The organism is Agrobacterium bohemicum (assembly GCF_002896715.1).
Classification (GTDB): Bacteria; Pseudomonadota; Alphaproteobacteria; order Rhizobiales; family Rhizobiaceae; genus Agrobacterium; species Agrobacterium bohemicum.
The window spans coordinates 57,672-115,342 of record NZ_PGEL01000026.1; the positions used below are offsets into that span (position 1 = coordinate 57,672).

The 57,671-nt window shown below is 56.2% G+C and carries 52 protein-coding genes (2 of these 52 cut by a window edge); 19 read left to right on the top strand and 33 right to left on the bottom strand.

Annotated features, from left to right (window positions below):
* The 9 genes from CUC55_RS13920 to CUC55_RS13960 form a co-directional block, all read right to left on the bottom strand.
* A protein-coding gene (locus CUC55_RS13920; protein ID WP_103088255.1) for an ABC transporter permease crosses the window boundary here: on the bottom strand, positions 1 to 307 show its 5' end (the start). Its footprint begins 671 nt before the window's first position; 307 of the gene's 978 nt are visible here — the first part of the coding sequence; it begins with the start codon at positions 305 to 307; its stop codon lies off the left edge, out of view.
* Between the two features lie 16 nt (positions 308 to 323).
* On the bottom strand, positions 324 to 1,850 hold the full coding sequence (locus tag CUC55_RS13925) for a sugar ABC transporter ATP-binding protein (protein WP_067646434.1): 1,527 nt from the start codon (positions 1,848 to 1,850) through the stop codon (positions 324 to 326).
* 58 nt (positions 1,851 to 1,908) lie between these two features.
* A complete protein-coding gene (locus tag CUC55_RS13930) occupies positions 1,909 to 2,973 on the bottom strand; it encodes a sugar ABC transporter substrate-binding protein (RefSeq protein WP_170063889.1) in 1,065 nt (354 codons plus the stop codon).
* A gap of 90 nt (positions 2,974 to 3,063) precedes the next feature.
* Entirely contained in the window at positions 3,064 to 4,035 is a 972-nt protein-coding gene (locus tag CUC55_RS13935) for a sugar phosphate isomerase/epimerase family protein (RefSeq protein ID WP_170063894.1), read from the bottom strand.
* A 231-nt stretch (positions 4,036 to 4,266) separates the two neighbouring features.
* A complete protein-coding gene (rbsK, locus tag CUC55_RS13940) occupies positions 4,267 to 5,187 on the bottom strand; it encodes a ribokinase (protein ID WP_103088257.1) in 921 nt (306 codons plus the stop codon).
* A gap of 79 nt (positions 5,188 to 5,266) precedes the next feature.
* Complete coding sequence (locus CUC55_RS13945; protein WP_067646447.1) at positions 5,267 to 6,190, bottom strand: carbohydrate ABC transporter permease; 924 nt, start codon at positions 6,188 to 6,190, stop codon at positions 5,267 to 5,269.
* 11 nt (positions 6,191 to 6,201) lie between these two features.
* Complete coding sequence (locus CUC55_RS13950) at positions 6,202 to 7,311, bottom strand: carbohydrate ABC transporter permease (RefSeq protein WP_103088258.1); 1,110 nt, start codon at positions 7,309 to 7,311, stop codon at positions 6,202 to 6,204.
* A gap of 88 nt (positions 7,312 to 7,399) precedes the next feature.
* Complete coding sequence (locus tag CUC55_RS13955; protein WP_067646453.1) at positions 7,400 to 9,061, bottom strand: type 2 periplasmic-binding domain-containing protein; 1,662 nt, start codon at positions 9,059 to 9,061, stop codon at positions 7,400 to 7,402.
* Between the two features lie 74 nt (positions 9,062 to 9,135).
* Positions 9,136 to 10,197: an ABC transporter ATP-binding protein gene (locus CUC55_RS13960; RefSeq protein WP_103088259.1), complete on the bottom strand. Its 1,062-nt coding sequence runs from the start codon at positions 10,195 to 10,197 to the stop codon at positions 9,136 to 9,138.
* 350 nt (positions 10,198 to 10,547) lie between these two features.
* On the opposite strand from CUC55_RS13960, the gene CUC55_RS13965 reads away from it, so the two are divergent.
* Positions 10,548 to 10,988, top strand: a complete 441-nt coding sequence (locus tag CUC55_RS13965) for an RbsD/FucU family protein (RefSeq protein ID WP_103088260.1) — start codon at positions 10,548 to 10,550, stop codon at positions 10,986 to 10,988.
* A 71-nt stretch (positions 10,989 to 11,059) separates the two neighbouring features.
* On the opposite strand, the gene CUC55_RS13970 is transcribed toward CUC55_RS13965, so the two are convergent.
* Both CUC55_RS13970 and CUC55_RS13975 read right to left on the bottom strand, forming a co-directional pair.
* Positions 11,060 to 11,569 carry an RNA polymerase sigma factor gene (locus CUC55_RS13970; protein ID WP_103088261.1) on the bottom strand — a complete coding sequence of 170 codons (510 nt, stop codon included), beginning with the start codon at positions 11,567 to 11,569 and terminating at the stop codon, positions 11,060 to 11,062.
* Between the two features lie 221 nt (positions 11,570 to 11,790).
* Positions 11,791 to 12,024 carry a DUF6894 family protein gene (locus tag CUC55_RS13975; RefSeq protein ID WP_103088262.1) on the bottom strand — a complete coding sequence of 78 codons (234 nt, stop codon included), beginning with the start codon at positions 12,022 to 12,024 and terminating at the stop codon, positions 11,791 to 11,793.
* Between the two features lie 142 nt (positions 12,025 to 12,166).
* On the opposite strand from CUC55_RS13975, the gene CUC55_RS13980 reads away from it, so the two are divergent.
* The gene (locus CUC55_RS13980) at positions 12,167 to 12,856 is read left to right on the top strand and encodes a Crp/Fnr family transcriptional regulator (protein ID WP_082760210.1); all 690 of its coding nucleotides are present in this window, start codon (positions 12,167 to 12,169) and stop codon (positions 12,854 to 12,856) included.
* Positions 12,857 to 12,904: 48 nt separating this feature from the next.
* Here the strand turns inward: CUC55_RS13980 and CUC55_RS13985 are convergent, their stop codons facing one another.
* The 10 genes from CUC55_RS13985 to CUC55_RS14030 all read right to left on the bottom strand — a co-directional run bounded on the left by CUC55_RS13985 (position 12,905) and on the right by CUC55_RS14030 (position 25,989).
* The gene (locus CUC55_RS13985; RefSeq protein ID WP_067646472.1) at positions 12,905 to 13,975 is read right to left on the bottom strand and encodes a lipocalin-like domain-containing protein; all 1,071 of its coding nucleotides are present in this window, start codon (positions 13,973 to 13,975) and stop codon (positions 12,905 to 12,907) included.
* Positions 13,965 to 16,370 (bottom strand): ABC transporter permease, encoded by a 2,406-nt coding sequence (locus tag CUC55_RS13990; protein WP_103088263.1) that lies wholly within the window; start codon positions 16,368 to 16,370, stop codon positions 13,965 to 13,967. Before CUC55_RS13990 ends, CUC55_RS13985 begins: the two co-directional genes overlap by 11 nt.
* Positions 16,367 to 17,026 carry an ABC transporter ATP-binding protein gene (locus tag CUC55_RS13995; protein ID WP_067646480.1) on the bottom strand — a complete coding sequence of 220 codons (660 nt, stop codon included), beginning with the start codon at positions 17,024 to 17,026 and terminating at the stop codon, positions 16,367 to 16,369. Before CUC55_RS13995 ends, CUC55_RS13990 begins: the two co-directional genes overlap by 4 nt.
* A gap of 111 nt (positions 17,027 to 17,137) precedes the next feature.
* Positions 17,138 to 17,395, bottom strand: a complete 258-nt coding sequence (locus tag CUC55_RS14000) for a hypothetical protein (RefSeq protein WP_103088417.1) — start codon at positions 17,393 to 17,395, stop codon at positions 17,138 to 17,140.
* Between the two features lie 346 nt (positions 17,396 to 17,741).
* Positions 17,742 to 19,472, bottom strand: coding sequence for a M14 family metallopeptidase (locus CUC55_RS14005; protein WP_103088264.1), 1,731 nt, complete (start codon positions 19,470 to 19,472; stop codon positions 17,742 to 17,744).
* Between the two features lie 6 nt (positions 19,473 to 19,478).
* The gene (locus tag CUC55_RS14010) at positions 19,479 to 20,327 is read right to left on the bottom strand and encodes an ABC transporter permease (RefSeq protein ID WP_067646487.1); all 849 of its coding nucleotides are present in this window, start codon (positions 20,325 to 20,327) and stop codon (positions 19,479 to 19,481) included.
* A 5-nt stretch (positions 20,328 to 20,332) separates the two neighbouring features.
* Positions 20,333 to 21,256, bottom strand: coding sequence for an ABC transporter permease (locus CUC55_RS14015; RefSeq protein ID WP_103088265.1), 924 nt, complete (start codon positions 21,254 to 21,256; stop codon positions 20,333 to 20,335).
* A 60-nt stretch (positions 21,257 to 21,316) separates the two neighbouring features.
* Positions 21,317 to 22,849, bottom strand: a complete 1,533-nt coding sequence (locus tag CUC55_RS14020; protein WP_103088266.1) for an ABC transporter substrate-binding protein — start codon at positions 22,847 to 22,849, stop codon at positions 21,317 to 21,319.
* Positions 22,850 to 22,891: 42 nt separating this feature from the next.
* Complete coding sequence (locus CUC55_RS14025) at positions 22,892 to 24,718, bottom strand: ABC transporter ATP-binding protein (RefSeq protein WP_103088267.1); 1,827 nt, start codon at positions 24,716 to 24,718, stop codon at positions 22,892 to 22,894.
* Positions 24,719 to 24,972: 254 nt separating this feature from the next.
* On the bottom strand, positions 24,973 to 25,989 hold the full coding sequence (locus CUC55_RS14030) for a LacI family DNA-binding transcriptional regulator (RefSeq protein WP_067646500.1): 1,017 nt from the start codon (positions 25,987 to 25,989) through the stop codon (positions 24,973 to 24,975).
* A gap of 132 nt (positions 25,990 to 26,121) precedes the next feature.
* On the opposite strand from CUC55_RS14030, the gene CUC55_RS14035 reads away from it, so the two are divergent.
* The 6 genes from CUC55_RS14035 (at position 26,122) to CUC55_RS14060 (ending at position 32,300) form a co-directional block, all read left to right on the top strand.
* Positions 26,122 to 27,156, top strand: a complete 1,035-nt coding sequence (locus CUC55_RS14035; protein WP_103088268.1) for a Gfo/Idh/MocA family protein — start codon at positions 26,122 to 26,124, stop codon at positions 27,154 to 27,156.
* A 50-nt stretch (positions 27,157 to 27,206) separates the two neighbouring features.
* Positions 27,207 to 28,073, top strand: a complete 867-nt coding sequence (locus CUC55_RS14040; RefSeq protein WP_425352193.1) for a sugar phosphate isomerase/epimerase family protein — start codon at positions 27,207 to 27,209, stop codon at positions 28,071 to 28,073.
* A 78-nt stretch (positions 28,074 to 28,151) separates the two neighbouring features.
* Positions 28,152 to 29,387, top strand: coding sequence for an ABC transporter substrate-binding protein (locus tag CUC55_RS14045; protein WP_103088269.1), 1,236 nt, complete (start codon positions 28,152 to 28,154; stop codon positions 29,385 to 29,387).
* A 119-nt stretch (positions 29,388 to 29,506) separates the two neighbouring features.
* Positions 29,507 to 30,409, top strand: coding sequence for a carbohydrate ABC transporter permease (locus CUC55_RS14050; protein ID WP_103088270.1), 903 nt, complete (start codon positions 29,507 to 29,509; stop codon positions 30,407 to 30,409).
* A complete protein-coding gene (locus CUC55_RS14055; RefSeq protein ID WP_067646518.1) occupies positions 30,406 to 31,233 on the top strand; it encodes a carbohydrate ABC transporter permease in 828 nt (275 codons plus the stop codon). The genes CUC55_RS14050 and CUC55_RS14055 overlap by 4 nt, the downstream gene beginning before the upstream one ends.
* Entirely contained in the window at positions 31,230 to 32,300 is a 1,071-nt protein-coding gene (locus CUC55_RS14060; protein WP_067646521.1) for an ABC transporter ATP-binding protein, read from the top strand. Before CUC55_RS14055 ends, CUC55_RS14060 begins: the two co-directional genes overlap by 4 nt.
* Positions 32,301 to 32,325: 25 nt before the next feature.
* Here the strand turns inward: CUC55_RS14060 and CUC55_RS14065 are convergent, their stop codons facing one another.
* Both CUC55_RS14065 and CUC55_RS14070 read right to left on the bottom strand, forming a co-directional pair.
* Positions 32,326 to 34,149, bottom strand: coding sequence for an ABC transporter ATP-binding protein (locus CUC55_RS14065; protein WP_425352849.1), 1,824 nt, complete (start codon positions 34,147 to 34,149; stop codon positions 32,326 to 32,328).
* 61 nt (positions 34,150 to 34,210) lie between these two features.
* Positions 34,211 to 35,407 (bottom strand): aminotransferase class V-fold PLP-dependent enzyme, encoded by a 1,197-nt coding sequence (locus tag CUC55_RS14070; protein WP_067646524.1) that lies wholly within the window; start codon positions 35,405 to 35,407, stop codon positions 34,211 to 34,213.
* A 103-nt stretch (positions 35,408 to 35,510) separates the two neighbouring features.
* On the opposite strand from CUC55_RS14070, the gene CUC55_RS14075 reads away from it, so the two are divergent.
* On the top strand, positions 35,511 to 36,338 hold the full coding sequence (locus CUC55_RS14075; RefSeq protein ID WP_103088271.1) for an IclR family transcriptional regulator: 828 nt from the start codon (positions 35,511 to 35,513) through the stop codon (positions 36,336 to 36,338).
* Between the two features lie 9 nt (positions 36,339 to 36,347).
* Here CUC55_RS14075 and CUC55_RS14080 read toward each other — a convergent pair whose 3' ends face one another.
* The 5 genes from CUC55_RS14080 to CUC55_RS14100 all read right to left on the bottom strand — a co-directional run bounded on the left by CUC55_RS14080 (position 36,348) and on the right by CUC55_RS14100 (position 41,545).
* Positions 36,348 to 36,845, bottom strand: a complete 498-nt coding sequence (locus tag CUC55_RS14080; protein WP_067646530.1) for a RidA family protein — start codon at positions 36,843 to 36,845, stop codon at positions 36,348 to 36,350.
* Between the two features lie 46 nt (positions 36,846 to 36,891).
* Positions 36,892 to 38,097 carry an amidohydrolase/deacetylase family metallohydrolase gene (locus CUC55_RS14085; protein ID WP_067646533.1) on the bottom strand — a complete coding sequence of 402 codons (1,206 nt, stop codon included), beginning with the start codon at positions 38,095 to 38,097 and terminating at the stop codon, positions 36,892 to 36,894.
* Position 38,098: 1 nt separating this feature from the next.
* A complete protein-coding gene (locus CUC55_RS14090) occupies positions 38,099 to 38,977 on the bottom strand; it encodes an ABC transporter permease (protein ID WP_067646536.1) in 879 nt (292 codons plus the stop codon).
* Between the two features lie 12 nt (positions 38,978 to 38,989).
* A complete protein-coding gene (locus CUC55_RS14095) occupies positions 38,990 to 39,931 on the bottom strand; it encodes an ABC transporter permease (protein ID WP_067646540.1) in 942 nt (313 codons plus the stop codon).
* 84 nt (positions 39,932 to 40,015) lie between these two features.
* A complete protein-coding gene (locus tag CUC55_RS14100; protein WP_103088272.1) occupies positions 40,016 to 41,545 on the bottom strand; it encodes an ABC transporter substrate-binding protein in 1,530 nt (509 codons plus the stop codon).
* A gap of 207 nt (positions 41,546 to 41,752) precedes the next feature.
* Between CUC55_RS14100 and CUC55_RS14105 the strand changes: the two genes are divergently transcribed.
* Positions 41,753 to 42,274: a 2'-5' RNA ligase family protein gene (locus tag CUC55_RS14105; protein WP_067646546.1), complete on the top strand. Its 522-nt coding sequence runs from the start codon at positions 41,753 to 41,755 to the stop codon at positions 42,272 to 42,274.
* Between the two features lie 28 nt (positions 42,275 to 42,302).
* Here the strand turns inward: CUC55_RS14105 and CUC55_RS14110 are convergent, their stop codons facing one another.
* Entirely contained in the window at positions 42,303 to 43,115 is an 813-nt protein-coding gene (locus CUC55_RS14110) for an ATP-binding cassette domain-containing protein (protein WP_103088273.1), read from the bottom strand.
* Positions 43,116 to 43,312: 197 nt separating this feature from the next.
* Between CUC55_RS14110 and CUC55_RS14115 the strand changes: the two genes are divergently transcribed.
* The 4 genes from CUC55_RS14115 to fhuB all read left to right on the top strand — a co-directional run bounded on the left by CUC55_RS14115 (position 43,313) and on the right by fhuB (position 49,473).
* Positions 43,313 to 44,197 (top strand): helix-turn-helix domain-containing protein, encoded by an 885-nt coding sequence (locus CUC55_RS14115; RefSeq protein WP_103088274.1) that lies wholly within the window; start codon positions 43,313 to 43,315, stop codon positions 44,195 to 44,197.
* A gap of 132 nt (positions 44,198 to 44,329) precedes the next feature.
* Positions 44,330 to 46,504, top strand: coding sequence for a TonB-dependent siderophore receptor (locus tag CUC55_RS14120; RefSeq protein WP_103088275.1), 2,175 nt, complete (start codon positions 44,330 to 44,332; stop codon positions 46,502 to 46,504).
* An 85-nt stretch (positions 46,505 to 46,589) separates the two neighbouring features.
* Complete coding sequence (locus tag CUC55_RS14125) at positions 46,590 to 47,489, top strand: ABC transporter substrate-binding protein (protein WP_103088276.1); 900 nt, start codon at positions 46,590 to 46,592, stop codon at positions 47,487 to 47,489.
* Positions 47,473 to 49,473, top strand: a complete 2,001-nt coding sequence (gene fhuB / locus CUC55_RS14130; RefSeq protein WP_103088277.1) for a Fe(3+)-hydroxamate ABC transporter permease FhuB — start codon at positions 47,473 to 47,475, stop codon at positions 49,471 to 49,473. Before CUC55_RS14125 ends, fhuB begins: the two co-directional genes overlap by 17 nt.
* 17 nt (positions 49,474 to 49,490) lie before the next feature.
* On the opposite strand, the gene CUC55_RS14135 is transcribed toward fhuB, so the two are convergent.
* Positions 49,491 to 50,186, bottom strand: coding sequence for a FadR/GntR family transcriptional regulator (locus CUC55_RS14135; protein ID WP_067646563.1), 696 nt, complete (start codon positions 50,184 to 50,186; stop codon positions 49,491 to 49,493).
* Positions 50,187 to 50,341: 155 nt separating this feature from the next.
* Between CUC55_RS14135 and CUC55_RS14140 the strand changes: the two genes are divergently transcribed.
* The 5 genes from CUC55_RS14140 (at position 50,342) to hydA (ending at position 55,359) form a co-directional block, all read left to right on the top strand.
* Positions 50,342 to 51,139 (top strand): ABC transporter substrate-binding protein, encoded by a 798-nt coding sequence (locus CUC55_RS14140; protein WP_067646566.1) that lies wholly within the window; start codon positions 50,342 to 50,344, stop codon positions 51,137 to 51,139.
* A 63-nt stretch (positions 51,140 to 51,202) separates the two neighbouring features.
* On the top strand, positions 51,203 to 51,874 hold the full coding sequence (locus CUC55_RS14145; RefSeq protein WP_067646569.1) for an amino acid ABC transporter permease: 672 nt from the start codon (positions 51,203 to 51,205) through the stop codon (positions 51,872 to 51,874).
* Positions 51,874 to 52,623, top strand: a complete 750-nt coding sequence (locus CUC55_RS14150; protein WP_103088278.1) for an amino acid ABC transporter ATP-binding protein — start codon at positions 51,874 to 51,876, stop codon at positions 52,621 to 52,623. Before CUC55_RS14145 ends, CUC55_RS14150 begins: the two co-directional genes overlap by 1 nt.
* Positions 52,624 to 52,651: 28 nt before the next feature.
* Entirely contained in the window at positions 52,652 to 53,917 is a 1,266-nt protein-coding gene (locus CUC55_RS14155) for a cysteine desulfurase-like protein (protein ID WP_067646577.1), read from the top strand.
* Positions 53,918 to 53,946: 29 nt separating this feature from the next.
* Entirely contained in the window at positions 53,947 to 55,359 is a 1,413-nt protein-coding gene (gene hydA / locus CUC55_RS14160) for a dihydropyrimidinase (RefSeq protein ID WP_103088420.1), read from the top strand.
* Positions 55,360 to 55,414: 55 nt separating this feature from the next.
* On the opposite strand, the gene CUC55_RS14165 is transcribed toward hydA, so the two are convergent.
* From CUC55_RS14165 to CUC55_RS14175, 3 genes are all read right to left on the bottom strand, one after another.
* Complete coding sequence (locus CUC55_RS14165; RefSeq protein WP_067647284.1) at positions 55,415 to 56,329, bottom strand: TIM barrel protein; 915 nt, start codon at positions 56,327 to 56,329, stop codon at positions 55,415 to 55,417.
* Positions 56,330 to 56,343: 14 nt separating this feature from the next.
* Positions 56,344 to 57,102 carry a glycerophosphodiester phosphodiesterase family protein gene (locus tag CUC55_RS14170; protein ID WP_103088279.1) on the bottom strand — a complete coding sequence of 253 codons (759 nt, stop codon included), beginning with the start codon at positions 57,100 to 57,102 and terminating at the stop codon, positions 56,344 to 56,346.
* Between the two features lie 15 nt (positions 57,103 to 57,117).
* Positions 57,118 to 57,671, bottom strand: partial view of an ABC transporter permease gene (locus CUC55_RS14175; protein WP_067647287.1) — the 3' portion only. The gene runs 268 nt beyond the window's last position; the window shows 554 of its 822 coding nt (coding positions 269–822); its start codon lies beyond the right edge, outside the window — the gene reads right to left on this strand; its stop codon occupies positions 57,118 to 57,120.

Here is a 57,671-nt window from a genome sequence, read left to right on the forward strand (position 1 = left end):
GGATCGGCGTGCCGGCCACGAGCAGGCTGGCGGTGACGACCGCAGAGATGGCAGCCGTTGGGCCAACCGACAAATCAATACCGCCGGNAATGATGACGAGCGTCATGCCAAGCGCCAGACACGCATTGATGCTGGACTGCTGCAGTATATTGACGAGGTTTCTCTCGGAAATGAAGCCCGGAACGAGTGCGGCAAACACCGCCATGATGACGATGAGACCGATCAACGTTCCCGCATCACGCAACGAAAACGAGAAACGGCGGAAGGCGGGGGCGGATTTGGCGGGTGCATGGGAAGTTGTGGTCATGAATTGTCCTGTCGGTTCACACGGGTCGCGCAATGCGCGCGTCGTCCGCGTCGGCATTCGCCCCTGGAATGGCATGCGCGACAATCGCGCTTTCGCTCAGTTGATCACGCGGAATGTCTGCCGCAATCCGCCCTTCCCGCATGACCAGCACGCGGTCGGAAAGGCGAATGACTTCCGGCAGCTCGGAGGATACGACGATAATGGAATGGCCCTCGCGGGCGAGGTCTTCGATCAGATGATAGATTTCCGACTTGGCACCGACATCGATGCCGCGTGTCGGCTCATCGAACAGCAGGATTTGCGACTTGGCCGCCAGCCAGCGCGCAATAATTGCCTTCTGCTGGTTGCCGCCGCTGAATAGCCGGATCGGACGATCCAGCTGGAAAGGCCGGAGATTGACGCGCTTCAACAAATCCTGCGCGGTGGCGCGTAGCTTGGAATTGTTGATCATACCGCCGGATGAGAAACTGCCGAGGGAGGCCAAAGCCATGTTGGTGGCGACAGGGCGCAGGGGGATGATGCCCTCGCGCTTTCGCTCTTCCGGCACCAGCCCGATCCCGGCGGCAATCGCATCACGCGGATTGGCGAAGCTTTGCTCCTTGCCGTCGATACTGATCGATCCTGCGCTCAAGCGATCGGCACCCGCCAGCAGGCGCAACAGTTCTGTGCGCCCGGAGCCCACCAGCCCGGCAATGCCGAGGACTTCGCCCTTGTGCAGGGTAAAGGACACATCGCGGATTCGCGTGGCCGACGACAGATTTCGGGCTTCGAGCTTGACGGTATCGGTGACGAAGGAATTATGCTCTTCCTGCATCAATTCGCGACCGACCATCTTGGCGATTACGTCTTTCTCCGAAACCTTGGCAAGGTCCACGATATCAACGAGCTTGCCATCGCGCATGATGCTGGAGCGTTGGCAAATACGGAATACCTCATCCATCTTGTGCGACACGTAGATGATCGAAACGCCGCTTGCCGACAGGCCGGCGATGACTTCGGCCAAACGGTCAAACTCGCTGGGCGTCAGGCTCGATGTCGGCTCGTCCATGGCGATGACCTTCGCCTTGTCGAGAAGTGCGCGACCGATCTCGACGATCTGGCGTTGCGCGACCTTGAGCGACGATATCGGCGCTGATGGATCGATGGTCTTGTCGATCATCGACAGCGCTTCGGCAGCGCGGGCTTCCTGCTCGCGGCGGGATACGAACATACCGCCCATATGCGTCAAGGAATGGCCAAGAAACATGTTCTGAGCAACACTGAGGTGTGGCACCTGCTGAAGTTCCTGATGGATCATCGCGATACCGGCAGCACGGGCATCCATCGGCTTCTTGAAGGCGACAGGCATGCCATCAACAAATACGGTGCCGGATGTCGGGCGAAACACGCCGGACAGGATGCGCAGAAGCGTGGACTTGCCAGCGCCGTTTTCGCCGAGGAGTCCGTGGATTTCACCGGGGGCCACGTCGAAGGAGACATCCGTCAGCGCGTTGACGCCGGGAAAGCTCTTGGAAATCGTTTCGAATCTCAGTCGTGGCGTCATCGTTCCACCTCTCAGGCTGATGGGGATGCCGGCGAAACCGGCCTCCCCTGAGCACTCATTACTTGGCCGTCTTGGCATCTTCCATCAGCACGGCGCGCAGATCGACGCCCTCGCCCTGATAGCGGCTGAGATTGTCAGCAGTGATCAGCGCCTGCGGGGTGGCGACCACGCGCGGCAATTTCTGACCGGCAACAAGGCGCAACGCGGTTTCGAGTGCGACTTCGCCCGTCAGAACCGGGAAGCTGTCCACGGTTCCGGTGAGTTCGCCAGCCTTGATGGACGCGTAGGCATCGGAAATGCCATCCGTGCCGAAAACCGCGACCTTGCCTGCAAGACCGGCAGCCTTGACCGCTTCGACAATACCGAGCGCCATGCCGTCATTGTTGGCGTAAAAGCCGATTAGATCAGGGTGCTGGTTGAGAATGTTGGTGGCGGCATCATAAGACGTCTGGCGATCCCAGTTACCGGGAACGCTGGCGACGACCTGGAACTTGCCGCCTTCGCTGATGGTCGACTTGAAGCCATCGGTACGCTGCACGGCGGCATAAACGCCAGCCTGGCCTTCAACGATGGCCACCTTGCCGCCTTCAGGGCGGTTTTGGATGAACCACTTGGCAACACGCACGCCGTTGTCGCGCTGGACGTTACCAACATAGTGTTCCGCCTGCGGAATGACCGCGTCGTTGACGTTGACGACAGGAATATTGGCGGCCTTGGCTTGTTCGATCACCGGCTGCAGATTGGCATCCGTCTGCGGCGATACCAGCAAGACATTGAAACCCTGCGTGATCATTCCTTCTGCAATCGTCAACTGGCCCAACTGGTCACCCTCGCTCTGGGCGGCCTGGTAAGCAACGGGAACGTTGACCTTCTTGCCGAAAGCCTCATATCCGAGACCGAGCGAGCGCCAGTATTCGTTGGTCAGCGTCTTGGAAACCGCGCCAGCTTTCGTACCTTCAGGCAGTTTCGGGAATGGGCCGAGCTTGGCTTCAAGCTGCGACCAGTCCATGCGGTCNTTTTCCGTGTCGGAATTAAGCGGCGCAAGTTCCTGCGCAAAAGCGGCGCTGAACAGGAAGCTGGCGGCAAGCCCGGCAGCCATCGTGGNTTTCAAAAAGGTCTTCATCGGTTTCCTCCCGGATGGTGTTGTTTTCGGCAAACCTTCGGCATGCCTTTGGTAAAAGGTTCAGATTTCGAGAATGTCAGCGGTCTTGCTTCAGCCGAGCATAAGCTCCTGAATGACGGCTTGGGCGGAAACGGCATCCTGCCGCTCCACGGCACCGGACAGGCGATTGTCCTGCTCGATGCGATCCACGATTTTCAACATCCGCTTGACGGTCTGGATATTGACCTCGCATTCGTGAACGGGGTCTAGGCCAGTCATATCCGGGAACGTGTCGAAGTAGATGGCGCCATCGTAGCCGTCTTTACGGATCTGACGCAGAAGCTCGATGGTTTGCTGCGTGTGGACAGCACCGACCATCAGGCCATCATCACGCTTGGCATAACCATCGTTCNAATGAACACCGAGGACGCGGCTGTAACGGGCGATCAGGGCCGCTGCAAAAGCGGGCTGCTCGTCGGCATAAAGCACATGCGCGAAGTCCAGCGTGACGCCGAGATTGGGCATATCGACGTCTTTGATTGCCAGAAGTGTCGTCGCACAATCGGGCATCAGGCTGTAGGAGCGAGGCTCGTTTGGCTTGTATTCGATGCTGACAAGGCAATCGGGATCATGCGCACACACTTCACGAATACCATCAATTTCGTGTTGCCACAGAGTGTGGTAATCAGCCTGGAAGGCATAATCGAAACCATCCTGGCCAAGCCACAGGGTCATCAGATTGCTGCCAGCGGCACGCGCGGCATCAATGCCCTTTTTCGTCAAGTCGATCGCTTCGCGTCTGACAGCAGCATCCGGGTTGGTAAAGGCACCAATCTTAAAGGCAGGATTGGTGTAGTAGCGCATGGCAAAACCGTTAATTGCCAAGCCCAAATCTCCGATCTGACGCGCGAGAAGTGCAGGATCTTCGGCTACATGGTCAGGGTAGTTAAGGTCGAGATCAGTCAGACCCTGCACCTTTGCAGCGCGCTTTGCCATCTGCAGCATTGTCGGCTTGCCGGATAGGTCAGGCCACTCGGCAGCCGGCTTCGAGGCGAAGGAATTCAGTCGGGTGGCGAATTTCAATTGGGTCACAGATCTAGCTCACTTCCGTCGTTGTGAACGTAACTTCACAAATTAATTTTATTTTGTAAAGCTATATATGTTGTGCGACGCATCAAATCGGTGNTTTTTCGAGTCCGCTGCACAACACAGAGGCATGCGGAGAAGGGCCGCCGAGGTTCCAGCAGCTATTGATGACAAGATGTGAAATGAGCCTCGAGTCTTGCCGTCAGAACAGACGACAATCCCATGGCGTCAGCGCGCCATGACGGCCTCTATTTCGGCAAGCATCGGCATTGCAGGCGCTGTACCACGTCGTGTCACGGCGATACCGGCTGTCGCACAGCCAAACCGCGCGGCTTGGCACGGCCCGGTTCCTCGTGACAATGCTGCTGCAAAGCCACCCACGAAAGCATCGCCAGCGCCCGTCGTGTCCAAGGTAGGACCGCATGAGAAAGCAGGCAAATGAACGGACTGCCCTCGCGCATGAAACAACACACCGCGACCACCTAGCGTGATGATTGCGACGCCGACACCGCGAGACAGGAACTCATCACCGGCGCGCTGGGCATCGTCAATGGTATCTATGGGAAAGCCGACCAGGGCTGCGGCCTCCGTCTCGTTCGGAATGATAAAGTCGCAGAGGCGATAGATTTCCGCCGGAAAGGGCTCGGCTGGCGCGGGGTTGAATATCGTTTTGACACCGGCGTTGCGGGCGATTTGAAGCGCGTGCTGTGCCGCCTGCGCGGGCTGCTCCAACTGAGTCACGAACACCGCCGATTTCTCGATGGTCTCCCGCGCCGCCTCGACATCGCTGACATCGATCGTGCCTGCGGNCCCCGCATAGACGATGATGGCATTATCGCCCGTGCTGTCATTGACGTATATGAAGGCTGCGCCTGTCGGCTGATCATCCATGATCGTCAGATTGGTCGTTACACCAGCCTGCTCATATGNTTTCAGCGCGAGGTCACCGAATGTGTCACGACCAATCTTGGAGATGAAGGAAACCTCGGCACCAGCGCGCGCAGCAGCGACCGCCTGATTGGAACCCTTGCCTCCTGGCCCAACGGAAAAGCCGCTTCCGGTAATCGTCTCGCCGACGGCTGGCATGCGCGGAGCAAGATAGGCGGTATCGGCAACGAAAATTCCGAGAATGGAAACTCCAGACTTCATGGTAAACCTCAAACTTTTCAACCAGGCAAAATGCTGGCGTTCAACGCTGTATCGAGCATTGTCTTCTCATTAACGTCGTTTATTTGACCGCCCCGGCCGTCAGACCCTTCACGATGTAACGTTCAAGGAAGATGCCGACCAGCACCAGCGGCATGATGGCTGCGGTTGCGATGGCCGCCATGGACCACCAGTTGATGCCTTGCGAGCCTGTCTGGCTTGCTACCATCACCGGCAATGTCTTCGCATTCGAACTCGTAAGGAGTGCTGCGAAGAAATACTCGTTCCAGCATAGAATCACCGAGAGGATGAAGGCCGCGACCATACCTGGGAGCGCGATGGGCAGAACGATACGCATGAATGCACCCCAGATCGAGCAACCATCAACCAGCGCCGCCTGCTCCAGTTCCACGGGAATAGTGTCGAACTGGTCACGCATGATCCAGATGACGATGGGAAGCACCATCAGCGTATAAACGAGGATGAGGCCGACCAGAGTATCGAGCAACATGAGGTGCTTGTAGAGTACTAGAAATGGCATGGCCAAAACGACGGGTGGCAGGATAAGCTGCGACAGAAAGAAGAAGGAGATATCCTTGTTCTTCATCCAGAGGAATTTATAGGAGAAGCGGCTAAGGCCGTAAGCTGCAAGAGAGCCGATGACAACGGCGAGGAACGAAGCGCCGGCAGAAGCGACGATGCTGTTGAAAAAACGCCGGACGAACTCGTCACGGACAGTCGATTGAACAAAAATCGTATCCGGCGATAGCCCCAGCGAGCGCCAACCCTTCCAGTCCGGTGTGAAGTCAACGAAGGGAATAAGATGTCCCTGGGTGACGTTGACAGCCGTCTTGAAGGACGTCGTGATCGTCCAGTAAATCGGAAACAGCGAGACAAAGGCCCAGAATACCAGCGCCGCATAGATCAGCAGGCTTTTGGTCAGAAACTGCGGACGGCGGGACCACAAGCTTGGCTGCGTGGTGGATATCTCAACATGTGTTGCCATTGGGTCCAGCCTCAATTGTCGCGTTGCATCCATCGGCTCGCCCCTTTGAGGATGAGCGCGACGNAAATGATGATGATGACGAGATAAAACTCCGCCAGCATGGTGCCGTAACCGACATTCGAGCGGTCCCGGTATTCGCGGAAGATGAAGCTGGACACCGTGTCCGTCGCGCCCCCTGGCCCGCCAGCGGTAACGTTGATCACGATATCGGCGAGNTTCAGCTGAAAGATGATGCGCAGGATGATGACGGTGATGCTGACAGGCAGCATGAGCGGAAAAGTGATTTCCTTGAAGCTCTGCCAGCCCGAAGCACCATCCACTTTCGCGGCTTCCTTGATTTCGGAAGGCAAAGCCTGAAGGCCTGCAAGCAGCAGGATCATCATGAAGGGAATGGACACCCAGGCATCCATCGCAATGATCGATGAACGGGCAAGCCATGGTGTCGAGAAGAATGCCGGATTGTCCCAGCCGAGATAACGCGCAAGCGTAGCCGCCGGGCCGAAGCGATACTCCATCAACGACTTGCCGATCATCCAGCTCACGGCCACCGGGCTGAGCATCAGCGGTAACAGGAAGGCGACGCGGAAGAATTTGCGCGCCTTGATCTCAGCGTTGAGAAGCAATGCCAGCCCGAAGGCAATGGCGTATTGCACCAGCACCGACAGAACGTAATAGACCATGTTCAGCAATGCGTTCCAGAAATAACGATCTGCAAAGAGGGTGCGCAGATTATCCAGACCGTTGAAACGACGACCGGCAGCGGCGCTGAGGTTCCAGTCAGTAAAGGCGATATAGAGGCCAAATACCGTGGGAAACACGACCATGGCGACGGTGAAGAGAACGGCGGGGAGCACGAAGGCCGCGCGCTGGCCCGCTTCCCCTCGGATCATCACCTGTGCGGCGCATAGCGCCACAGCCCATATGACATAGGCAAACAGCAGCGGCCGCCAACTGATGAAACCAAACGCGGTAAAGCCCGCCGCATCCGATATCTGGAGAGCAAGGACAACAAACATAAGAACGGTCGCGGCCAACAGCAAAAGCTTGCCGCGCTTGGCGGCGCTCCGTTGAACGGTGGTCTGTTCGACGGGCTGCAAAGTTGGCGTGATCGTATGCGACATGGGCAACCTCGAGGCTGGAAAGCCGTATTCAAACGGTCGTTGCTCAGGCGGTACAATGCTGGACCGCCTGAGACTATCGGTTTAGGCATCAAGCTCCGAGTGAAGCCTTGTAAAGCGCGATCTGCTTTTCGCGACCAAGCTGGTCGGTGACCTTTTCCCAGGCTGCGGCGATAGCATCTGCCCCTTCCTGCGCACTGGCCTGTCCGGCAAACACCTTGGCCAGTTCATCTTCCGCCACACTGTAATACTGGAAGATACCCGGTATGCGTGGCTCGATGGCGGCATTGGGGTGGTTGTAGGAGTTGGACTGGGAAGCGAGATAGCTCGAGATAAACGCCTCGTCATACCCGGCCGTTACCCATTCCTTGATATCGAACTGGCTTTTGCGATAGCACTGGAAGCCGGATGGATAGGCAGCAGTCCACAACGCCAAATCCTTGCCGCCGAGATGGGCTGCAGCACTCCAGGCCGCTTTCTTCTTTTTCTCGTCGCTGTCGACACGGGCCATGACATAAACACCCCAACCGAGATAGGCCATGTTGGGCGCAAAGTTGGGGCCGCTGGCAAGTTTGTCCCATGTGCCGGTCTTGGAATTGTAGACATCGTCAGAGCCAGGCAAAATATCAAAGCCGATGCTGTCGCCGATAACAGAGGTATCGCTGGTGCGTGCAGCTGCACCGACATCACCCCACCACGACACCATCGATCCGGTGCCAGCCAGAAATTGCTGGAAAGCTGCCGTGCCGGGATCGGCGTTCAGCTGGTCGCCCGCTTCAGATGGCAGCGCGTCGATCACATCCTGAATGGCACGAACCCAGGCTGGGTTGTTGATTCGTGGCTTCATGGTGTCGGTATCGAACAACCAGGCCTTGTCGTCGGGGTGCTTGGCATAAGCCGTTGCGCGGCTGCCGAGGAAGTAGAACCCGAAACCACCCCATGCCTTTGGCGAATCGAGATAGCCGATGGCATCGGTGCCACCAATTTTCTTACCCTTGAGGAACTTAGTGACTTCCTGCACCTTCTGCCAAGTTCTCGGCACGGCCCAATCGCCTTCATGGCCTTCGTCCTTCCAGGCCTTCGCCAAATCGGCATCGGTGAAGTAATCGGTACGATAGTTGAAGTTGTGGCAATCGCCATCGACGGACACACGGTAGGTCTTGCCATCCCAGGTACCGACGGGCGCTTTCAGGTAATCGACGTAATCGTCCATATCGATCTGGGTCTTGACCCAATCCGGCATTTCCGATGCCAGCCCCTTGCCGCAAACATCGCCTTCGAATGGCGCGCCCATTTCGAGAAGGTCGAAATCGACTGTGCCGGTGGCGATTGCCTGCTGGAGGCGCGGATTGTAGTCGGCCTGCGCCAGATCGATCCAGGTGATCTTGGCGCCGGTGTAGTCTTCCCAAGGCTTGAGGAAGCCGCGGAACAGGACGTTGTGGAGGTTCTGGTTGTTTAGGCCCATGAAGGAAAGTTCGACACCAGCAAACTCGCCCTGCTTCACGCTCTTCTTGGTGGCCTCAAGGCACATCTCACCGACTTTTTGCCAGTCGGCATCCGTTGGTGAGCCCTTGCCCACACCCGGCACCTGCAAAATCTGGGTACGCAAGGATGCATCCTGAGCGAAGGCCGATCCAATCGGGCCGAGCATGCTACCGGACGCAGCCACTGCACCGAGGCTCGCGCCGGTTTTCAAAATGGCGCGGCGGCTCAGCCCAATCGCCATCATTCTTTCGAAATCACTGACTTTCATGTGGTTCTCCTCCCGTTATTGATACGCCACTTTTGTGGTTGCTGACGCTATCTCCTCAAAGCGTCAGGTAGAATTCATTCCAGCCGCTGCCCGCTTTCGCCATCGAACAGATGGACCAATTCGGCATTCGGCGTCATTGCAATGGTGCCACCCGAGGGTTCTTCCACCCGGTCACGAAACACGCCGATGATCTTCTGCTGCCCGAGTTTCGCAAAGACCTGTGTTTCCGAGCCGGTCGATTCCACGACAGTGACTTGCGCGTTGACGGGACCGCCGAGCGCGAAATGCTCTGGCCTGATGCCGTAAAATGCGGATTGACCATCGGAACCAGCAGGTGCGCGGACAAGCGGCAGACGGATGCCCTCATCGGTTTCGAAATAAGGCTCTCCGCCGCTACGGATATGACCCTTGATGAGGTTCATGGATGGAGATCCGATGAAACCGGCAACGAATGTGTTGGCGGGCTTATCGTAGAGCGTCAGAGGCGAGCCAATCTGCTCGACCCGTCCATCGCGCAACACAACGATACGGTCCGCCATGGTCATGGCTTCGACCTGATCATGCGTTACGTAAATCATGGTCGTGGCCAGCCGCCGCTGCAATTCCTTGATTTCCGCGCGCATCTGTACACGCAGCTTGGCATCGAGATTGGAGAGCGGTTCATCGAACAGGAAGACCTTGGGATCACGCACGATGGCGCGTCCCATCGCCACGCGCTGGCGCTGGCCGCCCGAGAGCTGGCGAGGGTAGCGGGCAAGATAGGGAACGAGATCGAGAATTTCGGCGGCTTTGCGGACCCGGGCATCGATATCGGCTTTCGTCTCGCCCCGCATTTTGAGCGCGAAACCCATATTTTCCGCCACCGTCTTATGCGGATAAAGGGCATAGCTCTGGAAGACCATCGCTATATCACGGTCCTTCGGTGGCAGGTCGTTGACCACCTTGCCGTCGATCTGGATATCACCAAAAGTAATCGGTTCGAGACCCGCGACCATGCGCAGCAGCGTCGATTTTCCGCAGCCCGACGGGCCGACCAGAACGACGAATTCGCCGTCGGGTATCTCAACGGAAACGCCATGGATAACCGTCAGGCTGCCATAGGCNTTTCCGACATTGACGATATTCATCGATGCCAAAAGTTCTTCTCCTCCCAGAGCGTCGCATACTCCTCGCGACACGGACATCACCCCCGTTTATGCGGCGGATACAACAACTTGCTGCACCCGCCGCCATGTCGTTATCCCGGGAGGATATCGTCCGATACCCGAACTTCACACAATTATATCTTATTGTAAATTACATCTTCCCGAGTTTGTTAAATATTTTGGACCCTCGCTCTCCCATCTCGGAATAATCGCGANTTTACGAATAAAAACAGTTGAAATAGAGCGGCGGCCATCTAAGATGTGGCCTCTCTGTTGCGCAAGGATCCACTACATTACAAAAAGTTCACAATTCGTGAAGAAAAATTGGGAAGGCATGTGAGATGCTTAAAGGAATAGATCCGGCCTTAAATGCAGAGCTTCTTTATGCCCTTATGTTGATGGGCCATGGCGATCAATTGGTCTTGTGCGACATCAACCATCCCGCCCAGACCATTGCCAAACAAACGACATACGGTCGCCTGATCGATGTTTCCGGCTGCGGGCTTACGCGTGCAGCGGAAGCGATACTGACGCTTTTTCCGCTAGACACATTCGTCGATGCACCGGTTAAACGCATGCAGGTGGTCGGCGANCCCGAAGGTCAGGTTCCGATTTTTGCGGCTATGCAAGCCGTGGTCGATCGTTCCGAAGGCCGCGCGGTACTGATAGAGCCGCTGGAACGGTTTGCGTTTTACGAGGCCGCCAAGAAGTCCTTCGCAATCGTCAGAACATCAGACCCCGGGCCGTATGGGTGCTTCANTTTCAGCAAAGGCGTTTGCTAGGAAAAACAAAGCAAAACCCGGCAAAAAGATTACCGGGTTAAAAGATATCGCTTTTAGTATTCTGTTGAAGGTCAGATGGCTGCAACGGTAGACATGGTGTCGCCCATGTGGTTGGCGAGAAAATGCTTGGCCCGGTTAACACGGCTCTTGACGGTTCCAACCGAGANTTTGCATTCACTTGCAGCATCGTCATAAGCTTTGCCATCCTCGATAACGAGATGAAAGACGTGACGATAAACGGTCGGCATTGCTTTCAACGCACGATCATATTCGATCTTGCGCACNGCCCACTCCTGTGGAAATGGCGCTGCGGGAATGCGATGCTCCATGTTGTCAGTCCCAACCGTCGTGCGCTTGCTTTTCTGGTAGGCGGTGTGATGCGCATTGCGCATGATCGTAAACATCCAGGATTTTAGACTGGTACCGGGCGTAAAGGAGTGCATCGCTTTGAGAGCCTTGAGCAGCGTTTCCTGAACAAGGTCATCCACATCGGTCTGCGTGCGATGAAAACGCCATGCGAACTTTTGAAGTGCTGGGATAAGAGCGACAATTTCCTGCTGAATCTTTAAGTCTGAGGACATGCTTGATCTCCTTGCTAGAGGTAGATCAAGTCGTAGAAACCGTCATCGTTCCGATAAAAGGCACAACAGTACGCTAGCGTACGATCTGTCTAATATACTTGCATCCACGGTGATTTAGAGTAAGTGCCGCCAAGAGAATGGGGTATTTTTGGTATGGAAAATCCTTGGATTACAAAGGTAATAAGCAGGTTGCTCTTTATTTTTCTCGCAGACCCTTTTCCTCATCCCATTCTCACGGCCGTCCGGAATGGAACGGTTCCGACGATATCACCGNTTTCGGTGGTAATCTCAAAGATTTCTCCGTCGATAACCTCGCCCTGTGCCAAACGTTCAGCCAGAATTTCACGGGCAGCATGAAAGGCCTCATCACATGCCGCTTCGAGTGTTTCGAACTCCGCGCCTTCTGGATCTCTTGCCAGTTTTCCATGGGTACGGACGTGAAAGTAATAGCGCATCTCAAATCTCCGATTTCACTTCGAACCATCGGCACTTGCTAAAGTTTCATCGAATTCTGACATGCCGCGGAAATGAGAGGTCGCTTTGAACTCTGCTTTGCCGCCGCATCATGCCTTACCGACATCAAGAAAGGGTGCCCCATTGACCTGGACCAATAATGGTTTGCTTAAAACTCTGTCCGCAGAAGACATCGATCTTGTGCGACCCCATCTCGAACCTGTTGCTTTGGAGCAGGAAGCGTCGTTGTTCGAAAGCTACGAGCCAATCAAGCATGTCTACTTTTTCGAGAGTGGGCTTTCCTCAGAGGTCGTCGTAGCCAGCAAATCAATCGAGGTGGGGTGTATAGGTAACGACGGCTGTTCTGGCGTGCCTGTATTACTGGGTGTAGACTCCAGCCCTCACAAGGCGTTCATGCAGGCTGGAGGTAAAGCACTCAGGATCGCTTCGCCTGACCTTGTCGGGCTCATGGATGACAGTCGCACGCTTCGCGAGCTTCTTCTGCGATACGCACATGTGTTCATGATCCAGATCGCAGCGACGGCGCTGGCAGACGGGCGATACGGCGTGGAGCAGCGGCTCGCCCGCTGGCTTCTGATGTGCCAGGACCGTCTCGGTGACGAACTTCCCCTGACACATGATTTTCTGGCTGTTATGCTGGGTGTAAGACGGCCGAGCGTCACAGATGCCCTGCATAAGCTGGAGGGTAATCTGGCCATTAAGGCAGAACGTGCGCTGATTACCGTCAGAGACCGCAGGATTCTCGAGGAAACAGCCGGGGATTCTTACGGAATACCGGAAGCGGAATATCGACGCTTGATCTCGCATCGCTAACGGGGGGCTCTGGCCTGACCGCATTCTGCGATCGGGTCACGTGCGTTTTCAATATCCGGTCATTTCCAGATAGCCAACGCCGGTGGTGCTTCCTGTGAAGGAGATCGGCCCCTCCCAATAGGATGTGGAGGTCGCCATCCATGCCTGATCATTCAGCGCATTGGTGGTGATATCCAGCCCCTTGCTGGGAATTCGAACTCGCCAGGTTACAGGTATGTCTTTGCCATCGACCTTTGCTTGTCGCAACGGCTCAAGAGAGACGTCATCTCCAGAGAGCGGCGTCGTTTTTCCGTCGTTCGATATCCAGTTTGCCGAGATATAGCCTCCGCCGCTGTCTCGGAGGCGAAAAGCCATTAGCTTTTCTCCAGAGGCAAGATGCAGTGAAAACCAGTCCCAGCCCGTCTGATCTGACGCGAGCGGCTGCGAAGACCATTCCCTATCAAGCCAGGCTTTACCGCTGACCTTGACCGGTGCCCCGCCCATGGTGACCGTTCCGCTCACCTTATAAAACGGCTGGGAATAGTAATAACTCGCCTGCCCCGCCAATGATTTCACCGAATATCCACGATCACCCTGCAAGACCAGCGGCCCGCTAGCGGATAGATTCAACTGATAGCCGAAGTCCTGGCCGCTAGCGCCCAGCTCGACATTATCCAGTTGGTCTCCTCTATCGGGTGGCAAGGACGTCATGCGCCAATCATCGACCCATGCTTCGAAAGGGCTGGCGGTAACGCCAGCCTGCCCCACCCCGCCTCTAGCCAGCCGTTCCGCTACGTAATGATGCTGTGCAGTTGTGATCGCCGCATGTCCCAGCCATATCTGTCGGCTGGACCAGCCGCTTTCTTCACCCGGCGCAAGCGCCGAACGAAACAGGGTCCATTGAGCACCCAAAGGGGTGCCATCCTCCGTTTGAAGATTTGCAGTGACGTACCACCACTCAATCCTGAAATCGGAGTGCGGTCCATGGTCCCGGGGAAAGGACAGCATCGTGCCGCGTTTGGGTATCTGAAACCCTTCGGCATCCGACCCCAGACCTGCAAATCCCTGAGCCCGAACGCCGCCGGGAAGACAGATCAGCATCGATAACAGAGCGAGAGAAGCGAAGTGCCTAGCGTTCATTGGCAAATACCCGAAGCAAGTCGGAGGGATTGATCGTCGCCAGCCTGATGACAGGCAGCAAAACGGAAAGTGTCGCCGCGACCAGCGCTATTGCGCCAAGTCTCAACCAGTCACTAGGGAAGATCATCATCGGCAATCTCCAACCGAAGGCCTCAACATTGACGATGACAAGCAACACCCAGGCGAGCGCAAGCCCGACTGGAACGGCAAAGACGAAGGTCAGGAACCAGAGAGCGAGCGTTCTCAAAATCTCCATCAAAGCAAGATTTCTGCGACGTATACCCATGGCCCACACGGGGGCAAGCTGCGGCAGCCTGATACCGGAAAGGGTCAAAAGGCTGGCGAACATTGCAAAGCCTGCCACAGCAAGGGTGAGCACATTCAGGGCGGCAGTGACGGTGAAAGTCTGCTCGAACACGGCGCGTGATTGTTGCTTGATGGAAGCCTGATCCACGACATTGCTTGCCGGAATAGCCAGTTCTTCCACGATCTGACGTTTGAGCTCTGGTGCTCGCCGTGGGTCCACGCGCACTCCATATCTAAGTTTAGGAATGTCGGGATAATGACGGAGAAGGGCATCCGCGCCAACCATCACCTGTCCNTTTGGATTTCCATAATCGGAGTAAACGCCTGATACGGTAACCATCCATCCATCGGGCAATGTGATGTTCTGGCCGAGTTGGACGCCTTTTTCGCGCCATAGCTGCTCGTTGATCAAAGCACCTCGCCCCTGCGCGACCATATCCCAGGTGTCGGGCGACCGTTCTATGAGTGGCCAATGATCCCGGTAGGTCGAATGATCGGCCACACCTGTGATCTGCAGTTCGTTTCCCAGGATATTACCCTGCGTACTCCAGATTGGCAGCACGGCATCAGCGTGGGAGGGCAACCATTGCCGGAGCCGGGCAGCTTCCGTCTCGTCACGCGCGGTGACGTAGAGTTCCGCAACCAGGCGCTGATCGAGCCAACCAACGAAGGTGGTGCGGAAACTCGACACCATCGTGCCGACCCCGACATTGGCCGATAACGCCAGAAGAAGGGCCATGAGCGCGAGCGACAGCCCGGGCAATTGCAGCCGCGTATCCGCCCAGAACCATTCCGTCATGGCGCCTCCCGCCCGCCGCTCAGCGAGACGCAGAATTGTGGACAGGACGGCTGGAAGCAGAAGGGCAAAACCGAGCAGAAGAGTGCCCAACACGATGAAGCCGGACACCAGACCAGTACCTGCCAGAGCCAGAGCAACGGACATAATCAACAGCGCGGCCCCGGCAAGAGACTGAACCTTCAATCCTGTTTTCGATGCCAGTGCCCAGGCCTNGGGTTGAGCGCCAGCCAGAATGGGCATCTGACGTACCCGCCAGAGGCTCTGCGCCGAAGATATTGCTGTTCCCGCCAACGCCATACTCATTCCGGCCAGCCACCATTGTGGCCTGAGAGACAGGCTGCCTGTGACCTCTGCGCCGTAAAGCCCACGGAGCGTCGCCGCAACACCCGGCAGCAGCATCGATGCCATGACGTAGCCGAGGACCACGCCGATGACGCCGGAGATGAAAGCAAGAGCCATGATTTCAACGACCAACATTATCGTCAGCGCCCGCAGTGAAACACCTAGACAGCGCACAGTGCGGAATGTGGCTCGGCGCTGCTCGAACGAAAGGCCCGTTGCAGAGTAGACGATGAACAGGCCGACGATAAATGCGAGGAAACCGAAGGCCGTCAGATTAAGGTGGAAACTGTCCGTGAGCCGCGCCATATCTGGCCGTTCTGTGGTTACCAACTGGAGTTCAGGCGCAATCGTTTCCAGCGATGACAGGCCTTGCCTTTGTGTGGACGCTATCACAAGTCTGCTGAGAACTCCGTTTTTCTCCAGCAATCGATCCGCAACACCGATATCTGCAAATGCAGCACCATCCGGAATATCATCTGAAATTTTCAATCGTATTCCGTCCACACCGGCCAGACGAGTCGCTGTGGCTGGTGAGACGACAAGCAGATTCGTCCCGCCGATAAAATCCACCAGCTCGGACGAACCTGAAATCGTCACCACTCGGCCTTCACTGGGCATGGACAGGAGATCAATCCCGACAAGCCTGATGCGGACCGAACCGAAACGGTGATCGCCCTCAATCACCGGTGAAACATTCCACCCGGCGCGTCGCAGTCTGGCGAAGCTCGCCAGCGGTATTCCATCACCATTTTTCGCGACGAGTTGTGAAAGGCCGCTTTGTTCCAGAATGGCAGCGGAGCGCGCATAACTTGCCCGCGCTTCGGCATTGATAGCCTGAACGCCGGACCACAAGGCAGTCGCCAGAGCGATGCCAAGGACCAATGTTACAAGCTGAAGCNGGCGATATCGCCAGTAGGAAATCAGGACGAGAAAAGTCGCCCTGTTCATGCGACGATTTTTCCGTTGCGCAAAAGGACCTTACGATCCAGCTTATCCGCGAGCCGCATGGAATGCGTGACCAGCAGAAGTGCGCAGCCCGCAGTTCGGCTTAGCGACAACATCAGATCAAGCACAGCATCACCCGTGGACTCATCCAGATTACCGGTAGGCTCATCTGCCAATACGAGCGGCGGCGTTGCTGCCAGCGTCCGAGCGATGGCAACACGTTGCTGCTGCCCGCCTGACAACTGCTCGGGATATCTGTGCGTCAGTGCGTCGAGACCAAGTTGCCCGATCAACTCTCTTTGCCAGGCAGCATCGAACCGACCAGCGAGTTTTGCGTGAAATGCAACATTGGCTGCCACATCCAGTGAGGGAATAAGGTTGAATTGCTGAAAAATTAATCCCACCTCGGTGCGCCGATATTCCGCGCGCCCGAGCTCATCCAGAGCGGTGATATCGCGGTCGTTCATCAGAATGCGACCACGGTCCGGCCTGTCGAGACCACCTGCGAGATGGAGAAGCGTGCTTTTTCCGCTACCCGACTCGCCCGTCAAAGCAACACTCTGGCCACTCGTTACAGACAGGTCGATGTCCTTCAAGACTTCGACCTGTCCCTCCGGTGTAGTGTAAGACTTGGCTATGTTGGAAAGGGATATCAGCATCAGGTCCAGTTTCGCACTCTACACATCGATCGGCAAGCTGTGACTGATGCCACCGGATGCGCGGACAATTGTATGAAACGCTCCGGTAAAACCCATAAAATTCCTGGAACGCTATTCTGCTAATGTATCATCAACCACGTCTGTTTGGGGCCGATCACCACCGCGTACGTGCTGCGTTAGCCATTGGCCGTCCGCCAGTTGAAAGGAGATATCAAGTTCTTCCCCACCAATCTGCTGACGACGCGCCGCATCCTTGGCCGCTTTGAGCGCGGTATCGTGATCGGGAAACGTCTCGGACCAGACATCGCCAAGCCGGTACGCATAACCGCCATCGTGTTCGCCAACGTGATAGGTAATTGCCANTTTCATCTCCATTGTAAGCGTTGGAAAACGTGACCAGGAGACAGATGTTCCTTGCAACCCGAAGATAGCGATGTTCTGGCTAGCCGCCGCACGACTCAAATTATGTCATCAACCATATAAAATATATCTNAAACCTCTATTANTTTTATATAAATATAATTTTTGTTAGCTTTGGAATACGAGTCGACTTAGTTCGTACGCATCCGGCTTCTATATGATCTCTCAATGCAAATTTCGCGCAAAACGCAATACCGCCAGAGATACGCCGGCTGAAAAAGATTTAATGATACGGTCTAGGACATAGAAAAATTGAACCGGACGAATGGGATGTCAGCACAATTTACTCCCTTACTCAGGAGCTTGCCACCGCAATATCCTGCCATGCCTCGTAAGCTGCCATCACCGTCTGCATCTGGGCCGTGTGCCCTGTAATGAAATCATCGCCATAGATGGTTTCGTCCGGATACTCGGTTATCAGCGTCATCGGCACGGTATGTCGATCATCGATCGATGAAAGGCAGGGGAAGCCGTTGATGAGGCGGAAGCCGGTTTCACCAGCGTGGATTTCATAGAGCGCTATCTGTCGGTCATTATAATCCAATAGGCCGGGAATGCTGCCCAGATGGCGGGTGACTTTGTCGAGCAATGTTTCGGCTTGCTCAGCCCATCCGGCATGGTGCCGTACGACCAAGAAGAAGCCTTTTGGTAGTGTCCACATTGCGAAATTGCGCGGCACATAACCGGAGAGCGGGCGGGTCCATTCGTGTGATGGATAGCCGTGGAGGTTTACGTGCAGGGTGGCGCCGCTCAGTTCCTGTGCATCGAAACGGATTGCCTTCTCGTTGAGATGCGCTCCCGAATTCTCGACTGTGCGGTATTCGAGATCGTCGCCTAACGCGGTATAACGGGCGGCATGATGCATGTGTCTTGGGTTGTCGATACGAAGACGCTGATGAATGGCATAACCATCCGGGTTTTCAAGCGGCGAAATGGTGAAATGAGCACCCGTCTTCGCTTGCAATGCGCGAGCCGCACGAAGCGCGCCGACAATGCCCGTCGTTTCATTGGGATGTTGTCCACCGCTGATCATCACAGCAGCGTCGCTTCCCTTAAGATAGCGTGCCGAAACCTGCCTACCTGAACGGGCGTGTGCGATGAACCCCTCGCCACCGACCTCGATCAGCAGTTTTGAAATCTGGTCCGCCGCAAGCGGTGCGGTGGCCATGTCGAGTGCCTGATCAGCACCATCCAGAAATGTCGTACCGAGTGGCCGGGTTTCAATACGAACCGAAATTTCCGCATCACTCTTGATAATTTCAGGGACGATCTGGCCGGGCCTCAAGCCGCGATCACCCAGCGGGCGACCAGACTTCTTCTGGAAGAATTCGAGGAGCGAAAAGTAGAAATCCTCATGCAAGGCTTCACGCAAGCTGACGACCTCATCGCCGACAGCGAGTGACAAATCTTCAGACGGAAAGAGAACACGAATGTTCAACTCTTCGAAATAGGGCTCATCATTTCCCCAATCATGCTTTGCGACTGCATCGATTGCCGTTTCAAACAGACGCTCATAGTCCGTTTCCAGCCGTTCCCCGGCCTCGTCCCCTTCGCCGCGCAACCAACCGGTTAGCGAAACATTCGTTTCTCCGACGACGTCGACATGAACGCGATTGGGCGCCAACACCCTCACCGTCTCGGCTCCCTCAACACGGTTCAGAACCACGTCGTAGNAAAAACCACCGTCGTCACGTGGGATGAAATCGATTCTGGCGTTCCCGACCAGCGCCGCCAGCGGATAAGCTTCCAGCCGGAACCGGTTTGCAGGTGCCGCAGCGTGAACGGGGTAGCTGATTTGAACGCGCTCGAGGCCCGTCAGGTCGATCTCTTCCAGGAAGGCGTGGAGCAGAGGTTTATATGCACTGCGTATGCGTGCCGTAACACCTTTTTCTGCCAAGCGTTGCTCGTAATCACGACGGCNTTTCAAATCATCGAACGTCCATGCTTCGAGAGACTGACCAGGCACTGCCTGCCTTAACAACTCATCGAGAGTGCGCTCAAAAGTCTGGCTGAAAATCTCTGTCATTCTAGTTTACCTTGAAGTTCTTCCAGTCGGGTCAAGACTATCGCGCAGCCAGTCGCCGAGAAGATTGAGGCCAAGCACCGTTAGCAGGATTGCCAGACCGGGGAATACACTGACCCACCATGCGATTTGCAAATAAGTGCGCCCATCTGCCAGCATACCGCCCCAGCTTGGAATTGTCGGGTCCACGCCCATGCCGAGGAATGTCAGGCTGCTTTCCAGCAAGATGTTGTTTGCGACATTCAGCGTCATCAAAACGATGACCGGGCCTATGAGGTTTGGCAGCAGATGCTGGGCTATGATACGCCAGTCTTTGACGCCGATCGCGCGTGCAGACAGGATGAACTCCCGCTCACGCAGTGTTAGAACCGAACCGCGAACGAGTCGCGCATATTGCACCCACTGCGAAACGATCAGCAATATGATGGTGTTGGTCTGGCTACCGCCGACAATGGCAATGAACGTGATAGCCAGAAGAATAAAGGGCATGGCAAGCTGGATATCGGCAAAGCGCATGACGACCATATCCCAAAAGCCGCGGTAGTAGCCTGCAATCAAACCCATCAGCACACCGAAAATGACGGCGCCGATGACGGATGTGAAGCCGACCAGCAGCGAAATCTTGCCACCTGCCACGACGCGCGCCAGAACATCCCGGCCAAGTGGGTCGGTGCCGAAGGGATGCGCGGCACTCGCGAAGGGCTTGGCAAGACGTGCCATCAGATCGATCTTCTCGGCACCGCCGGGGAAAAGCACGTCAGACAGAAGCACGGCAGCGCAGATGACCACGGTCAATGTCGCACCAAGCACGAATTCAAGGCTGTAGAACCGCGAAAGGCGGGAGGTTTTGGTTGCCATGTCGATTACTCCGTGCGGATACGGGGATCGACCAGCCCGTAGGCGATATCGACCAGAAGGTTGATGCCGACGATCATCAGCGACAGCACGGTAATGACGGCTTGCAGCACAGGATAATCGCGCGCGCCGACGGCATCGAATGCCAGAGAGCCCATACCCGGCCAGTTGAACACCCGCTCAATAACGACGATGCCACCCAGCAATCCGCCGAACTGCAATCCGAAATAGGTGATGAGCGGGATCGCACAATTGCGCAGCGCGTGTTTGTAAAGAACCTTGCTTTCGCTTAGCCCCTTGGCGCGGGCGACCATGATGTACTGCGATTGCAGCGTGTCGAGCATAGCCGTGCGAACGAGCCTGACGTTGGTGGCGGTGAGAATGACACCCATCGTGACCGCCGGCATGATGTAACTCGCAAAGCCACCCATGCCACTCGGTGGCAGCCAGCCAAGCGTGATTGAGAACAGCAGCACGAGCATCAACGCAAGCCAGAAATTCGGAAATGACAGGCCGAGAAGCGAAAAAATCCGTATGGCCTGATCGACGCCCTTACCCTTCGAGGTCGCGGCTTTGATGCCGAGCGGGATGGACAGAGCAATCGAAACAATCATGGAAATGAACGCGAGCATCAGCGTTGCCGGTAAGGCATCTCCGATCAAGCGCGAGACAGGCGTACCGCCAATGAAGCNTTTGCCAAGGTCCAGTGTCACAAGGCCTTTCAGGAAGTTCATGTATTGCACGAAGAACGGTTGATCCGTGCCGAGTGCCACACGGATGCGCATCAGATCCTCTTCCGTCATGCTGCCACCACCCTGAAACATCGTGACAGCAGGGTCGCCGGTCAGGCGAATGGCAAATGAGACGAGCAGCGTGATGGCGATGACGACGAATAACGCCTGCAACAATCGCTTGATGAGGAAACCGGCCACGTTCTTTTCCTTGCAATGGGGATGGTGACGCCGCCCCGAAGGAGCGGCGTCAAACAATGATTATTCGACGGTGACGTCGGTCAGTTTCAGGCGGTTATCCGGTGGAGCGACGAAGCCCTTGACCTTCTTGCTGACGCCATAAATCGCGTTGCTATTGTAGAGCGGAAGCTCAAGAGCNTTTTCGGCAGTCGCTTTGCCTATTTCCTTCAGGATGCGCTCACGCTCCGCGCGGTCCGTCAGCGGCCGCTGGGATTCCAGCAGCTTGTCCAGCGCAGCGTCCTTTTCGTAAGGGTTCCACTTTTCACCGGAGTGGTACATGGAATAGGCGGTGTTATCGTAATCGAAGGTCCAGCCACCCCACTTCTGCTGGAACATCGCGCCGGTCTTGCCCTGCGGAATGATATCGTTCAGTAGAACGTTGGTTTCGTAAGGCTTGATGGTGGCGGTGATGCCGACCATTTGCAGATAGCTGGCGATGACCTGTGTGACCTCGTTCATCGTCGCGTCATTGCCACGAATATCGATCTGGATCGTCGCGCCCGCCTTCACGCCAGCTTCCGCCAGAAGCTTCTTTGCGCCTTCCGGATCGTAAGGAAGCGGCTTCAACTCGGGATCGTAACCGAAGGAGAGCGCGCCCTGGAAGCTTGCGATTTCGGACCCCTGCCCCGCAAGGATCGACTTGACGATTGTGGCACGATCAACCGCCATGATGATGGCTTTGCGAACCTTCGGGTCGGCAGTGATGCCATCACGCGTATTGAAACGAAGGGCATCGACGGTCGGGCCGGGAACGCTGACGATTTCCAGATTGGAGTCGCCCTGAATGACCGGCAACATACCAATGGGGATGGTCGGCGGAATCACGAGATCGACGCGGCCAGCCTGAAGCTCGGCAACGGCTGTCGCTGGCTCAGAGATAAAACGGTAATCGAGTTCGGAAAGCTTCGGTGCGCCGCCCCAATAATCCGCATTGGCTTCGAGCTTGATATTCACTTTCGGCGCATAGGACACGAACTTGAATGCACCCGTGCCGACGGGATTGGTGTTGAAGTTGTCTTCGCCCTTTTCCTGGATGTATTTCGGCGGCACGATCATGGCACCGTAGCCAGCAAGCTTGGTCAGAAGAACGGGATCAGGAGCCTTCAGCTTCATGTCCACGGTGTTTTCATCAACGATTTCGACGCTTTCAATGGCCGTATAATTGGAACGTTGCGGACCCTTCGCACCCTGTTCGCCCAGCAGGCGATCGAAGGTGAACTTGACGGCTTCGGCGTTGAATGGCTCGCCATTGTGGAACTTGACGTTCTGGCGAAGCTTGAAGCGGATGCGCTTGCCTTGATCCAGCTCTTCCCAGGATTCAGCAAGGCCCGGTACGAGCTTCAGATCAGGACCGCGATAGGTCAGGCCGTCAAAGATGTTGGTGGCAACAGCAGCCCACTGAACCAGAAACGTATCGATAGGGTCCCAGCTGCCAGGGTCCTGCGGGGTGGAAATGGTCATCTTTCCCGCAGCCAGTACAGGTGTTGCAGAAAAGGCCACGCTCGAAAAAGCAAGCGCTACGAAGGCCGTCAGCCCCTTATTTATTCTATTCATTGATCTGTTCCTCTCAGATAGATGCGATTTTTCGCGGNTTTTTCAGGCCCTTTTTGCAACAAAGTGGCCTGGATTGATTTCCTCGTGAACGAGAATGGCTGGCTCATCGCCAACGCGACGAACCGGATTGGGTATTTCACCCTCGATCATCGCTGTGTGCCTGACGGCAGCAGGATCGGCGACCGGGACTGCGGACAGCAACCGGCGTGTGTAATCATGCGTCGGCGTTTCGAAGACCTGCCGACGACTGCCCAATTCCATGATCTGGCCGAGATAGAGAACGGCCACGCGGTGGCTGATCTTTTCAACCACAGCCATGTCATGGCTGATGAAGAGATAAGCTAGACCGCGCTCGGCCTGCAAATCCATGAACAGGTTTATGATTTGCGCCTGAATGGAGACGTCGAGCGCCGACAGCGCCTCGTCGGCGATGATGAGCTTCGGATCTGACGCCAGTGCACGCGCAATACAGACACGCTGGCGCTGCCCCCCGGNAAACTCATGCGGATAGCGCTCGGCTACAGCGGAACTCAGGCCCACGCGTTCAAGTAGCTCATCGACTCTCCGGCGAACCGCCTTGCCGCCAGAGATCAAGCTGTGGGTGTTGATCGGCTCGGCAATCGAAAAACCGACAGTCTTGCGCGGATCAAGTGAGGCAAAGGGATCTTGGAAGATGTACTGCACGTCCTGTCGCATGCGAAAACGTTCCGCTGCAGACATGGATGAATAGGTGCGCCCGGCGAAGGCGATCTCGCCGCCCATGGATGTCTGAAGCTGCTGGATGGTGCGGCCAATGGTCGACTTACCGGAGCCGGATTCGCCGACCAGCGCGAGAGTCTCACCCGGATGTATATCGAAACTGACGTTCTGGACGGCGCTGAGGCGATGGGTCGCCTTGCCGAACAGGTTCTTCTTCACATCNAAACGAACGAGCAAATCTTTCACCGCCAAAAGCGGCTTTTCATCGTATTTCGCGGTGTCCTGTATTCGCTCTTCCCCGACGATCCTGGGCTTTCCATCTTCCAGCACGGTAAGAGGCGTGCGCTTGGGAAAGTCCTCCCCCGTCATGCTGCCCAGCCGCGGCACGGCCGACAAAAGCATGCGGGTGTAGGGATGCTGCGGGTTGGCAAAGATTTGCCCAACCGGGCCATCCTCGACCTTTTTACCTTTCCACATAACGACGACATCATCGGCCATTTCAGCGACGACACCCATGTCATGGGTGATGNAAACCATGGCCATACCGAGGTCTTTTTGCAGGTCGCGCATGATGTTGAGAATTTGCGCCTGAATGGTGACGTCGAGAGCGGTCGTCGGTTCGTCTGCGATGAGAAGCTTAGGTCGGCAGGCCAGCGCCATGGCAATCATGACGCGTTGGCGCATTCCACCTGACAGTTGATGAGGATAGCGATCAAGAAGTGCTGCCGAATCCGGCAGGCGCACCATATCAAGAAGCCTGCGCGCTTCTGCCGAGGCCGCTGCCTTGCCCATTTTCTCGTGTAGGATCAATACCTCGCAAATCTGATCACCGACGGTGAAAACAGGATTGAGTGAGGTCATCGGCTCCTGAAAAATCATGGCAATGTCTTTGCCACGAATGGAGCGCATGTCTTTTTGCGAGACTTCGAGCAGATTCTTTGCGCCGAACATGATGCGTCCGGTTGGAAATCTTGCCCCCATCATATCCGCCAGGCGCATGGTCGACAGCGATGTGATGGACTTCCCGGACCCGGACTCACCAACAATTGCGACGGTCTTGCCAGCAGCGACTGTAAACGAGAGATCATCGACGACCCGACTAGCGCCAAATTCTACACTCAATCCCTCAACCGAAAGGAGCGGCGTGAGTTTGTCTGCTGCGTTCGTCATCTATGCGTCTCCGGCGTCGCTTGCGCGGTCTCATTCAGAGCTGCCCTCGTCGTTGCGGATGGAAATGCGAGACGAAAATCACGCTCACGCCCATTGTCCCAACGCCAGCGAAACAGGGTCTGACTTGCTAATGTAGACGCTACCAAAGTAGGACAATCATGTCCATACTGTTGAACAATATTCTATCATTGCCTAACAAATATGCATTTGCGTATTCATCCAGCAATGTCAGTCTTCTGACCGGACGAACCGCCCTAACCGCTCTTCCCTTCGATAAGCTCCATTGGCCAGACCTTGCGTTTGGTGGCATCGGGATAATGCGACTGGTATTCTGGCATCACCGACAGCAGAGTTTCTGCAAGACCGATGCCGAGATCGCGAAGTGACAGCGCGAAACAGGTGAGGCGCGGTTGCAGGAACTGCGCCTGCAAACTTTGCCTTCCAACGATGGCGATGTCCTTGCCAGGCGTCAGGCCACTTTCTTCAAGCCCGCGATAAAGCCCGGTGACCAGAGTTTCGTTCACAAGCACGACGGCCGTCGGGCGGGTTTTGCAGGCCATAATATCGCGGGCCACGCCATAACCACCGGTTTCGCTAGGCGTTGCGCGGAAAATGTGCTGGTCCGCGAGGGATAAACCGTGTCGGCCAAGAACCTCCCGCGCCCGCTGTACGAACAGATGACTAAGATTGAGATCGCCGTAGGGCCAGATGAGACCGATATGCTTATGTCCATTTCCAACCAGCCTTTCGATCGCGATTTCCGCCATGCCCTCGAAATCCAGATCGATCCATGGCTGACCGACATCGGTCTGGCTTCGCCCCAATGTGATGAAGGGGATGCCGTGGCGGGCCAGCAGTTCAAATCTCGCATCGTGAAGACGCGTTGCAGAAAGAATAATGGCGTCGGCAAAACCCCGTGCCACCACACGTTGGAGATAAGCGTCCGGGTCCTCGTCAGATGAACACAGCAGTGCCACCAGATCGAGTTTATGACGCGCAAAAACAGTCTGTACGCCATCAAAGACACTCATGAAAAACGTATCGCCCTGACCCGTGATCTCAGGCCCCGTCTGCATCATGAACCCGATGATACCAGTCGAGCCCTTGCGAAGAGAACGGCCTGATTGGTTGGCCACGTAACCAAGCCGGGCTGCGGCCTCCAGCACGCGACGACGCGTTTCCTCATTCACATCCGCTTTTCCATTCAAAGCACGGGAGACCGTACCAATAGAAATATCAAGATGTTCTGCCAGTTGGCGGATGCCCTTCATGAAGTGTCTTTCCACGGTTCCTAAAGCGATTTTACAAACAGTATTGACAAAAATAGGCTCCTGTCCATAGTATCGTAAACGTTTACGGNAAACCGGAAGAGGAGTTTCGGTTGCCGTAGGAGGAGGATTTCAGTGACATACAATGCCGTTTTGTGTGGGTGCGGAGCCATGGCCAAAGGTTGGTTGAGAGCTCTTCAGGCCACACCGGAGATGCGAGATGCAGTCAGGATCGTTGGCTTGGTCGATCTGGACCGGGCGACGGCCGAGGCCATTGCGGCCGAGTTCAATATTCAGAATGCTGTCATAGGGACCGATCTGGAATCCGTTTTGACGGATACGAAGCCCGACATTCTTTTCGACGTGGTCATTCCCCTTGCTCGTCATTCCGTTGTCAAAACCGGTCTGGCGCACGGTTGCCATGTGCTGAGCGAAAAGCCGATGGCAACGTCGATGGACGAAGCGAATGACTTGCGCCGTGCCGCCAAGGATGCAGGCCGTGTTCACGCCATTGTTCAGAATCGACGGTTTATTTCAGGTGTGCGCCGCATGCGCCGTCTGGTCGAAAGCGGTGTCATCGGCACGGTGACCGGCATTCATTGTGANTTTTTCCTCGCCCCCCATTTCGGTGGTTTTCGGGAGAAAATGGATAATGTCCTGCTTCTCGACATGGCCATCCATACCTTCGATGCCGCACGTTTCGTATCGGGCAAATCGCCACTATCGGTCTATTGTCTGGAAACCAATCCGGCGGGATCGTGGTATGCCCATGGCGCGGCGGCCAATGCTATTTTCAAGTTTTCAGATGATGTTGTCTTTACCTATCGCGGTTCCTGGTGCGCCGAGGGTGAGCGCACGAGTTGGGAAAGCACGTGGCGTATCGTTGGCTCGAAGGGCATGCTGACCTGGGACGGCGAGGAAACCTTTAGGGCAGCCGTAGCAGGAACCGAACCCGGTCTGCTGCACGGCGTTACCCACATCGAGGTGCCGCCCCCTGACAACGATGAGGAAACCCATGGCCACGCCAGCGTGATCGCCAACTTCCTCGATGCCATCCGCACCGGACACGAACCAGAGACAGTCAGCCACGACAATATCAAAAGCCTGGCGATGGTGCTTGGCGCTATCGAAAGCGCAAAGTCAGGCCAATCCGTCGATATCACAGCATAAGGACCGAAACAGTGAGCAACCTACAGGGACAATCCATTCGCATCGGTACCATGGTCAGCGCCACCAAGGGTCAGGCAGCCGAGCGCATCGCGCAGATTGCAGACATGGGATTTGAAAGTTTCGAGCCGTTTTTCTGGCAGACAACCAATGGCCAGGACATCGCCGATCTCGGAAAGCGCTGCCTTGAGGCCATCGGAGACCGCGACATCACGATCTCGACCATCGGCATGTTCGGCAATCCGCTGGAAGAGACCGATATGGACCTTCAGACCTTGCAGGGCTGGAGGGATTGCATCGACAATGCCCATCACTTCGGTGCTACCTGCGTTGCCGGCTTCACCGGTCGCATCCGTAACAAACCCCTCACCGATAGCCTGCCACGCTACAAGCAAATATGGAGCGAGCTTGCCAAGCGCGCGGCCGACAAAGGTGTGAAGATCGCTTTCGAGAACTGTGCCATGGACGGCAACTGGGCGGCTGGCGACTGGAACATCGCACACAACCCTGATGCCTGGGAGCTCATGTTCAACGAGACGCCCGATGACAATATCGGACTTGAATGGGAGCCGTGCCATCAGATGGTCTATCTAATCGACCCGCTGCCGCAGATCCGCAAATGGGCTTCGAAAATCTTCCACGTTCACGGCAAGGATGCGACCATTCGCTGGGACGTCATTCGCGAACACGGCATTTTCGGTAAACATCCGTTTGTGCTCATGCGCACACCTGGCTTTGGTGACAGCAACTGGACAGACATCATCTCAGAGCTGCGGCTGGCTGGCTGGTCCGGCTCCATCGATATCGAAGGCTGGCATGACCCGGTCTATCGCGACGCGCTGGAAATGACGGGGCAGGTTCACGGGCTCAACCATCTGAAACAGGCCCGCGGCGGCAGCTTCGTCGTCGATCCGGTGTAAGTGGAGAAACGCAGGCGCGGCAGGAGGAGGCCGCGACGCGCTATTTGAGAATTCTGGATAACCACAAAGGAGGAGACTATGGGTATCCGCACATACACGATTGCTGTGGCAACGGCTCTCGCAACAAGCGCATCGCTCTTTGCGCTCGGCGCACAGGCAGAAGACGTAAAGCTGACGCTGTGGTCGCTTGACCGCGATATTCAGCCCGCACCAAATCTCATCAAGGAATTCAACGCCCAGAGGAACGGCATCCAGATCGAGTATCGCCAGATACAGTTCGATGATGTGGTGAGCGAAGCCATGCGTGCCTATTCGACCGGCAATGCGCCCGATATCATCACCATCGACAATCCCAATCATGCCATGTTCGCATCGCGAAAAGCGTTTCTCGACCTGACAGACATGATTGCGAAATCAACCACGATCAAACCCGAAAATTACTTCCCCGGCCCCCTCGCCTCCGCCACCTGGGACGGGAAATATTACGGTGTGCCGAAAGCCACGAATACGATTGCGCTTTATTACAACAAGGATCTGTTCAAAGCCGCAGGGCTTGACCCGGAAAAGCCACCGCAGACCTGGGATGAATTGCTGGAAACCGCAAAGAAACTGACCGACCCGTCCAAGAATGTTTACGGTATTACATTCTCGGCCAAAGCCAATGAGGAAGGTACATTCCAGTTCCTGCCATGGGCACAGATGGGTGGCGCCACCTACAAGTCCATCAACAGTGAAGGTGCCGTCCGGGCCCTGACGATCTGGAAGCAAATGCTGGATGGCAAAATGACATCTCCCGACACGTTGACGCGCAGCCAGTGGGACGCAACCGCAACCTTCAATGCGGGTAATGCCGCTATGGCCATCTCCGGCCCATGGGAAATCGACCGCATGTTGACGGATGCCAAGTTCGACTGGGGAACCGCGTTGTTGCCGGTACCGCAGCAAGGGGCTGAGCGTTCTTCTGCCATGGGCGATTACAACTGGGCGATCTTCTCCAGCACTAAACACCCTGAAGAGGCGTTCAAAGCGCTCGAGTTCTTCGCTTCCAAGGATGTTACCATGTACAAGGATTTCGGCCAGATTCCGGCCCGGTCCGATCTGCCGATCCCGCCAACGGGCAACGCGCTCAAGGATGCCGCACTGAAAACCTTCGTGGAACAGCTGAAATATGCCAAGCCGCGTGGTCCATCGCCGGAATGGCCGAAGATTTCCAAGGCTATTCAGGACGCTATTCAGGCAGCGTTGACTGGCCAGATGGAACCGAAGGCTGCGCTTGACCAGGCTGCCGNAAAGATCAAGCTGATCGACGGCTAAGGGCAACCTCGTCTGCTTCAAGAAACCGATGGCATGCACGCCATCTACCTTTCCTCCTGGAGAGAACTGCTTGACACTTCGGTGTCGGGCAGTTCTCCACCGGCGCACATGAGGCTTCCATGNAAAGGATATTTTCCAGCATAACGGATGGACGCGGCTTCGACATCGGTCTGGTCGGTGTACCCTTCGCCTTCCTGTTTATCCTGGCGGGCTTGCCCTTGCTCTATAATATCCTGATGAGCTTTCAGGAAGTGGACATGTTCAGCCTGGGAAGCATCATCAGGCCATTCGTCGGCTTCAAGAATTACATCGATCNTTTCAAGCAGCCTGAAACTCTACCAATTCTCTACAACACCGTCATTTTCGTTGTCGGCTCCATCGCCGGTCAATTTCTCGTCGGCTTCGGCCTTGCCCTGTTTTTCTGGGTGAACTTTCCCGGCTCATCATGGCTGCGCGGTCTGTTTCTTGTGTCCTGGGTCATGCCCGGTCTGGTGGTCGGGGCGATCTGGAACTGGATTCTTTCAGGCGACTTCGGCGTGCTCAATTTCTTCCTGCGCGAGAGCGGCCTGATCGACAGCAACATCTTCTGGCGCTCCGATCCTCACTTCTCCCTCTGGGCTGTTATTCTTGCCAATATCTGGCTCGGAACGTCGTTCAACATGATCCTGCTATCCGTCGGACTATCGTCAATTCCCGACGATCTCTACGAGGCTGCCGAACTCGATGGTGCCAACGCCTGGCAGCGGTTCTGGACCATCACGCTGCCGATGATGCGTTCTACAATCGGAGCCATCATTTCGCTGGGACTGATCTTCACTTTGCAACAATTCGATCTGTTCGCCGCCATTACCGATGGAGGACCGAACAATTCGTCAAATGTCGCCCAATATTGGGCTTGGGACCTTTCCTTCCGGCAATACGACTTTGGCAAGGGAGCGACGATCTCGGTCATCATGACTGTCTTCGTGATGTTTGCCGCTATCGTCTATGTGCGCTCGACACGTCATGAGGTGCGCGGATGAGTGACACTGGCCGAAACCGCATGATGCTCTTGATCGCCATCATCATGGCAGCGATCTATCTGTTCCCGCTTTACTGGATGTATATCACGGCGCTGAAAACCGGCTCCGAGATGTTCGCCAGCCCACCAAGCTTCTGGCCATCTACCGCGCAATGGAACACCTTTGTCTATGTCTGGGAAAGCCGGAACATGGGCCGCTATCTCTGGAACTCGACACTGATTGCCTTCGGCTCGGTGGCGCTGATCGCCGTTCTCGGCACCGGCTGCGCCTATGTGTTGGCGCGTTATCGCAACGGCTGGGTGGATATCGGGCTGTTCCTCATCCTGATGCTACAGGTTTTGCCCGCGTCCTTGATGATCACGCCGATCTTTGTCGGCTTCTCGCAGGTCGGCTTGCTGGACTATCCGCGCTTTGCGGTCATTCTGGCCATTGCGGCAAAGAGCATGCCTTTCTTCGTCGTGCTTGTAAGGGCAACCTTCATGGCGGTGCCGATGGAGCTTGAAGAGGCCGCGCTGGTCGACGGCAATTCCCGCATCGGCGCTTTCTTCAACATCGTGCTGCCGCTTGCCCGCAACGGCATTCTCGTCAGCGCCATCCTCATCTTCATGCAGGCATTCGGGGAGTTCGTCTATTCCAAGTCGATGATCCAGAACGTCGAGTTCCAGCCCGCAAGCGTCGGCCTCAACTCGTTCATGGGTCCAAACACCAGCGAATGGAACAACATCATGGCCTATGCCACCATGTATGTGACCCCGATCCTGGCCATTTTCGTCCTATTGCAGCGCCGCATCGTTTCCGGCCTCACATCGGGAGCTCTCAAATGACCAATCAAATCGAATTGTCCGGCGTCAACAAATATTACGGCGCTTATCATGCGTTGAAGGACATTGACCTCACCATCCGCAAAGGCGCTTTCGTCGCTCTCGTCGGGCCATCAGGATGCGGCAAGTCCACGCTGCTGCGCTCACTTGCAGGGCTTGAATCAATCTCGGCGGGTGATCTTGTGATCGCTGGCGAGCGCATGAACAATGTGCCGCCACGCAAGCGCGATCTGGCGATGGTGTTTCAGTCCTATGCGCTCTATCCGCATATGACGGTCGAGGAAAACCTCACCTACAGCCTGCGTATCCGAGGGACGAAAAAGGCAGAAGCCAGAAAAGCAGCCGAGGATGTGGCGGCTATCACAGGCCTTTCAGACCTGCTGCATCGTTATCCGCGGGAACTCTCCGGTGGACAGCGACAACGTGTTGCGATGAGCCGGGCGATTATTCGCAACCCCAAGGCCTTCCTGTTCGATGAGCCCTTATCCAACCTCGATGCCGCGTTGCGCGTTCACATGCGCAAAGAGATCAGAGCGCTGCATGACCGGCTTGGTGCTACATCGGTCTACGTTACGCATGACCAGATCGAGGCGATGACGATGGCCGATCATGTGGTGGTGATGCGTCAGGGCGTTATCGAACAGCAGGGGCAGCCGCTTGAGCTTTACGACCGGCCGGTAAACCGGTTCGTTGCGGGATTTATCGGCTCACCGGCGATGAATTTCATTCCGGCGCTGGCAGGACCGGATGGAAAAAGTCTGATTCTCGACCTCGGTGCGCCGCAGACAATCCGCCTGGACCGCGCACTGCCCGTCAATCGCGAACTCGTGGTCGGCTTGCGGCCCGAGCATCTGAGTATCGCGGAGAATGGTGAAGGCGCAATCAAGGTGCCCGTCGGACTTGTCGAATCCACGGGGTCAACGACCTATGTGACGACTGCAACGACACCCGAACTGGTGGTGGTCGTCAATGGCCGTGTTCTCATCGGAAATGGGCAAACTGTCGGGCTGGATTTCGAACAGGAGCATCTTCATCTGTTCGATGCGAGCACGAATATGCGGATCGAGTAAAGCGGACATACGGCATGTGCGGAGACTAAATCTCCGCCACGAGATGACCCGGAGAAACCTCGCGGAATTTCGGCGGTGCGGCCTCGTAATCGACCGGTCGTATCGGGCTTTTCAATTCCTCGGTGACCGAACCACTCTTGGACCTGCGCCTGTCGGGGTCCGGAACCGGTACGGCCGACATCAGGCGTTTGGTATAGGCATGCTGCGGGTTGCCGAATACGGCCACACGCGGTCCGATCTCAACGATTTCCCCCAGGTACATCACGGCCACCCGGTGGCTGACGCGCTCGACCACGGCCATATCGTGGGAGATGAAGAGAAAGGCTAGATCGAGACTTTGCTGCAAATCCAGCATGAGGTTGATGACCTGCGCCTTGATCGACACGTCAAGCGCCGACACACTCTCATCCGCCACGATGACCTTTGGCTGAAGCGCCAAAGCGCGGGCGATACAGATACGCTGGCGCTGACCGCCAGAGAATTCATGCGGATAGCGCTTGGCCATATCGGGTGTCAGCCCGACCTTTACGAGCATATCGGCGACCACCTCTTTCGCCTTTTTCTTGTCGCCCATCCTATGCTCAAGGAATGGTTCAGCAATGGCAGCACCCACCGTCATGCGTGGGTTGAGCGAAGCGAAAGGGTCCTGGAAGATCATCTGTACGGATTTGCGCATTTCGCGCATCTCGTTTTTATCCATCGTCAGCACTTCGCGGCCTTCGACCATGACAGAGCCGCTTCCCGGCTCGATCAACCGCATGATTGCGCGCCCGGTGGTCGATTTACCGCAACCGGACTCGCCCACCAATGAAAGGGTTTCGCCCGCGTGCAGATCAAACGAGACGTTTTCCACCGCATGAACACGCCCGGTTACCGACCCGAACAGGCCTGAATGGATATCGAAATGCTTGGTGAGGTTCTTCACCTGCAACAGTGGCTGGCCTTTCGCCACGGTGTCACCGACTTCAACAGGGACATCCGACTCACCGGTGGTGACGTCAACGACTGGAAAGCGGCGCGGTCTTTGATAATCCTGCATCGATCCGAGAACCGGAACGGCAGATAGCAGCGCCCGCGTGTAGGGATGCTGGCCGCGATGAAAGATGTCGGTGGTTGCGCCCGTTTCCACCTGTTCTCCCTGATACATGACAACGGTGCGATCTGCGATTTCTGCGACGACGCCCATATCGTGGGTGATGAAGAGGACGGAGGTGCCCTCCTCTTCCTGCAAGGTTTTTATGAGATCGAGAATCTGGCCCTGGATCGTTACGTCGAGAGCGGTTGTCGGCTCGTCGGCGATCAGCAGCTTCGGTTTGGTGGCCAGCGCCATGGCAATCATCACACGCTGGCGCATGCCGCCGGAAAACCGGTGCGGATACTCATCGAAGCGGGACGCGGCTGAGGGAATACGCACCTTTTCGAGAATACGGATGGTCTCCGCTTTCGCCTCGCCTTTGCTCATCGGGGCATGACACAAAAGCGCTTCGGAAATCTGGTCGCCAATCGTAAAAAGCGGATTGAGGCTCGTCATCGGCTCCTGAAAGATCATCGCCACATCATTGCCGCGCACCTTGCGCATCTCGTGTTCCGGCAGCGCCAACAGATTGCGACCACCCAACATTACCTTGCCTTCGATGCGACTGGTATCGGGCTGTAGCAGACGCATGATCGAAAGCGACGTGACTGACTTGCCCGAGCCGCTTTCGCCGACTATTGCCACCGTCTCACCGGGGGCAACCGTNAAAGAGATATCGCGAACGACAGGCTTCCAACTGCCATCGACCATGAAAGACGTCCGCAGCTTTTCGACCGATAAGACCGGATCCGTGGCTCGCGGCGCGATTGGCATGGTCTGAGCAAGATTGGTCATGATCGTTCCCTTATTATCCGTCTTCAGTCGCGTCAGGCGCTCAATCGGGCCAGCGCAATGCACCATCGAAGCGGTGTCGAGATAAATCTTCGATTGGCGTGGCGATGATCTCGTTGGAAGCGCGAGCCTTGTCGAGTTCTTCCGCCAGTCGCGATGCCACAACCGTTTCCTGTCCGGGATGCAGGTTGCAGGGGTCGAGATAGAAGTAGTGATGCTCGACCTCATGATCGCGCACGATGATCGGCTGCGGGCCTTGGCGAAGGGCAGCGGCCAAATCCCAGGCAGTGATGTGCGCTTCCTCCGGCGAGATGATCACGCGCATGCGGTCAAGCGGGTTGTTCGTCGGGTCGGGCTCGATCAACGCGGTTACGCCGGGGCGGTTTTCAAGCGTCTGCTTCCACAGGTTCAGATAGCCGGCCTCCCGTTCGCGGATGCCTGCGTGGTCACGCTTTTCCCACGCTTCCAATGCCGCCATGACACCATAGATACTTTCCTTGCCAACCTTCATGCCGCGGCCGATGCCCATATTTTGCAGGAAAGCATTGCGGACCAGCTCCTTTTTGCCCGCGACTATTCCCGAGGTCGGACCACCGAGGAACTTGTGACCGGAGTAGAGGACGATGTCGGCACCCTGCGCCAGAAACAGCTTCAAATCATATTCGGAGGCCGCATCGACAATCACCGGAACGCCCTTTGCATGGGCGATCTCGACGAATTCCTTGAGATTGAGGAGCCCATAATCGACGACATGATGCGACACCACATAGACGGCCGCCGCTGTACTGTCAGTTATGGCATTTTCCATGTGGTAGCGGTGTGTCGAGGTCGCCTGACCCACCATCACCACTTTGCCACCGGCCAGCCGAATGGACTGATCCACCGGCGCGCCATAACTAACCATATGGCCCATCTGCACCAACACCTCGTTCTTGTCAGTCGAGGTTTCCGGCAATTTTTCGATGGCCAACAGGTCCGGCCCGGTGATGGTTGCCGCCACAGCAAGACTGATACCAGACGAGCAGGAGGCAGTGACAAACCCGGCCTCTCCCCCCGTCAATCGCGAAATGATGGCGCTTGCCTTTCGCTGCAAATCGTTGATCTCAACGAACTGAGGTAGAATCGCCGCCATCGCGGCAATCGCTTCCGGCACCACGATGGAAGCCCCAAGACTGGTCATCGTGCCGGATACGTTGATCACGGGGCGCAGGCCGAGCTTCGTGCGGATATCGTCGGACATTGTCATTCTCCAGTCTGCAAGCCGGTTCGCCCGGCTTTGATTTCGGTTGCCCTGCACGGGACTATACCATAGTAATGCAATAGGTTCTTTAAAGCGCAGGAGCATGGNTTTGGATTTGAAGACATCATCGGAAGCTCTTTCCGAAGAGATCGCTGAAGCCGATGGCAAAGTCCGTCGCTCGCGGGTCAGCGGCATGGACCGCGCCTTGCAGGTGATTGATTATTTGTACGAAACCGGCGCGNCCGCCGGGGCCTATGCTATTGCCAAGGCCGTCAAGGCTCCGCTTTCCACCGTCTATGTGATCATCGATGATCTGGTCGAAAAGAACATGTTGGCCCGCAACGCCGATGGTTTGATCTGGCTTGGCGCGCGGCTCTACCATTACGGCCTGGCCTATGCCCGGTCGCTGGATTTCATGAGTGTTGCGACCCATGAAATGCATGATCTTTGCCGCGAGGCGGGTGAAACTGTTCAGGTCTGCGGCCGCGATGCCGAGCATATGCTTGTTCTGGCCATGGCCGATGGCCCCAGCCANTTTCAGGTCGCATCCCGCGTGGGAACCCGCGTTCCGCTGAACTGGACGGCGTCCGGTCGTCTTCTTGTCGGCCATATGCCGGAAGAAGAGCGTATCGAACTGTTCAAGCGTGGCGCGCGTATTTCGCCAACCGGCCGCGCCACTGTAGATGCGACGACCTTGTCCGATGCAGCGGCAAAGGCCTTTGAGGAGCGGCTGTCGATTCAGGCCGGTGAATCCGATTACTCGGTCGCCTGTATCGCGTCGCCGATTGTCGACAACGGAGGAGATTGCGTTGCGACGATTTCCATCGTGCTTCCAGAACAGAAGGTGCTGGCCGACAAGTCCGGTTATGCCGACCGCGTCAAGGCGTCGGCCGCAAGGATCGAAAAGCTGATGGGCTGGCGCAACCACTGATCGTCTCCTCTAAGCGTGCAGTGCCACGATGGCTTCGATCTCGACCGTAATGTTGCCCGGAAGCGAGCCGAAACCGACGGCGGAGCGGGCATGCTGGCCCGCCTCACCGAACACGGCATTGAACAGATCGGAACAACCGTTGATGACCTGCGGGTGATCCAGAAAATCAGGCGCGGCATTGACCATGCCGAGTAGCTTCACCACCCGCCGAACCCGGGAAAGGTCTCCCAACGCGTCGTGCATCACGGCAAGCAGGTTGATGCCGGTCAACCGCGCATCGGCATAGGCCTTTTCCGTCGAAACATTCGTTCCAACTTTGCCGGTGTGCATGAAACCATCGACCTCGCGCGGACCTTGGCCGGACAAATACAGCATGTTGCCTTCAATGACATGCGTCACGAAATTGGCGATTGGTGGCGCTGGCGGTGGCAGTTCGATGCCGAGCGCAGCAAGCCGATGATAGGGCGTATTCGCCTTCGCTACGGCTGTGATCGGGGACTGGGTCACGCAAACTCCTGTGTCATGCGAAATTCTTTCTTCATGTCTGGCAGCATCAGCGATAGGAATAACCGTGGCTGTGGCGAACCAGTTTGCGTGCGCGTGGGATGTAACGGCTGGCGACAGTCGCCTGCGCGCCGATGACGGCGTAACGCGGCTCGAACAGCTGCTTCAGTTGCGAGACGTCGCCATTGGAATCCGTCGCTTCAAGATCGGAATCGATGACGTCGAATATGGTGAAATCAGCACGGGCACCCACCGAAAGGCGGTTTTGCATATCGAGCTTGATGACCTCTGCCGGGGCGTGGGTGACGGCATTGACCACCTTGTTGAAGGGCATGCCGACAGACATGAGCTTCGACATCGTCGTTGCCAGATCCCAGACAGGGAAGTTCATGGAATGGCCATGAAGATCGGTGGAGATGGAATGCGGTAGCAAACCACGGGCGATAGCGGCTTCCGCCACCTTGAACGAAAACGACGCGCCGCCATGGCCGATATCAAGCCGCACGCCTTCGGACGCGCAACGTTCAGCGAGATTGAACAGGTCCTCGTCTTCCATGATCGATGAACCCGCCTTGCCATTGAAGCAGTGGGTTACGACATCGCCGGGGCCGAGAATTTCCAGCACTTCATCGTAAAGCGCAGGTGGTTCGCCCACATGCACCATCATTGGTATTTTCAGGATTTTCGCAATTTTCTTGCCGAGCTTGACGGGTGTAACGCCCCAGGAGCCGGTGATAACGTGGCTGGCACGTACCTTCAGGCCAACAATATGTTCGCTGTTTTCGGCGTAGCATTCAATAATGCGATCGAGGTCGATGTCTCTGATATCGCGCAGTTCCGCCACACGATTGCAGGCGACGAGGCCGATGGAACCGAGATTGAGAAACGCCTTGATCCGTTCCTTCGAGGGCTCGATGATATATTCCCGGAAACCATGGAAATTGGCCTCACCAGCAGAGCCTGCATCGACAAGCGTGGTAACGCCGCGCTCAGCACCACATTCTGACGGGCGGATCGAAATATCGGTGCCACCGTGCCAGATGTGCACGTGCAGATCCACCCAGCCCGGAGAAATCCAGGCGCCCTTGCCATCGACGCGCACGGCATCTGCAGGAGCGGCGACCGACTGACCGATGGCGGCGATCTTGCCGTCGCCTCCCACCAGAATATCGATCGTGCCTGTCTGTGCGGTTTCGCCAAAAGCCATGGGCTTGACGTTGGTGAGGAGGAGCGGTTTCGCGTTTTCCCCGGTCATATTATAAATCCCTTCGCAGTCTTGGATCGAGCATGTCCCGCAGTCCGTCGCCAACCATTTGCAGCGACAGAACGGAAAGAATGATGGCAAAGCCGGGGAAATAGGTCATCCAGTCGGCCTGTCCGATATATTGGCGGCCGCTGGCGATCATGGTTCCCCAGGTTGGAATTTCCGGGCTGACACCGAGCCCGAGAAAGGAAAGACCAGCTTCGGCCAGCATTGCGCTGGCAAACAGGAAGGTGGCTTGAACAAGGATCGGCGAAAGCAGATTGCGCAAGACATGCCGCGTCATGATGTGGAACGTGGAAATGCCGAGCGCTTGCGCAGCCTCCACGTAAGGCAGTTCACGAATAACCAGCGTCGAAGCGCGCACGATGCGGGCAAGACGCGGGGCATAAACAATCGACAATGCGATGATAACGGTGGTGAGAGATGGACCGAGTGCGGCCACCAGCGCGATGGCAAGGAGAATATCGGGGAATGCCATCATCGCATCAATAAGGCGGGCAATCGGCGTGTCGAGCCGTTTGAAGAAACCTGCGAGCAAACCCAGCGTCACGCCGATTGATGCAGACAGCAGGACAACCGACGCTCCGATCAGCAGGGACAGGCGGGCCGAATAAATGGTTCGCGAGAAGACATCCCGTCCGAATTCGTCCGTGCCGAACCAGAATATCTCGCTTGGCGGCTTCAGCCGGTTGACGATGGAAAGCTTGGATGGCGAGTAAGGCGCAATCCACGGCGCCAACGCCGCCAGAAGAACGAAGACAACCAGAATGATCAGACCAAAAGCCACGGTCTTGCGTTTAATGAACCGCCGCAGGAATTTTGAGCCTTCACTGGCGGCGGGCTTCGGCGTGTTTACTGCAATGTCAGCCATCAATATGTCCCCTCAATACCGTACGCGGGGATCGATAGCCAAATAGAGCATGTCGATCGCGAAATTGATGAGAACATAGAGCGCGGCAATGACCAGCAGAGCTCCCTGAATGACCGGATAATCCCGTCGAAGCACCGCCGAAACCACCAGACTGCCAACGCCGGGAAGACCAAACACTGTCTCGGTCACGACAGCACCCGAAATCAAGACGGCAGCGGTCAGGCCGATGACGGTGAGGATCGGGATCAGCGCATTTTTCAGCGCATGCTTGAGAATGACGCGGCGTTCTATCAGCCCTTTAGCCCGGGCCGTGCGAATATAGTCGTCGCCGAGAACATCAAGCATGGAGGCGCGTGTAAAGCGCAGGATGAGCGCTGAAGAGACGATGCCCAGCGCAAAAGCGGGAAGCGTCAGATGATACATGCGCTCCATGAAGCTGGAGCCCGGACCACCATAACCGGACACCGGGAACATATTGAGCCGCACGGCAAAGAACTGCATGAGAATGAGGCCAAGCCAGAAACTGGGAATACTGGCGGCCAGCATCGCGACGGTCGTCGCGGCCTGATCCACGAAGGAGCCACGGCGATAGGCCGCGTAAATACCGATGGGCAACGCTATCACGCAGGCAATGAGAAGCGAAAACAGCGTGAGAAAAAAGGTCGGCTCCGCACGCGCCATCAGCGCAGACGTAACCGGCATGTTGAGGAAGATCGACTGGCCGAGATCACCCTTCAGCATCTGGCCGATATAGATGAGATATTGAACGACAAGCGACTGATCCAGCCCCAGCCGCATGCGCAGGTCGGCGATATCCTGCGCCGATGCGTCCGGGCCGAGCATGACGGCAGCCGGATCACCGGGCGTGACGCGCACGATGACGAAGACGATGGTCACGACGAGAAACATCACGACGATCATGCCGAACAGGCGCTGGAGAATATAACGGATCATATATGTCTCTCTTCATGCTCCAAGTCAGAACCTTTTTCGAAACCGGAGCCGCCGTAAGGCAGCATCCGGCGCATCGAAAAAACGTTACTTCTTGATCGAAGCATTCCAGAAATACGGCCATGGGGCCGGGTCAACGCCCTCAACCTTCTTCGCCTTCGCGGTCAGGCCGTTGAAATCGCCGATCTTCATGTAGGGAATTTCCGCATACATGGCTTTTTGAACATCGGCCCAAAGAGCAATCCGCTTTTGTGGATCGGACTCGGCGGAAAATGCCTCGACTGTCTGCTTCCGCAGCGGTGTGTCCCACCAACCAGGCGATGACGGAGCAAGCGAACCAATCAATGCCGGTTCCGGCAGGAACGGGCTATGGGTAATGTAGATATCCCAAAGAGCCTTGTCGGCGCGGCGTTGGGTGAGCGTCGCCCAATCCACCACCTGAAGATCGACTTTGAAACCGGCAAGCTTCAGGTACTCCGCAGCAACCTGCGCCATCTTGTAGTGGAACTCATACTGGCGGCTCGTCAGAATGCGGATCGGTTTCGAGCCATCATAACCGGCAGCCTTTGCGGACGCGGCTGCGCCCTCGGGGTCAGCAACGTTATAATTACCCTCGACACCCGCATCTGTGTTCCAGACATAATTCTTGGGGTAGATATCACCATCCAGAGCATAGAAATCCGTGCTGCCGAAGGCTGCCGCCATCATGTCTTCCATGCTGAGAGCTTGGCGAATGGCTTTGCGGATAGCGACATCCTTGGCGACACCTTCCGCCGTGTTGAACACGAAGACGGGATAACCGAAAGGTTTCAGGACGACGGGTTCGGTGGCGGAGGAAGATTTCACCTTGTCGAAGGATTCGACCGGTAGACTGTCAATGTAGTCGTACTGCCCGGAAACGGCAGCCTCGACGCGGGTATTGGCGTCTGGCACCGGAACGAACCGGATTTCATCGAGATACTGGTGGCGTGCACCACCATAACCGTTACTGTCTCCCGAACGCGACGTGTAACCGTCGAAACGGGCGAGCTGGATATACTGGTCTGCCTTACGCTCTTTCAGCATATAGGGACCCGTGCCGATGAACTCCTTCATCGGCTCGTCCTGCNTTTCCGATGGCAGAACGATCGCAGCCGAATTGTTGAACGCAAGCAGCGACACCAAGGGAGCGTAGGGTTGTTTGAGCGTGATCGTTACCGTCGACGGGTCAGTTGCCTCGATCNTTTCAATGAACGACGCCGCCTGCTTTCCGCGTGACGCAACCTTCATCCAACGATTGAGCGACGCCACGACATCATCGGAGGCCATGTCCGAGCCGTCATGAAATTTGATGCCGGACCGCAACTTGATCGCATAGGTTTTGCCATCTGCGGTGATATCCGGCAGGCTTTCGGCAAGCAGCGGCGTCGGCTTCCAGTCCTTGTCGAATGTGTAAAGCGTCTCGAAAATGTGCTGCGTAACAATCCCGACCAAATCGGCGGTCGATGCCATGGGGTCAAGTGTCGGTGGCTCACCAATCGTGGCGACGTTGATCACACCACCCNTTTCCTGAGCGGAAAGGAGTGACGGTGCTGCAACGAGGGCGGTGGCAATCAGAAATGCTAGCTTGAGTCTCATACAAAGCTCCCGGTTTTCGTTTGTTCCATTATTATGTTATTTAAGACTTTATAACAGAATATCGAAATGACCGGGGGTGTCAATCGTGTTAATGACGAGATTGAAATGTAACCGATGCCGTTCAGGATTGCTCCACTTCCAATCTGGCGGGCTTATCTTAGTCTGGTCGGATAAGGCATCGCATTGGGCGTGCCGAGGCCCTGACTTATGAAGACACTTCATCCCCTCATCCTGACGGCCAAAATCGCGGATGCAGACCTTCAACCCTTTGATGACCTGCGCCAGAAACACTTTCCACCAGATCGAAATTTCCTGCGTGCTCACCTGACGATGTTTCACCGGTTGCCAGGGGAATACATCGATAAGATTATTGAGGATCTTCAGGACGTTGCGGAGGTTCACTCAGCAACAGCTGAGGTCAGCGGCATCCGACATCTTGGGGCAGGTGTCGCGTTCACGATTACCAGTCCTGAGCTTCTGGAGATACATTTGCGTCTGAAACAGGTCTGGAGGCCATGGCTGGGTGGACAGGACATGCAAAAATGGCAGCCGCATATCACGATCCAGAACAAGGTTTCACGAACGACCGCTGATGCGACTTACCAGAAGCTTGCTGCCGAATTTCGACCTCACTCCATCGAGATTGTTGGTCTTGATCTCTGGCGATACATGGGTGGCCCGTGGGAGCATAACACCTCCCAAGCCTTCAGGCCTTGGCTCGACCGCTGACCGCCAAATCCGATCAGCCTAAATTCGATTAGCGCGCCATAGCGATGACAGCACCGTTTGACGGTTGGCGGATGATATCCATCGGAACATCGTAAATACGCTGTAGTTCGCCAGGACTCATGAGATCGTCGGGTGTGCCGTGAGCGACCAAGTGGCCAGAATGAAGGGCGATGATCTCATCACNAAACCGCGCTGCCATATTGATATCGTGCAGCACCATTATGATGCTGATACCCTTCTTGCGGCACAAATCCGCTGTCAGGCTAAGGACTTCCAGTTGATGTCTAATGTCGAGCGCCGAGATGGGCTCATCAAGCAAAAGGCAACTCGCATCCTGCGCAACCAGCATTGCAAGCCATACCCGCTGCCGCTCGCCACCCGACAAACTATCGACCATGCGATCTGAAAATTTACCGATACCGGTCAACTCAATGGCTTCTTCCACTTTGAGGTGATCGTCTTCGCCAAAACGGCCAAGCGCCCCGTGCCATGGGTAACGACCAAGTGCAACCAGTTCCTTGACCAGCATGCCGGGCGCCGCAGGTGTCCGTTGCGGCATGTAGGCCAGCCGACGCGCAAAGTCTCGGTTTCCCCATTCGCTCAACGGCTTGCCCTCGAACGTAATCTGACCACCGGTCGGAGCCTGCTGACGCCCGATCAGTTTGAGAAGTGTCGATTTTCCCGACCCGTTATGGCCAATCAGCGCGATCGACCGACCAGAACCGAGTTCCAATGTCAAAGGATGTAGCAGCGTGCGACCTTCAACGGCAAAGCTCACATCTGAAAGAGACAGCAGTGGTGCAACAACATCTGTCGATCTTTGCTGAGCATTCAAGAGCATTTCGATTTCCACATGTCTGCATTAAACGGAGGACCTGCCGGATGTTTGGCCAATTTATCATCGACCGTCAACACCACCAGTGTGCACAGCCAACCAGCGTCATGACTTGATATTCGGTATCAAGACACGGCCTTCTTGAACGCTCATAAAAAACTTGATAATTAGATGAAACTTTTACTTCGTTTCAGGTTTCGAGAATGATGTTTCAGCCGAGAATGCATAATAAGATAGAAGGCTTCTCCGTTCTCGGTGGCCTTCGTCGGCGATATTGGAATGGAATTACTGCGGATCTCTGGGACGTGGAGTGCGCGAGTTATGCCGGTGGTTACTACGTCGCGCGCGATCCGCGCCTATTCANTTTATTGGACCACAGGGGCGCAGGCAGACCAACTGTGAAACGCACGGCTGGCGAAAAGGGAATGTCACAAGACAGCAATCTCAGCCCGATCTCTTACATACCTGCCGACGTGGAGTTATGGGTCGATATCAGGGATGTTCAATATGTCCGCCATCTCGACATCCATTTCGATGTGGATGCCATGAACCGTCGCCTAGGTGATGACCTCGATCCACAACGGTTGAGAGAGCCCAGATTATCCTTCACCGATAGTCGGATCGTCACGCTGTCCCAATTGATCGCGACCGAAATTGCCAACCCCGAACCGCTGCATGATCTTTACGGCGATGGGCTGGCGCTTTCGCTTTTGATCGACGTCCTGAAACTCGGCAAAACGGAGCCCCGTAGACGGGGGGCGCTTGCTCCCTGGCAATTGCGCCGTGCAAAAAACTTCATCGAAGAACATTGCCTGCGCAACATTCGGCTCGAAGAACTGGCAGCCATTACCGGCCTGTCGCAATCGCATTTCAGCCATTCCTTCAAAGCTGCCACCGGCATGGCTCCGCACGAGTGGCAGATGAGTGCGAGGCTTGATCGTGCCAAGCATTTACTGAAATCCGGTGGCTATATGCTGACGACGATTGCCGCGGAGACCGGTTTTGCAGACCACGCCCATTTCAGCCGCACATTCCGCAAATATGTGGGCGTTACGCCGTCACAATGGNAAAAGTCACACATTGAATAAATGTGTGAGCAAATGCGCGTTGGCGTGAGATTTGCCCAAAATCATTCAAGTGCCGCGCATAGCGGCAAGCGGCAGATTTAAAATTGATTTATCCACTCATCTTATTGGGCATCGGCGCGAGTGGGGCGTGAAATGAAGAAATCGATCAAATCTCCCTTGATCAGGGTAGGCTTATGGGCGGGCGTAGCAGCATTGGGACTGAACGCCGGATGGGCGCTTGCGCAAAGCACGAATGAAGACGGAAGCACCGTGCTTGAGCCCATAATCGTTCAGAGTAACGGAGAGCAAGGCGGTACGGGGCCAGTAAAGGGTTACGTTGCCAAGCAGACCACCACAGGTTCAAAGACCGCGACGCCACTGAAAGAAATTCCGCAGTCGGTCTCTGTCGTAGGACGCGAGGAACTCGAAGACCGTGGCGTCGTGGACAAGGTTGATCAAGCCCTGCTCTATACGCCGGGTGTTTTCGCACAGCCCTATGGCTCAGATCCTGACACAGACTGGATATACGTGCGTGGCTTCAACGCCAGCCAAACAGGCCTGTTTCTGGACAATATGGCACTCACCAGCCACGCCTTCGGAAACTTTCAAGTCGATCCGTTTATGCTTGAGCGCGTCGAAGTTTTGAAGGGCCCGGCTTCGGTTCTCTTGGGTGGCGCAAATGCCGGTGGCGTCATCAATATGGTGCGCAAACGTCCAAGTGATGAGCCTTACGCCTATACGGAAGTTGGTATCGACAATAACGGCAACGGTTTTCTCGGCTTCGACGCTTCCGGCAAGGTATCGGACAATGAGGGGATCGACTACCGCGTGACGGGAAAGCTTGCTGGCGGCAATGGCTATTCGGATGAGCAAAAAGACATCCGTGGCATTTTCATGCCGCAAGTGACATTTCAGCCCGATGACAATACAAGTCTGAACATCTGGGCTTATGTCAGCCATCTTGACCAGACGCACACATCCAACGGCCTTCTGCCCTATTCCGGTACGGTCGTTGCCAACCCTTTCTTCGGTAAGATCGACCGCGACGCATATTTCGGAAATGCAGATTTCGATATCGGGCGATCTACACAAGCAATGGTGGGTTACGAATTCCAGCATGAATTCGACGAAGGCTGGAAATTCACGCAGAACCTGCGTTACGGGTATCTCGACAAGCGTGAACGGCAGTTATATCCGTTTGACTATGCCGACCAGACCGACGCTGACGTGCTAATGTACGCCGACGACGTCCGGTCGAAGGCAAACTCCTTCAATGTCGATAACCGCATTGNAAACCAGTTTGATGTCGCAGGCATCAATCATAAAGTTATGATAGGCTTGGATTACCGCAACTACCGTCTCGACAATAACCAGTTGGCGACACCGTTCGGTTTTTATCCTAACCCGGTTAACCCTAACGACCTACCGTATAGTTTTCCTATACCTCCACTGACACCATCTACACACCAGATTTACTCCATCAATCAGGTTGGTATATATGCGCAGGACCAGATCAAGTTCGGCAATGGCTGGATCGCTACCCTGAATGGTCGCTTCGACTATCTGGACAGTGAAGTTGACGATCGCCTGGGAACAGGAGACTACTCACTGAGTGAGACGGCCTGGAGTGGCCGTGCGGGTCTGGCCTATGAATTTGATAATGGGCTCACCCCCTATGCAAGCGTTTCAACGTTCTTCAGCCCACTTGTCGGCACAAGTGCTGACGGAGCGTTGAAGCCTGAAGAGGGCGAGCAATACGAAGCGGGTGTCAAATACGAACCAAACTGGCTCGATGGTGTGCTCACGGCGTCTCTATTCCAGATCGACAAACAAAACTATACCGTCTCCACTCCCACTTTTGTCAGCAGACAGCTTGGTGAGGTTCGATCGCGTGGGATTGAAATCGAAGGCAAGATCAATTTGAATGAGAACTGGAAGACAATCGCATCGGCATCCTATACCGATCTCGAATTTACCNAAAACCCGAGTGATCCGAGCTTGCAGGGCAAGACGCCTCTGCTGGTACCAAACTCCCAGGCTTCACTCTGGTTGGATTATACGGTGACCGATGGTGCCTTTGAAGGGTTCGGTCTTGGCGCAGGCGCACGTTATCGCGGCAAGTCATGGGCTGACGACGCCAATAATTTCCGTGTCCCGGACGCCGTCGTTTTCGATGCGGGTATTCGGTATGAAAAGAACGGTTGGAAGACTTCGCTCAACGTCACTAATCTGTTTGACAAGGAATATGTTGCAGGCTGCAATACGACGATCTTCTGCGGTTATGGTGAGGCACGCACCGCAACCTTGAAAATCAGCAAGGTCTGGTAAGTCGATCATCTCACATAAGTACGCGAGGAAGCTTTGAGGGGATGGCCAGACAAGGCCATCCNTTTCACATCACCGGAGACTAAAACTGAAATCGCAGGCTCATATCTCCCGCAGAGNTTTTTTGGCAGGTGCCGGCACTTTGGCTGCCTCTCTTCCTGCCTTTGCACAGGAGCCTAGCCGCACTTCCCGTCCCAAAACCGCAACCCTTGACTGGGCTCTTCTCGAAACGCTTCTCGCCCTCGGCGCAAACGTCGTTGCCGCACCTGAGTTGCACCAATTCCGCGAGGTCGCGGTCGAGCCTGTGTTGCCGCAAACCGTTACCGATCTTGGCCTGCGTGGTCTTCCCAATCTGGAAACGTTGTCCTTTGCGAAACCGGACATGATCTTCAACTCGAATTTCTACGCCTGGGCCGATCCGCTGCTGGCAGGCATCGCACCGACGTATAACCTCGGCATCTACCTTCCCGGCGAAGACCCTTATCTAATGGCAGAGAGGGCAACGCTCGCGATAAGCGAACATCTCGAAACCGGGCCGGAAGCGCAAGCCTATATCGCGGCGACCACCAGTCGGCTGGATGAACTGCGATTAAAGCTGGCCAAGGGCGATGGAAGAGCAATATTGCCCATCAATCTGGGTGATGCCCGGCATTACCGCGTCTTTGGCAATGACAGCATGTTTGGCTGCGCGTTGAAGCGGCTTGGCATCGAGAATGCATGGAAGGGTGCTACGGCCTACTCCGCGACAGCTCCGATGGGCATCGAAACACTTGCTTCGATGCCCGATGCGTGGATCGTCATGATCCCGCCTCACCCGCTCGATGCACTGGCGACGCTTGACCATAGTGCATTCTGGAATGCTCTGCCTGCCGTGCGGGNAAAGCGGGTTATCACGCTTGGTTCGATCAATCCTTACGGCGCGCTGCCTGCGGCTGGGCGCTTTGCCGAGGAGCTTGCGAAAGGTCTGTCCTATGCCTGGAACGGTTAGTGCTGCCTCCCGTAAGGCCAGCAGCAACCGTGCCGTTATCTCGGTTTTTTCGGTTTGCCTCGCCTGTATGGCTATGCTGGCACTGCTTATCTGGACGCGCCCCACGGTGCCGGGTGATCCCGCCATCGCAGCGGGCCTCGGTGATATTTTGCTGTGGAACAGCATGCTCCCCCGTATGGTCATCGCGCTCCTTGCGGGGGCGGCGTTGGGGTTGGCCGGGGCATTGCTGCAGCAGGTCTTGCGCAACCCTATTGCCGATGCATCAACGCTGGGTATCGCGGCGGGTGCTGAGCTTGCGCTGGTGGCAGGCCTTAGTCTATCGCCGCTGCTTGCCGGATTTTCCCGCGAAATCGTCGCTTTCGCGGGCGGACTGGCCGCCGTTTCTCTGGTTCTTGCCTTATCCTGGCGACAGGCTTTCGACCCGGTAACGGTTGCGGTTTCCGGTTTGATCGTCAGCATGATCACCGCTTCGCTCACCATCACGCTCATTCTGGCACGGGGCGAATACGCAATATCGGTCAGCATATGGGGCGCGGGATCGCTCAGCCAACAGGATTGGCAGGGCGTCATTTCTCTGGCACCCCGGCTTGGCTTTGGTGCCATCTTGGCCTTCGTCCTCGTTCGTCCGCTCAATGTGCTGGCGCTGGATGATGCAAGCGCCAAAAGCCTGGGGCTTTCTCTCGTCTGGCTTCGATTGGCGATTTTGCTTCTGGCCGTCTGGTTGGCTGCATCCGTAACCGCCACGGTCGGCGTCATCGGCTTTCTCGGACTTGCCGCCCCTGCTCTCGCAAAGCTCTGGGGTGCGAGGACGACTGGCCAGGTGTTGATCGCCGCTCCGCTTACCGGTGCAGCGTTACTCTTCCTGACGGATGGCACAAGCCAATTGCTGGGAACCGGATTTTCAGATCTTGCACCGGCGGGTGCAGCCACCGCGCTGATGGGTGGACCCATTCTCTTGTTTCTGCTGCCCCGGCTACACGCTATTGCTCCCGTCACCGCGTCTGCTGCTCCAACGGGATTGCGGCTTACAAGACCAACTCTATGCCTTGCTTTGATAGCTGCAATGATCGTCATATTCGGGCTTGCAGCACTCATCATCGGCCCGTCACCAACCGGCCTACGGTTTTCATTCGGCCCAGCCCTCTGGGAACTTCTACCTTTCCGTTTGCCACGTATTTTAGCTGCCAGTGGCGCTGGCGCCCTTCTGGGCGCGGCGGGTTTTATCATGCAACGTGTAACGGGTAACCCGATAGCAAGCCCCGAAGTCCTTGGTGTCTCGGCGGGCGGAGGAGCGGGCCTCGCAGCCACCCTCTATATCGTCGGCTCACCATCGCCGACGGTCATGCTGATTGGAATGTCGCTTGGCGCACTGACCGTGTTCTCGATCATGATCGCAATCACAGCCGCCCGAGAACTTTCCGCCGAACGTCTTCTTTTGACAGGCATCGCGATGAGTGCAATCTCGATGGCCATCGTTACCATCGTGCTGGCACAGGGCGACATGCAGTCCTTCATTCTCTTGATGTGGATGGCGGGGTCGACAAATCGGGCCGGCAATTTCGAGGCCGTGACGGCACTAATCGCGCTTGCACTGTTCGCCGCACCACTTCTATTCATGAAGAGCTGGCTCACCATTCTGCCGCTTGGTACGGTCGTATCGAGAAGCGTTGGTCTCAGCCTCACATCTTCACGACTTGCGCTTTCGGTACTCGCTGCACTTATGACCGCTGTGGCCTCCTTCCTCGTGGGACCGCTGAGTCTTGCCGGGCTCGTGGCGCCGCATCTTGCACGGCTCATAGGTCTAAGTGGCGCGCGCCATCAGCTCATTGCGTCGCTCCTGATAGGCTCAGCTTTGCTCGTTGGAGCTGACTGGTTATCAAGGGCCGTCATCTATCCCTATCAGGTACCGGTAGGGGNTTTTACGGCTCTGATCGGTGGCCCATACCTCCTCTGGCTTATCGCACGTATGGAAAAGCGATCGTGATCACACACCTATCGCTGTCACGGCTGCAAGCCCGCGCACCGTGCCGTGTTGCGAATATGTGCTTCCATTTCAGCGCGGGCCAAAGACCCATCATTCGACCTTAACGCCGCAATGATGCGGCGGTGTTCGGCAATGGATTGCCGCATTCTTTCCGGGTCAGTGATGGGGATTGGCTGGCGCTGTGTCTCGGTGACCTGATCCCGAACGGTCTGATAAAGCGCCTTCAGCATGGTGTTGGAGCAGGCAGATACGATGGTGCCATGGAACTCCAGATCGGCGTCGACATTGGCAAGCAGGTCCTGATTGGCCCAGCAATCCTCCATCGTCTTGGTCGCTTTCTCCATCTTCTCCAACTGAGTCTGAGACAATCGCCCTGCCGAAAGTCGGGCGATCTCACCTTCCAGCAGGATGCGGGTCTGGAAAACATCGAATACGGAATAGCTCTCCGAATAACGCCACGGTGCCATATGCCCCGCTTGCCCAGCCGTTCCATCGGTAGCGGCGACAAATGTTCCACGGCCCGCCTCAGTTTTCAGCAAACCCAAGGTTTCCAAGGTCAGCAACGCTTCACGAAGGGATGCCCGGCTGATGCCGAATTTCTGGGAGAACTCGCGCTGGGATGGTATCTTCTCGCCTGCTTTCAATTGCCCGGCCTGAATCATGGCCTGGATTTCGCGGGCGACCGATTGTGGCACAAGCGTTTTGTTGAGCATTCGATCCCTGTTTTCCTAAAGCCGCTCCGGCTCTTTCGATATATTTTTCAAGAAGCATCTTGCAAAGTACAAAAGCAAATGCTTGTTTGGTCGGACTGGTCTGACCAGTTAGACCAACGTAGATTGGCTTACGACATAAAACAAGGGGTTCTCGAATGCATCACGTTTCGCGCATCAAAAGCACACTTCTCGCCGGGCTGGTTTCAGCGCTCGGCGTGTTCAACGTTCAGGCGGCCGATCTGACGGTCGGCGCCAATATCGGCAACGTCCCATGGGAATTCGAAGATGCCAGCGGCAAGGTCACCGGCTTCGAGGTCGATCTCGTCAACGAGATCGCCAAGCGCCTCGGCAAGTCGGTCGAGTTCGTCAACACACCGTTCAACGGTCTGTTTCCAGCCGTCCAGTCTGGTCGCATCAATATGGCGATTTCCTCGATCACCATCACTGAAAAGCGCCTGGCATCCGTTAGCTTCGCCCAGCCCTATTACGACAGCGACCAGTCGTTGACGGTGACAGCGGCCTCCGGCATCACCGGCCTCAAGGGCATGAGCGGCAAGGTCGTCGGCGTCGATACGGGATCGACCGGCGATATGTGGGCAGAAGCCCATAAGGCCGAATACAAGCTGGGCGAAATCCGCAAGTTCGAAGGCTTGCAGCCCGCCATGCTCGATCTCGTTGCGGGTCGCGTTGATGGCTATATTTCCGACATTCCGGCCCTGCTGTATTACGCCAAAGACAAGCCGGAACTGAAGGTGGTCGAGCGTATCCCGACCGGGGAGAAATACTCGATCATGTTCAACAAGGGTGATCCACTGGCCGCCGAGGTCAATGAGGTCATCACCACGCTGAAGGGCGAAGGCTTCATCGCCAAGCTGCACGAGACATGGTTCGGCGCAAAGGCCGAGGACACGACATCGACCGTTGCCGTTCTCGACATGCCGAAGGCCAAGTAAGGCTTGAACCGCATCCGGCGGGACCAATCGCGTCCTGCCGGATTGCCAAGGGAGCCTATCGGCATGAACCTCATCAATACCTTCTTCAATGTTCCCGTCTTTCTCAACAGCCTGCCGCAATTGCTTTGGGGCCTGATGGTCACGCTTCAAATCGGCATCACCAGCATCATTTGCGGTCTGGTCGGTGGTCTGTTTCTGGCGGTGGCACGTCTATATGCGCCTGCATTCTTCAAACTGCTGATCCGCGGCTATATCGACATTTTCCGGTCGATCCCGCTGCTCGTGCTGTTGATCGTCGTCTACTACGCGCTGCCCTTCGTCGGCATCCGGCTGTCGCCATTTCTGTCTGCCGTCACCGCCCTGTCGCTGGTCTCTGCCGCCTATACCGCTGAAATCTTTCGTGCAGGCATCGAAGCTGTTCCGCATGGTCAGTTCGAGGCTTCCGCAGCTCTTGGCCTCTCCAACCGCAACACGATGGTCGATATCATTCTGCCGCAGGCGGTGCGCATCGTCATTCCGCCGCTGACCAACAATTGCGTCAACGTCATGAAGGACACGGCTCTCGCCTCTGTGGTCGCCATGCCGGACCTGTTGAAACAGGCAACGCAAACGCAGGCGTTGAACGCAAACCCAACGCCGCTGATCGGCGCCGCACTCATCTATATTGCGTTGCTCTGGCCGATGGTCGCCATCGTGGCACGTCTTGAAAAACACTTTAGCCGGGGTAAACGGTAATGGAAAAGACGGCCGCTCCTCTCATTTCCATCCGTGGGCTGACCAAAGCCTATGGCACCTTTACCGTTTTGCACGGCATCGATCTCGATGTGGCCGAAGGCGAAGTTGTGTGCGTCATAGGCCCTTCCGGGTCCGGCAAATCGACGCTCATTCGCTGCATCAACCACTTGGAAGCCTTTTCCGCTGACAGTACCATCACCGTGGATGGCATTCGCGTTGCGCCCGGTCCGGCGCTTGCGAAGGTGCGTGCCGAAGTCGGCATGGTGTTCCAGTCCTTCAATCTGTTTCCGCATATGACGGNTTTGAAAAACGTCATGATAGCGCCCATGCGGGTGCGAAAAACGCCCGAAGCTGAGGCGCAACGGAAAGCCCGCGAGCTTCTGGCCCGCGTCGGCATTTCGGAGCAGGCAGAGAAATTCCCCGGCCATCTCTCAGGTGGCCAGCAGCAGCGCGTGGCCATTGCCCGCGCGCTGGCGATGGAGCCGCGCGTTCTGCTGTTCGATGAACCGACATCCGCGCTTGATCCCGAAATGGTCGGCGAGGTGCTGGATGTCATGCGAAAGCTGGCTGGCACCGGCGTGACCATGGTGATCGTGACACACGAGATGGGTTTCGCCCGACAGGTCGCAGACCGCGTCATCTTCATGGATGGCGGCAAGCTGGTGGAGTCAGGCACGCCGACAGAGATTTTCGATAATCCACAAGAGGCCAGAACGCGCGGTTTCCTCCGCGCCGTCCTCAATCATTGAATAAAAGACCATTCGGGAGACACCAGGGATGACCACCACTTCACCGCTTAACCTCGACTATGTGCGCAGCCAGTTTCCGGGCCTGTCACGCGGCTGGACCTATTTCGACAATGCCGGTGGATCGCAAATCCTCAAGGGCGCGCTGGAGCGCATCAATACCTTTCTGATCGAGAAAAACGTGCAGATCGGCGGTTCTTACGAGGTGTCGCAAAGTGCAGCTAGCGCGCTTTATGAAGCGCGGACCGCCGCCATGCATCTGGTCAATGCGTCGCGCCCTGAAGAAATCGTCTTCGGCAGCTCCACCACGGCATTGCTGCAAAACCTTGCCCGCGCCATGCAGAGCCAACTGTCTACAGGTGATGAAATCATCGTCACTGTCAGCGACCACGAATCCAACATCGGTCCTTGGGATCGGTTGCAGGATGCGGGCATCACGCTCAAATTCTGGCCGCTCAACAAGGAAACACTGACGCTCGATCTGGCCGACCTCGAACCGCTGATGAGCGAGCGCACCAAGATGGTCTGCGTCACCCATGTCTCCAATATTCTCGGCTCGATCAACCCTGTCCGCGAGATCGCCGATTTCGTGCATGCGCGTGGCGCAAAGATTTGCGTCGATGCCGTTGCCTACGCCCCACACCGCGCCGTCGATGTGCAGGCGTTCGACGTCGATTATTACGTCTTCAGTCTCTACAAGACCTATGGTCCGCATTATGCGCTGATGTATGGCAAGTACGACCTGCTGCTAGAACTCGATACGCTTTACCATTATTTCTACGGCAAGGACAAAGTGCCGGGCAAGCTGGAACCGGGCAACCCCAACTACGAGCTGGCCTATTCCACCTGCGGCATCGTCGATTACCTGACCACACTCGGTGAGCAGGCTGGCGAGACTGGCACGGTGCGCCAGAAAATCGAGGCCGCCTTTTCAGCCATCACAGCGCAGGAAAACCTTTTGACCGAACGGCTGCTGAGCTACCTGCGGTCGCGCAACGATTGCTGGATCATCGGGCAGGTTTCCAACCATGATGAAACCCGCGTGCCCACGATTGCCTTCCGCTTCGATGGCCGCGAGGCAGGAGAGCTTTGCAAGGCAATGGATGGCGAAAAGATTGCCATGCGGTTTGGTGATTTCCACTCCCGTCGCCTTGCCGAATATCTCGAACTGACCGACCATGGCGGCATGCTGCGGGTTTCCATGGTGCATTACAACACGCTGGAAGAGGTTGATCGCTTCACCGCAGCGCTCGATCGGATTCTATCTGGCGATGCGGGATTTGCGAAAGCAAGCTGAGCTGTGAACGATAAGAAGGACATGGAATGATGCGTTTCGATACGGTGATCAGGCACGGAACCGTGGTGACGGCAAGCGACACTTTCGTCAGTGATGTCGGCATCAAGGATGGTCGTATCGTAGCGCTTGCCGCTGAACTGACCGATGCCGAGGAGGTGATCGATGCAACCGGCCTCTTCGTCCTGCCAGGCGGTATCGACAGCCATGTCCATCTCGACCAACCTTCTGGCGATGGCATTGTCATGGCGGATGATTTCGACAGCGGCACCCGCTCTGCGGCCATCGGCGGCAACAGCACCGTTCTGGCCTTCTGCATGCAGGNAAAAGGGCAGTCCCTGCGCGAGGCGTTGAAGGTCTATCACGCAAAGGCCGAAGGCAAATGCCACGTGGACGTCTCCTTCCACCTCGTCATCACGGACCCGACTGCCGATGTGCTGGGGCAGGAACTGCCTGCGCTGGTCGAGGATGGCTACACCTCTCTGAAGGTCTTCATGACCTATGAAGGCCTGCGTCTGCGCGACGACGAAATCCTAGCCACGCTCGACACGGCACGCCTCACCGGCGCGCTCGTCATGGTCCATTGCGAGAATGAAGACGCCATTCGCTATCTCATCGGTCGCCACGAGGAAGACGGTAAATTCGAGCCTAGATACCACGCTACGACCCGACCAATTGCTGCCGAGCGCGANGCAACGCACCGGGCGCTATCTCTGGCCGAAATCGTGGATGTCCCCATTGTTATCGTTCATGTGTCCAACCGCGAGGCTATGGAGGAGATCCGTCGTGCCCGCCAGCGTGGCCAGAAGATTGCCGGTGAAACCTGCCCGCAATATCTGATGCTGACCGCGGATGATCTTGATCAAAGTGAAATGGAAGGCGCCAAATACGTCTGCTCACCGCCACCGCGTGACAAGGCAAGCCAGGATGCCTGCTGGGAAGGTCTGGAACAGGGCGTGTTCGATCTGTTTTCCTCCGATCACTGCCCGTTCCGTTTCGATGATGCAGAGGGAAAACTGAACGAGAAGGGCAAGCGCCATTTTCGCTGGATTCCGAACGGTATTCCCGGTGTTGCCACACGTCTGCCGATCCTGNTTTCAGAAGGCGTGATGAAGGGCCGGATCGACATCAACCAGTTCGTGGCGCTTACATCCACCAACCACGCCAAGTTATACGGCCTCTACCCGCGCAAGGGCACGATCTCTGTCGGCGCTGATGCCGATATAGCCCTGTGGGACCCGAACAAAAACGTCACCCTCAGCAATGACATGCTGCATCACGGCGCAGACTATACGCCCTATGAAGGGCTCGATGTACGCGGATGGCCGGTGCGATTGCTCTTGCGCGGCAAGACCGTTGTGAACGACGGGCAGTTCAATCAGACCTTTCCGCAGGGAGGCTATTTGCCGCGTGAACGCTCCTGTCTAACCCGTCAGCGACAGTAGAGCCGTGAGCGCCCTCCCTTCCCCGCTACAAGGAGAAGAGAGGGACGGAAACCTCTTATTCCGCTGCGATTGACAGGCGGGCGTCGTTCAGCGCGATCAGGTTTTTGGCACGGATCAGACTGGCCGGTTGTTCAGCATGGTAACGACGACCGATTTCCATCATCATCACTGTTTCCGGCAGGAAGGTGAGTTCCGAGAAAATATCCTCCCAGTCGATGTCACCCCAGCCGAGCGGCATGTGCAGATCACCGATTCCAAGAGCGGTATTTTCCTGAATGTGGTACGGCTTGTAAAAGGCCTGCGGGCGACCAAAGCTGTCGTGGACATGCAGGTGACCGGCAACCGGCGCCATTGCTCTTAGCTCTTCACGGAAATTCAGGCCGCGATAGGTCGATTCAATATAGGCATGGCTGAAATCGATCAGCGCCACGAGGTTAGGGTGACCGACAGCTTTCACCGTCTCGGCAATTTGGGTCGGCGTCTGGCGATACTGACCCAGTTCTGTGGTGAAAATGTTTTCAAACGCGATACGCACACCATAAGGTTTGCAGAACTCCGCCAGTTCATGAAGAGCCTCCCGCTCGCGGCTGTCGGCTTCGCCGCGCTCCACCAACTGCTCGGCGCGCAGGCAGCCGCCATGCTGAACGAGGATGCGAGCACCAATGCGGTCACAAACAACAGCCAGTGCCTTTGCCGCATCCAACTGGTAACGGCAGGTGTCCGGGTCCATGAAGTTGGACGAGACGAGGCCGTGGACCGTGTATCGAAAACCGAACTGTTTCGTCAGAGCAACCAGCCTATTGGCACGCTCCTCGATGATACGCCCGCCGGCGATGAGGTCGAGGCTGGTCAGACCCAGTTCGACGGTATCGACACCGATATCGGCGAGGACGCGCAGTTCGTGTTCAAGGCTTGCCAGTTCTCCGTCTGTGGAGCCTGCATTAAAGCCGGTACCGATGATGTTACCCATATTCATATTCCTCTTCAGGCCGGTTGCGTTTGGGATTGGATTTCACGAGACAGCCGGAGAGCGAGGTCTGGCCTGTCGGATGTCAGAAAACCTATTTTGCGCTCCAGCCATGGCCGTATCAGCGCTTCGTCGTTAAGCGTCCACACGCCGAGCCGATCGAGCGGCAACATTTGTGTGATGTGCTCCCATTCGGCTGACATCAGTTCGTGCTCGATGGCAACGATATCGACGAGGCTCTCCACATTTTCTAGGAAAGCCTGCAGGCCACCTTGCTTTGCCGCCCATTCGGCATTCACCGAGACCAAGCGTGCAATATGCGGCGCAACACGACGGCATTCTTCCAGCACCGAAACATCGAAAGACGTCAGGTGACAGCGTTCGGCAAGTCCGAAGCGTTCGATTTCTGCGACGACCNTTTTTGTGATGCCGGGATAAGGCTGCTTCGCCTCATCAGATTTGATCTCGACATGAAGCTGTTTGCTGTCGTTCTTCGCCAACACGGACAAAACCTCTGCAAGCGTCGGCACGGTATCGCTTGAGCCTTCCAGGCGCGTCGCAATCCGGGCGTCCGGTGTCAGGCTCCTCACCAGACCGGTTTTCTCGGTTGTGCGATCAAGCGTGGCATCATGGATGACCACCAGCTCGCCAGCATGTGTCAGGTGCACGTCGAATTCGACCGCATCGACATCGAGAGCCAGCACGTTGCGAAAACCGGTCAGTGAATTTTCAGGCCAGATATTTCTGGCACCACGGTGGCCAACGATTTTTGTCATGGGACTTTCCTCAAGTTAGCGAAGGGTCGGGTCTAGCTTGTCGCGCAGCCAGTCTCCGACCAGCGATATGGACAGCGTCGTCATCATGATGACGAAGGCGGGAGCGAGCATGATCCAGGGTGCACGGGTCAGGTATTCGCGGCCGAAACCGACCATATTGCCAAGGCTGGATTCTGGTGGCTGCACTCCGAGACCAAGGAAGGAAAGCCCGCTTTCCATCAGGATGATTTCCGGAAAGGTGAGGGTCATGGAGACGATCAGCGTCGAGGCGACGTTTGGTAGGATGTGGCGCATGTAGACGCGCGCGGGCGTCGCCCCCAATTGCACTACGGCAGAAGCATAACCTTGAGCACTGGCGGAGATTGCCAAACCGCGGGCGATACGGGCATAGCGCTCCCACCCGTAAAAGCCCATCAGACCGATAAGAAGCGGCATAGACGAACCGAAGAAGGCAAGCACCGCCAACGCCATCACGAGGAACGGCAGCGCCGCCTGGAAATCAGCAAGCATAAGAACAAACTGCTCGATCACCCCACGGAATTTGGCAGCAGCAAAGCCGAGTGCGGTTC

Excerpts from the sequence above, each read along its gene's own strand:
- CUC55_RS14055 (WP_067646518.1), top strand. The coding sequence starts at position 30,406 with ATGAGTGACACTGGCCGAAACCGCATGATGCTCTTGATCGCCATCATC.
- CUC55_RS13955 (WP_067646453.1), bottom strand. The coding sequence starts at position 9,061 with ATGAAAGTCAGTGATTTCGAAAGAATGATGGCGATTGGGCTGAGCCGC.
- CUC55_RS14070 (WP_067646524.1), bottom strand. The coding sequence starts at position 35,407 with ATGTCCGACGATATCCGCACGAAGCTCGGCCTGCGCCCCGTGATCAAC.
- CUC55_RS14165 (WP_067647284.1), bottom strand. The coding sequence starts at position 56,329 with ATGGGTAACATCATCGGTACCGGCTTTAATGCAGGCTCCACAGACGGA.
- CUC55_RS14155 (WP_067646577.1), top strand. The coding sequence starts at position 52,652 with ATGACCACCACTTCACCGCTTAACCTCGACTATGTGCGCAGCCAGTTT.
- CUC55_RS13925 (WP_067646434.1), bottom strand. The coding sequence starts at position 1,850 with ATGACGCCACGACTGAGATTCGAAACGATTTCCAAGAGCTTTCCCGGC.
- CUC55_RS14060 (WP_067646521.1), top strand. The coding sequence starts at position 31,230 with ATGACCAATCAAATCGAATTGTCCGGCGTCAACAAATATTACGGCGCT.
- CUC55_RS14140 (WP_067646566.1), top strand. The coding sequence starts at position 50,342 with ATGCATCACGTTTCGCGCATCAAAAGCACACTTCTCGCCGGGCTGGTT.
- CUC55_RS14145 (WP_067646569.1), top strand. The coding sequence starts at position 51,203 with ATGAACCTCATCAATACCTTCTTCAATGTTCCCGTCTTTCTCAACAGC.
- CUC55_RS14090 (WP_067646536.1), bottom strand. The coding sequence starts at position 38,977 with ATGGCTGACATTGCAGTAAACACGCCGAAGCCCGCCGCCAGTGAAGGC.
- CUC55_RS13945 (WP_067646447.1), bottom strand. The coding sequence starts at position 6,190 with ATGGCAACACATGTTGAGATATCCACCACGCAGCCAAGCTTGTGGTCC.
- CUC55_RS13995 (WP_067646480.1), bottom strand. The coding sequence starts at position 17,026 with ATGCTGATATCCCTTTCCAACATAGCCAAGTCTTACACTACACCGGAG.
- CUC55_RS13985 (WP_067646472.1), bottom strand. The coding sequence starts at position 13,975 with ATGAACGCTAGGCACTTCGCTTCTCTCGCTCTGTTATCGATGCTGATC.
- CUC55_RS14095 (WP_067646540.1), bottom strand. The coding sequence starts at position 39,931 with ATGATCCGTTATATTCTCCAGCGCCTGTTCGGCATGATCGTCGTGATG.
- CUC55_RS14105 (WP_067646546.1), top strand. The coding sequence starts at position 41,753 with ATGAAGACACTTCATCCCCTCATCCTGACGGCCAAAATCGCGGATGCA.
- CUC55_RS14030 (WP_067646500.1), bottom strand. The coding sequence starts at position 25,989 with ATGAAGGGCATCCGCCAACTGGCAGAACATCTTGATATTTCTATTGGT.
- CUC55_RS14135 (WP_067646563.1), bottom strand. The coding sequence starts at position 50,186 with ATGCTCAACAAAACGCTTGTGCCACAATCGGTCGCCCGCGAAATCCAG.
- CUC55_RS14010 (WP_067646487.1), bottom strand. The coding sequence starts at position 20,327 with ATGGCAACCAAAACCTCCCGCCTTTCGCGGTTCTACAGCCTTGAATTC.
- CUC55_RS14085 (WP_067646533.1), bottom strand. The coding sequence starts at position 38,097 with ATGACCGGGGAAAACGCGAAACCGCTCCTCCTCACCAACGTCAAGCCC.
- CUC55_RS14040 (WP_425352193.1), top strand. The coding sequence starts at position 27,207 with ATGGTCAGCGCCACCAAGGGTCAGGCAGCCGAGCGCATCGCGCAGATT.